The organism is Alcanivorax hongdengensis A-11-3 (assembly GCF_000300995.1).
Taxonomy (GTDB): Bacteria; Pseudomonadota; Gammaproteobacteria; order Pseudomonadales; family Alcanivoracaceae; genus Alcanivorax; species Alcanivorax hongdengensis.
This window is the reverse complement of sequence record NZ_AMRJ01000006.1, coordinates 57358-114530: the sequence shown is the minus strand read 5'-3', so window position 1 is coordinate 114530 and position 57173 is coordinate 57358. Positions and strand designations below refer to the sequence as shown.

Below are 57173 nucleotides of genomic sequence, written 5' to 3'. Positions count from 1 at the left end.
TCACATCATCAGGTCTGGGAGGCCTGGCGGCCTCCCTTTTGCGACATCAAGCGGATTTTTCGGCGATTTTCTGTTTCCAGATCACCGGGCCGGTCTTGTGCACGGACTCGCCCTGGGAATCCACCGCCACGGTCACCGGCATGTCTTCCACCTCGAACTCGTAGATGGCTTCCATACCCAGGTCCTCGAAAGCGGCGACACGGGATTTGCGGATGGCCTTGGACACCAGGTAGGCAGCACCGCCCACGGCCATCAGGTAGACCGCCTTGTTGTCCTTGATCGCCTCAATGGCGGTATCGCCACGCTCGGCCTTGCCAACCATACCGATCAGGCCGGTTTCTTCCAGCATGGTGCGGGTGAACTTGTCCATGCGGGTGGCAGTGGTGGGGCCTGCCGGGCCGACTACTTCGTCGCCCACCGGGTCCACCGGGCCCACGTAGTAGATAAAGCGGTTGGTGAAGTCCACTGGCAGTTTTTCGCCCCTGGAAATCATGTCCACCATACGCTTGTGGGCCGCATCACGGCCGGTCAGCAGCTTGCCGGACAACAGCAGGGTGTCGCCGGGTTGCCAGGTCTGCACTTCTTCCGGCGTGACGGTATCCAGGTTGACGCGCTTGGCGCCCTCGTCGTTACCCCAGGCGATCTTGGGCCACTCTTCCAGATCCGGTGCTTTCAGGTCCGCCGGGCCGCTGCCATCCAGGGTGAAGTGGGCGTGGCGGGTCGCGGCGCAGTTGGGGATGATGGCCACCGGCTTGTTGGCCGCGTGGGTGGGATAATCGGCCACTTTCACGTCCAGTACCGTGGTCAGGCCACCGAGGCCCTGGGCACCGATGCCCAGGGCGTTGACCTTCTCGAACAGCTCCAGGCGCAGTTCCTCGGCACGGGTTTGCGGGCCGCGGGCCTGCAGTTCGTGGATGTCGATAGGGTCCATCAGGGACTCTTTCGCCAGGATCATGGCCTTCTCGGCGGTGCCACCGATGCCGATGCCCAGCATGCCCGGCGGGCACCAGCCGGCGCCCATCTTCGGCACCTGCTCCAGCACCCAGTCGACGATGGAGTCGGACGGGTTGAGCATGGCGAACTTGGACTTGGCTTCGGAACCGCCGCCCTTGGCCGCCACGTCGATTTCCAGCTTGTCGCCGGGCACGATGGAGTAGTTGATCACCGCCGGGGTGTTGTCCTTGGTATTGGCACGCTTGCCGTCCGGGTCCGCCAGCACCGAGGCGCGCAGCACGTTGTCCGGGTGGTTGTAGGCCCGACGCACGCCTTCGTTGATCATGTCGTCCAAGGACATATCACCTTCAAAAGTGACGTTCATGCCCACCTTGGCGAACACGGTGACAATACCGGTGTCCTGGCAGATCGGCCGGTGCCCCATGGCGGACATGCGGGAGTTCACCAGAATCTGCGCCATGGCGTCCTTGGCGGCCTTGCTCTCTTCCTTCTCGTAGGCTTCGGTGACGGCACGGATGAAGTCCACCGGATGGTAGTAAGAGATGTACTGCAAGGCATCGGCCACGCTCTGAATCAGGTCATCCTGGCGAATCACCGTCATGGGAGAACTCCTGCTGGGATATATTGGGGGCGCGTAGTATACCCCACACTGGAAAGCGGGTTAAAACCCGCTTTTGATCAGGGGGCTGACAGCCCGTGTCAGCATTCGCAATGGGTGGCCTTGAGCAAATGCAGCAGATGGGCATTGACCGCATCCGGATGCTCCAGATGCAGGAAATGCCCGGCATCTTCGATCTCATGTACCGCCACGCCAGCGCTGAAGTCGCTCTCCACCACGGTGTTGGCCAGCAACTTCGGGCTCATGCAGCCATCGCGACTGCCCACCAGAATCTGGGTGGGCGTGGCGATATCCCGGGATAGCCAGGCACGGGCCTTCTGGTGTTCCTTGCGCCAGACCTTGAACAGCGCCCGATACCAGGCCAGTGCCGCGCTGATGACGCCGGGTTGCGACAGGGTATCGCGGGCGTTGTCCAGGTAGAGGCCGGGCTCCCAGTCCGGCGACCAGCGCCGCCACAGCGCTTCCACCCCGGCCATGTTGCCCCGCTTGAGCCAGGCCTCCGGTGCCAGTGGCAACTGGAAAAACTGCATGTAGCCACTGAGCAGAATCTGCTCGGGGACTTTCAGCAGCGCCTGGGGCAGACGCCGTAGCGGCGGAATCGCCAGGGCACTGAACGAACAGAAGGTATCCGGCGACTGGGCACAGGCCAGATACCCCACGGCAGCGCCCCAGTCATGGCCAATCAGGTGCACGCGCCCGCCCAGCTGGGCGGCAAACACCATCAGATCATCCACCGCGGCGTACAGGGAATAGTCCCCATTGCCCGGCTGACAGCCGGGGGCATAGCCGCGCAGCGCTGGCGCGATGGCGGTATAGCCGGCACTGGCCAGGGCATTGACCTGTACCGCCCAGTTTTCGTAGGTATCCGGGAACCCGTGCAGCAATATCACCGGATCGCCGGTGCCGGCCATCAGAGCCGGAAAGCGCAGATCACCATTGACCAGTTCCACCTGCTTCATGCCGTCACCTCAAATCGATTACACCGTGGCTGCGGGCAGTCCTCGGCCAGCACCTGGCTGACCTGGGCGGCCGGTGGCCCCTGCCAGCATGCCTCCAGCATGGCGTCCACGTCGGCTTGCGGGCCCTGCAACAGCGCTTCCACATCGCCATTGACGCAATTGCGTACCCAGCCGACCAGGCCATGCTGGCGCGCCTGTTGCTGGGTCCAGGCCCGGTATCCGACGCCCTGCACCCGCCCCTGGATACGCACCTTACGGCTCAGAATTGTCATGCTTGCCTCCTGCTTGGTGTTGCGCAGCGGGGCGCCCATCATCCGGGCAGGAAAACAGCGCGTCCAGTGAAATATCCAGTTCCGCCATCATCCCCTCGCGGGCCGCATCCAGGCGCTGCTTGCCGTGGACTTCCCAGCCGGCATCGTCATTCTGGCTGCGCATGCGCAACTGGCTGTGGGCCGGCCAGGGCATCATGGCCGTCAACTGGCCCAGGGTGAGGTTTTGCAGATTGCGACCCAACAGGTAGCCGCCCTCATCGGTGCGGCGAATGATGCCGGATTTTTGCAGAATGTTGCGCAATTCATCCCAGTGGGCCACACCCCGGTGTCGCATTTCCCGGCGCAGGTCACGACTACGCAGGGTTTTGCCTGACTGCTGGCACTGCCAGAACAGCTCCAGCAAACGCAACATGGATTGCATCTTCGGAATCTGCCGACGGTGCTCCTGAAAAATCACCAGCGCGCGAACCAGTTCCGCCCCTCCCAGAACGATGATCCAGGATAAATGAATCCACAGCAGGAATATCGGCACCGCCGCAAAGGCACCATAGACCACCTGGTAGTTGGGCGCGTGTTTGATGAACTGGGCAAAGGCCGCCTTGGCCAGCTCAAACAACAGCGCCGCACAGGCCGCACCCAGCACCCCCTGACGCCAGGGCACCGAGGTATTGGGCACCACGGTGTAAAGCAGTGTCAGCAAAAAGGTGGTGAACACAAACGGCAAAATACTCAACCACAGACGCACGCCCCCCAGGTAACTGACCGTGTCGTTAAAAATGGCCTGGGAGGTCAGGAAGGAACTGATCGCCAGACCGGCGCCAAGACACAGGGGCCCCAGCGACAATACCGCCCAGTACATCATCAGGCTGGTGAGCCCCTTGCGTGGCTCCTGAACTTTCCAGATACGGTTGAGGCTTTGCTCGATGGTGCGCAGCATCAGTACTGCGGTCACCACCAGAAAAAGAATACCGATGCCGGTGAGGTTGGTGGCCTGTTGTGAAAACGAACGCAATTGTTCCAGCACTTCGCTACCCGCCGAGGGCACGAAATAGTCAAACGCCCAACGTTGAATACTGCTGCCCTTTTCCTTCAGAGCAGGAATCGCCGACAGCAGCGTAAAGCTCACTGTCATCACCGGCACAATGGCAAACAGGGTCGTATAAGTCAGTGCCGCCGCACTCTGGCGGCAACCATCCTCCACGAATTGCTGGCGCAGCAATTTCGCAAACGCCGCTATCGACGCCAGTCTTGCCCGTACCGGAATCACAGGATCCTGATTTTCCATAGTCCATCCATGCGGTTGCCTTGCCACCGGCTTTACGCCGCTTACAATGGCTCAATTCGTTTCAAGGATATGCAAACCGATGGCTGACTACACTATCTATCACAATCCGCGTTGTTCCAAATCCCGCCAGACGCTGGCACTGCTGGAGGAAAACGGCATTGAACCCACCGTGGTGCGCTACCTGGACGACACCCCGGATGCCGCCACCCTGGCCAGCCTGATCAAGAAACTGGGGCTGGACCGCGCCCATGATCTGCTGCGCCACAAGGAAGCGGATTACAAGGATGCCGGCCTCAGCCCGCAAAGCAGTGACAAGGCCGTGATCGAGGCCATGGTGTCACACCCGAAACTGATCGAGCGCCCCATCGTGGTCCATGGCGACCGTGCGGTGCTGGGGCGGCCTCCGGAAAACGTGCTCAACCTGCTGGATTAAGCCATGAGCGATGTCATCCTGGTGCTTTACTACAGCCGTAACGGCAGTGTTGCCAATCTGGCCCGGCAGATTGCCCATGGCGTGGAAAGCGAGGGGCTGGAAGCCCGACTGCGGACAGTGGCGCCCGTGTCCGCCGACCATCAAGCCACCGGCCCAGCGGTACCCGACAGCGGCGCACCCTATGCCACCCTGGATGACCTGCGCGAGTGCGCCGGGCTGGCACTGGGCTCCCCCACCCGCTTTGGCAACATGGCCGCGCCGCTGAAATATTTTCTCGATCAGACCAGCGAACTGTGGATGTCCGGTGAGCTGATCGGCAAACCCGCCGGTGTCTTCACCGCCACCGGCAGCCTCCACGGTGGCCAGGAAAGCACGCTGCTGTCCATGATGACGCCGCTACTGCACCACGGCATGCTGATTACCGGGGTGCCCTACAGTGAAGACGCGCTGTTGCAAACCCAAAGCGGCGGTACCCCCTACGGCGCCTCCCATGTTTCCGGCAGCCGGGCGGATGCCACCCTGACCGACGATGAGATCCATATTGCCCGGGCGTTGGGTAAACGGCTGGCGGCCACCGCCAGGGCCCTCAAGGGGGCACGATGATCCTCTGGCTGATGCGTCTGAGCTACCTGCTGCTTCTGGTCATTGGCGTATCCGGCCTTTTTATCCTGGCTCCGCCACAGACGCCATGGATGGCGACGCTGATCATGGCCGGGCTGCTCTACATGCCCCTGCTGCTGATGGCACCGGCTTGCGGCAAAGGCGATCCGCGTCTGGCCACCTGGCTGTGTTTTCTGCTGCTGATCTATTTCTGCGGCTTTTCCATCCAGTTGCTGGACCCGGCGCCGGTGCGTACGCTCGCCATCGCCAAGACCAGTCTTACCGTCATGCTGTTTGTCACCGCAGCACTGCAGATACGCAAGGAACGCCATGCTGATTGACGACCGTCTGGAGGTGGAAACACCTGAAGGCGCCCTGCTTTCCCTGTCCCTGGCCGGGCCGGTACCCCGCGCCCTGGCCTACAGTATCGACCTGCTTATACGCCTGGTCATCTATGCCGTGCTCGGCATCATGCTGGCGGTGCTGGGCAAGTTCGGCATGGGGCTGGCGGCCATTCTGGCGTTTTTCCTGGAGTGGTTTTATCCCACCCTGTTCGAGGCCCTGCGCAACGGCCAGACTCCGGGCAAGAAAGCCATGCGCCTGGCGGTCATCCATGCCAACGGCAGCCCCCTGAGTTTCAATGGCAGCCTGATCCGCAACCTGCTTCGCACTGCGGATGCTTTCCCCATGTTCTATCTGCTCGGCTTTATCGCCACGCTGATCAGCCCCCGCCAGCAACGATTGGGCGACATGGCCGCCAACACCCTGGTCATTCATGTCCCGGAACACGGCCAGAGCCTGACCCGCAGTGACGGCGAGCGCCAACCGCCGGACTGGTCGGTAAGCCGTGACGATCAGCTGACCCTGCTGGCTTTCCGGGAAAGGGGCAACCAGTTTTCGCCATTACGCCGACAGGAACTGGCGCAACTGGCTTACCCGGAACTGCCCCCGGAACAGGCAGAATCCACCCTGGCATCCGTCACCCGCTTTCTGGTCACCGGGGATACCCGCGGCACGGATGACAACGCTACCGTGACACCCAATCAGCCGGCGGGGCAGGCATGAAGCAGGCACAGTTCGAACAGCGCTACCGGCCCCACTGGCAGGCCCTGGAAGCCCAGCTTGATCAGCTGGAGTCACTGCACGTCAGCAAACGCAAGCGTCTGCCGCTGGACGACTTTCTGGCCGGCTATCGCGGCCTGTGCCACCAGCTGGCGCTGAGCGGCGAACGGGGCTATAGCCTGGAATTGCAGGATTATCTGAACGACCTGGTGATGCGAGCCCATCGCCAGCTGTACCGCTATAACCCGCCGTTCCTCAGCCGCCTGGCGGCCTTTTTCTCACGGGATTTCCCCCGTGCGGTACGCCGCCTGTGGCGCTGGCACCTGGTCAGCATGCTGTGCTTCGCGTTGTCGCTGGGGTTTGTCTGGGCCCTCGTACAGAACAACCCGGACATGATCTACACCATGATGGGGGATCAGGCGATTACGCAGATCGAGGACATGTACCTGCCCGATCGCACCGCGGACCGGCACCGTGACAGCGGTGATGATGTGATGATGTTCGGCCACTATATCCGCAACAATATCGGCATCGGCTTCAGCACCTTTTCCGGCGGCCTGCTGCTGGGCATCGGTGCGCTGTTCGTGGAAGTGTTCAATGGTGCTTTCTTTGGCGCTATCGCCGCCCACCTGATCAACGCCGGCGCCGCCAAACCCTTCTTCACCTTTGTCATTGCTCATGGCGCGCCGGAACTCACCGCCATCATGCTGGCCGGCGGCGCCGGGCTTCGCCTGGGCTGGTCGATACTGGCTCCCGGGGCGTTGTCGAGAATGGATGCCCTGCGCCAGGCGGCCAGTGACGCCCTGCCGATCATGTATGGCGTATTCAGCCTGTTACTGCTGGCCGCCTTTATCGAAGCGTTCTGGTCGCCCCGGCAACTGGACGCCAGCATAAAATACAGTGTCGGTGCCGCCTGCTGGGCACTGCTTTATCTTTATCTGTTTTTTGGGGGACGCACACGTGGAGCTGGAGAAAGCTAACGCCCGGCTGGCACCGCGTGGCCCCTGGCAGGCGGTGGATCTGGGTACCCGTCTTTACCGTCACTGGGCCGGCCCGGTGACCTTGATCTGGCTGGCCATGACCGCCCTGCCCTTCGCCGCCCTGCTGGGCGTGTCGGTGCAGACCGAAAGCCTCTGGCCGATCTTGCTGTTCTGGTGGCTCAAACCCCTGTGGGAGCGCCCGGTGCTGGCGTTCTACAGCCATGCACTGTTCAACGAGACCCTGGCCATGGGCGCCATTTTTCGCCGCCTGCCGAGCTACGCTCGCAACGGCCTGATCGGCCAGCTGACCTGGCGGCGCCTGAGCCCCTGGCGCAGCTTCAATAACAATGTCTGGCAGCTGGAAGGCGCCCGTGGCGATCAGGCCAACCAGCGCATGCGTGTGCTGGCCAGCGGCCAGCCCAATCGCGCTGCCATGCTGACCCTGATTGTGCTGCACCTGGAACAGTTCATGACCCTGGGGCTGCTGGCCCTGCTCTATATGCTCATTCCCTGGCAGTTCGATCTGGAATTGAGCAGCTGGTTTTTCGAACAGGGTAGTCTGCAAATCGTGATCAGCTGCCTGTGCTGGTATCTGGTGATGGTGGTCACCGAGCCGCTCTATGTGGCCTGCGGGTTTGCCCTGTATCTCAACAAGCGAACCTGGCTGGAGGGCTGGGACCTGCAGCTGGGGCTCACCCGTATCGGTCGGCGCCGGGGCATGCTGGCCATCGCCCTGCTGTTATTGCTGCCCGTCCTCAACCCGCAACCGGCCCGGGCCGACGACCAGCCGGCGCGCCAACAGGCCATTGAGGTCCTGGCGGGCAAGGATTTCATGCCCATGGAAGAGGCCCATGAACGCCGCTGGAAAGACCAGAGTGACAGTGAATCGGACTGGATGCGCGCGCTCTGGAAATGGTTGATGGAACACAAGCCGGAAGAGAAGAACCATGACCCCATGTCGCTGCCCGATGGCCTGATACGCACTCTCGCCTGGCTGCTGTTCATTGCCGTGGCCCTGTGGCTGATCATTCGCATTCTGCGCTATCTGGATCAGGGCGGCACCACAGCCGGCCGCAAGGGCGAAAGCGCGCCGCCAACCCATGTGGCCGGGCTGGATATCCGCCAGCAAAGTCTGCCTGACAACCTGACGGCGGCCATCAACCAGGCCCTGCAGGCCAACGACATTCGCACCGCCCTGTCATTGCTGCTGCGCGCGGTCCTGGCCGACCTGCTGCCCCGTTATCCGGTACGCGTGCACCGGGGCACGACCGAACAACAGTGCCTGCGGGCCCTGCGCCAGCAGCATGGTGAGCAACCCCTGTTCGCCTATCTGGCACGGCTGGTGGACGCCTGGGTACGCACTGCCTGGGCCCATCGCCCGGTGGAGGCGAGCCAGGTGCGCGAATTGCTGGATCACTGGCAGCAATTGCATCGCGGGGAGCACGCCCATGCGTAAACTTCCCTGGATACTGGCGATCCTGGCCATCGCACTGGGCATTGGCTACTACAGTCTCACCGAACCGGTCAGTTACATGCGCTCGGTGCCGGTGGACAGCCATATCCGCAACAACCCCTTCGCCGCCGCCCAGCAGTTTCTGGAACGCCAGGGGCAAACAAGCCGTCGTATCCTCAGTGGCGCCAGCCTGTTTCCGCTGCCGGATACCAACGTCACCCTGGTGATCGACAAGCAACGCGGGGAACTGTCCAAAGACCAGGTGGCACAGTTGCTCGACTGGGTCCACGCCGGCGGCGAGATGATTGTCGCAGCCCGCCCCCTGCCGGACAGCGTGGACGAAAAGACCGTCACCGATGAGCAGCTGGCCGACAATGATCCCTTGCTCTATCCGCTTGGCATTACCATCTGGTCCACCCAGGAAACGGATCAGGACAGCGAGGGTGACGACAAGAAGGAAGAAGAGCTCGACAAGCTGATCAACAATTACGACTTCATTACCCAGGGCGTGGTGGCCTTCTGCCTGAGTGGCGATGTGACCGATGCCATCGGCTTCTGTGAAAAGAAACTCTGTGAGGCGCCGCCGCAACCCGAACCACTGGTTCTGCATGGTGACAAGGAAAGCCGCGAGCGGCGCATCCAGCTCTACAGTGACCATGAACTCTGGCATGACAGCTGGAATGACACTGATGATGAGGCACAAACGCCCACGGACAACGATCCACGCTGGCCGGTGAGCGTCATCGCCTATGCCGATAATGAGCAGGGCTCACAACTGATCCAGCTGCAACTGGGCGACGGCCTTGTGACCGTGCTGACCGATCTCAGTCTCTGGGATAACCAGCATCTGCTTTATTTCGACCATGCCTGGCTGCTCAACTGGCTGACCGGCGGCAACCAGGTCTGGTTTGTCCGCTCGGTGATGATGCCACCGCTGCCACAATGGCTGTGGCTACAGGCACCCGCCCTGATTTCGGCGCTGATGGTACTGCTGGCACTGTGGCTGTGGCGGCGCAGCCGTCGTACCGGTCCGCGCATTCAGTGGCGTCATCAACAGCAGCGCGATTACCTGGAGCATCTTCATGCCAGCGGCTATTTTCTCTGGCGCAACAGCCAGTACCGTAGCCTGCTGGCGCCCCTGCGCGAGCAGGCCGAGCAACATCTCAAACGACTGGACACCCGCCGTGAACGGGCACTGGCGCAGGTCGCCAGGCGCCTGGATACCAGCACCGAACAGCTGGAACAGGCGCTAACCGCCCAACCGGACAACCGCGAGCACTTTACCCGCCAGGTGGAGTGGCTACAGAAAATCAGGAGCGATGCATGACTCACCCCCAGACCCTGGCCGAGGCCACCGAGCTGGCCCACCGCATAGAACAACAACTCAACCGGGTGCTGATTGGCCAGCAGCAGGTCGTGCGTGAGGTACTGATTGCGCTGATCACCGGCGGCCACGTCCTGGTGGAAGGGGTGCCCGGTTTGGGCAAGACCCTGCTGGTACGAAGCCTGGGCCGGGTGCTGGACCTGGACTTCAACCGCATCCAGTTCACCCCGGACCTGATGCCCACCGATGTCACCGGCCATGCCATGTACGACCCCAAGAGCGAACAGTTCCGGATTCGGCGCGGGCCGGCCTTTACCCAGTTATTACTGGCCGACGAAATCAACCGGGCCCCGGCCAAGACCCAGGCCGCCCTGCTGGAGGTCATGCAGGAAAGACAGATCACCATCGAGGGCAAGGCTTTTACCCTCAGTGAACCTTTCATGGTACTGGCCACCCAGAACCCGCTGGACCAGGAAGGCACCTATCCTCTTCCGGAAGCGGAGCTGGACCGTTTCCTATTCAAGGTGCTGATTGACTACCCGGGCCATGATGACGAAACCACCCTGGTCAACATGGTGCTGGACGGCACCATTGCCGCCAGCCTGGATGTGGACAGCCTGACCGCGGTGGCCGATGCCGATGCCATTGCCGCGCTCAAGACGCTCAGCGCCACCGTATTACTGGACCCGGAAGTGCTCGACTATGCCCTGCGCCTGGTGCGCACCACCCGTGACTTCCCCGGTATCATCCACGGCGCCAGCCCCCGTGCCAGTATTGCCCTGGCCCGGGCCGCCCGCGCCCAGGCCCTGTTCGAAGGCCGCGACTTTGTCACACCGGATGACATCCAGCAGGTGGCCCGCCCGGTACTGCGCCATCGTATTCAGCTCAGCGCCGATGCGGAAATCGAGGGTCAGACACCGGAATCTGCCCTGGAGCGCCTGCTGGCGCAGGTGGAAGCGCCGAAACAATGAAGCCGGCGGTGACTCTGCTCTGGCTGGTAGCCGCCTGGGCGCTGCTGGCCACACCACTGCCCTGGTTGTCGCCGCTGTGGAGCCAGCTATGGCTGGCCGTCGGCGGCCTTGCCCTGGTGGTCAGCCTGCTGGATCTGCGCCAGGCCCGGCGACGCCCCACACCGCAGGCCGAGCGCCTGTTGCCGGATGCCCTGTCCGTCCAGCAAAGCCACACGGTCAGGATCCAGGTTGCCCCGCGAGGCCTGCCGCGGCGTTTTGTGCTCGCGGATCATCATCCGGACGACGACGACCGCACCGGACTGCCGGTCACCCTGAATGCTGCCGGTGGCGGTCGCATCACCGAGGTCACCTATCCCTACCGGCCCGCCCGGCGTGGACCGGTGGCTTTCGGTGACCTGGAATTCTGGCTGCCCTCGCCACTGACATTGTGGCAGGTTCGCAAGGTCTGCCCGGCGGAGCGTACTGTCCCGGTTTACCCGGATTTTTCACGCATCAGCCGCGCCGACATGGATATCAATCATGCCTTCCAGCTCACCGGCAATCGCATGCGCCCGCGCCGTGGGGAAGGCATGGAATTTCACCAGCTACGCGAATACCGGCCCGGCGACAGCCTGCGCCAGATCGACTGGAAGGCCACCGCCCGACGGCGCCAGCTGATCAGCCGGGAATATCAGGACGAGCAGAATCAGCAGGTGTTGGTAATGCTGGACGGCGGGCGCCGCATGGCCATGCCGGTGGGCGAGATGACCGGTTTCGACCACGGACTCAATGCCGCCCTGCTGCTGGCCTGGACGGCACTGAAACAGAAGGACAAGGCCGGCGCCATGCTGTTTTCCGGTGACAGCAGCCGCTGGCTGCCGCCGGTGCAGGGACAGCAGGGGCTCAACCAGTTGCTCAATGGTCTTTATGACCTGCATCCCAGCCGTCATGCCAGTGACTTCAATCTGGCCGCCCGCCAGTTGCTGGGCCGCTGGCGCCGCCGGGCACTGGTGGTACTGGTCACCCGCCTGCAGCAGGAAGACGAGGATGACCTGGTCACTGCCGTCTCCCTGCTGCGACGCCACCATCTGGTCCTGATCGCCGACATGCTGCTGCCGGAACAGGTGCATCTGGCCCATCAGCCGGTGGCGGATTTTGATCAGGCCCTGACGCTGGCCGCCGACGCCCGCGAGCAACTTCAGCGCCAGCAGTTGCACACCCGCCTGCGCCATGCCGGCGCCCTGGTAACGGCCAGCGTGCCTCAACAACTGCCGGCACGGCTGAGTAATCTCTATCTGATGCTCAAACGCAGCGGCAGACTCTAGGGCCCCCGCTGCAACCTGCCACCCGTTCACCCCCTGTCAACGGCTGGACGAGCACGCTTGTGTCAATGTGCTATGCTGATTCGGCACGAAAACCTCAGACCAGACGTGACTTCCAGGGATAAAGGAGCAACGCATGACTGAGCACGAGCAAACCTTTGGCGTCAACAGCGACAAGGTCAAGATCAATCCTCCGGTGTTTTATTCCGCCGTGGCCATCATCGCTGCACTGGTGCTGTTCTCCGCCATCTTCGGCGACACCGCCGAGCGCTTCTTCTCCTACCTGCAGACACAGGTGATTCAGGAAGCCAGTTGGTTCTATATTCTCACCGTGGCCATCATCCTGACGCTGGTGGTCTTTCTCGGCCTCAGCCGCTACGGCGAAATCAAGCTGGGGCCGGACCATTCGGAACCGGATTACAGTTACACCTCCTGGTTCGCCATGCTGTTTTCCGCCGGCATGGGCATCGGCCTGATGTTTTTCGGTGTGGCCGAACCGGTCACCCACTTCACCAGCCCGCCCATGGCCGACCCCGGCACCATCGACGCCGCCCGTGAAGCCATGAAGGCCACCTTCTTTCACTGGGGGCTGCATGCCTGGGCGATCTACGCCATCGTCGGCCTGATACTGGGCTACTTCAGCTTTCGCCACGGCCTGCCCCTGACCCTGCGTTCGGCACTCTATCCGCTGATCGGCAAGCGCATCTACGGCCCCATTGGCCATGCGGTGGACGTGTTTGCGGTGGTCGGCACGGTCTTCGGGGTGGCCACCTCGCTGGGATACGGGGTTCAGCAGGTCAACGCCGGGCTTAATTACCTGTTCGGCATTCCCGTCAATGAATATGTGCAGGTCGGGCTGATTGTCGGCATTACCTCGCTGGCCACCATCTCGGTGGTCACCGGCCTGGACGCCGGCATCCGTCGCCTGTCGGAGCTGAACCTGGGCCTCGCCTTTCTGCTACTGGTGTTCATCCTGGCACTGGGTCCCACCGTGTTCCTGCTAAAGGCCTATGTACAAAACCTGGGTGCCTACCTGTCTGACCTGGTCAGCATGACCTTCAACCTCTACGCCTATGAACCCAAAACCGGCTCCGGTCCCCAGGCCTGGATTGGCGGCTGGACCCTGCTCTACTGGGGCTGGTGGTTGTCCTGGTCACCGTTTGTGGGCCTTTTCATTGCGCGCATTTCCCGCGGCCGCACCATTCGCGAATTCACCATGGGCGTGATGCTGGTCCCCGCCGGCTTTACCCTGTTCTGGATGACAGTGTTCGGCGATTCCGCCATCAAGATGATCATGGACAATTCCTTTGCCCAGCTGGGCCAGATTGTCAGCGACGACAAGTCCGTGGCGCTGTTCCGTTTCCTGGAGCAGTTCCCCTGGTCCGGCTTTGTTTCCGGCGTGGCCACCCTGATGGTGGTGGTGTTCTTCGTGACCTCCTCGGATTCCGGCTCCATGGTGGTGGACATGCTGGCATCCGGCGGCCATGACGACACGCCGGTATGGCAACGCATTTTCTGGGCCAGCACGGAGGGCATCGTGGCCATGGCGCTGATGCTGGCCGGCGGTCTGGGGGCATTGCAGTCGGCCACCATTGCCTCGGCCCTGCCCTTTGCGATTGTGCTGATGGTGGCCTGCTTCGGCCTGTTACGCTCCTTGCGGGTGGAACAGATACGTCAGCAGAGTTTCCGCACCGCCGTGGCGCCGCCGCCCACCATCCATGTGGGGCACAATCGCCCCGCCGGCGGTGGCTGGAAGGCGCGCCTGAAGACCATGGTGCATTTCCCGATCCGTGCCCGTGTGCTGGAGTTTCTGGAAACCACTGCCAAGCCGGCGCTGGAAGCCGTGGCCGAAGAGCTCAAGAGCCATGGCCTGGACGTGACCGTCAGCCATGAAGACGACCGCAGCTATCTGGATGTCAGCCATGACAAGGAAATTGATTTCCGTTATGGCGTAAGAGTGCGCGGCTACACCCGGCCGTCCATTACCATCCGCCAGCTGGATCACGCCAAGAAACATGCGGACAAGGACACCTACTACCGGGCCGAGGTCTTCCTCAGCGAAGGGGGCCAGGATTATGACCTGATGGGGTACACCAAAGATCAGGTGATTGCCGACGTACTGGACCAGTACGAGAAACACATGCACTTCCTGCACATGCTTCGTTAAGCTCAGAGGCGCTCACAGCGGGTTCTGGAATATCTCATCCAGGGCCCGCTTTAGCGTTATGTCACGGCGGCCATAATGCGCTGCCAGTGCCTGACACCAGCGCCGGGGACGCTCGGCAAGCCCACCATCAAGTGATGCCTTCGCCCGCTGATAAACGGCCAGGGCAAAGCCCTGCTCATCGCCACCATCACCGCTGAGATTATCCAGCGAGACCCGGAAACCATGGCCACAGGCCGCACAGAACAGGGCCTCCAGCGCCTGGGGGTAGACCTCGACCCGCGCAAACTCCGCTTGCTGGGCCGCATCCCGCCCATCCGGGGCATACCAGTAGCCATAGTCCTCCAACTGACGCCGGCGGGCACCGGCCACGCACCAGTGGGCGATCTCGTGCAGGGCACTGCGGAAGTAATCATGGCTGTAGACGATACGATGGGGCGAACCCGGCCGGTATAGCGGCTCCGCCGCTCCGCCTTCCAGTACCGTGTCATGGGATTGAAAAAAAGTGGCCCGAAACAGGGCTTCCAGGTCCCGACTTCGGTACACGCCGGGAGGGCTTTGCGGTATGGTAGCCGCCTTTACCGCGCTTGCCGCTTCCGCTTTTGACTCTGGTCGCATATGTCATCCCGTCGTCAGGAACTTACCGCCCAGCTCAGCCTGGCCCTGCCCATTCTCGGCGGCCAGCTGGCCCAGACCGCCAATGGTTTCGTGGACACCATGATGGCCGGCCGCGTCAGTGCCAATGATCTGGCGGCGGTGGCCGTGGGTGCCAGTATCTGGGTGCCCCTGTTTCTGTTCATGACCGGGGTGTTGATGAGCGCGACCCCCATCCTCTCCCGGCATCTTGGCGGCGAAGCTTACCACCGCATCAATCCCCTCGCCCAGCAGGGCATGTGGCTGGGGCTGGGGTTGGGGGTGCTCAGCGCCCTGCTGCTACGCAGCATGGCGCCAGTGCTTACATGGATGGACGTGGACCCGGCCATCTGCCCGAAAGTCATCGGTTACCTCAACGCACTCAGCTGGGGCATGCCCGGCGCCGCCCTGATGCTGGCCATGCGCAGCTATACCGAAGCCATGAACCACACCCGACCGGTACTGTGGATCAGCGTCATCGGCCTGCTGATCAACATCCCGGCCAATTATGTGCTGATCTATGGCAAGCTCGGCCTGCCGGCCCTGGGCGGCGTGGGCTGTGGCTGGGCAACCAGTCTGGTGATGTGGTCGATGGCGCTGATGATGGCGATCTATACCCACCGGCACCCGGTCTACCAGCATGCCCCACTGAACCTGCGCCAGCGGCATTTTGAAATGCCCAGCCTGGGTTACATGTTGCGCCTGGGCCTGCCGGTGGGGCTGTCCATCTTCTTCGAGGTCAGCATCTTTGCCGTGATTGCCTTGCTGATCGGCAGCCTGGGCGCCCAGGTGGTGGCCAGTCACCAGATTGCGCTGAACTTCACGTCGCTGATCTTCATGGTACCGCTGAGCTTCGCCCTGGCCGCCACCGTGCGGGTGGGCCATGCCCGTGGCCGTGGAGATCGGCAAAGCCTGGGCCATGCCGTGCAGGTAGCAATGGGCATTACCGTGGTGGTGGGGCTGGTGGCATCGCTGGGCCTGGTACTGGCACGGCACTGGATCCCGCACATCTACACCGGCAATAGCCAGGTGGTGGCTCTGGCCAGCCATCTGTTGCTGTTCGCGGCACTCTATCAGGTCTCCGATGCACTGCAGGTGTGTGCCAACGGCTGCCTGCGCGGTTTCGAGGACACCGGCTGGCCCATGCTGATGACCCTGGTCGCCTACTGGGGGATTGGTCTGCCGCTGGGTTACGGGCTCGGCATGAGTCACTGGTGGGGCGAGCCCATGGGCCCGGCGGGCTTCTGGATCGGTCTGGTAGCAGGGCTTACCGCGGCGGCCGTTTTGCTGGGGCTGCGCCTGCGCTGGCGGCTGGCCCAGCCTCTGGCGCGCCATGCCGCCAACGATGACCCGGCGACTCAGTCACAGGCGCAGGGTGTGGCCAACAACGCCCGGTAATAGTCATCACTGAGCCAGGGGCGGCCACTGAGAAGATGATTCAGGTACCAGCGCTCCGGCAATAACTGCTCCGCCTGCCACTGCGGGTTGGCAATGTACACCCAGCTTCGCACGCTGCCCGAAGCGGTCTCGACACGCAGACACTCGCGACGGTAGCGTTCCGGCCACCCCTCGAACGGGTCCAGGCGCTCAATTTCCCGATGGTCCCAAAGTTGGTAGAGCACCCCCTCGCAGGCCGCACCTGGCACGATATTGGCGTAGGCGATGCCCTGCTTGCCATGGGCGCGCTTGTTGAACGACAGTTGCCAGCCCTCCAGCCTGGCGGCATGGCTGTGGCGGTAACGCATGCCACGCACCGCCATGCGCGCCGGATTCATGTTGGAGCCGTAGGCAAAATAGTAGTTACAGGTATCCATGGGATTGCACCGTTCATCCTCGCCACTTGCGCCTTTTGCTGCGACAGGCTACCGTGAAGTAACGGGCTTTTGTACCCGCGGGTACCAGGCCCTCTAGGCAATGTACCGGGAGGTGCCCATGACTCAGGCTCACCGGCAACACCCTGGCGGAAGCAACGTGCTTCCCTTCTCTCCACGCCGCAAAGCGGCACAGCCCCCTATTTTGCGTTTATCCCCGGAATACGACGGCATTGAGCTGCTGTATGCCAATGACCAGCACCCGGACACCCTGTTTTCCCTGAAGATTCTCGCCTGGGCCCGGCTCGCCAATGGTGACACCGTGGCCATGGTGCCGTGGCTGAAAGAACCGGTCACCGCCATGGCGCTCGCCGACCCGCTCAACGGTCGCTGGGAGGGTTACCGCCTGCCCGGCAGCGACTACCTGTTTGTGGATGCCCCGCAACACAAGGTGCAGGAGCTGGATGCGGCGCTGGAATTCTTTGGCAAACCCCAGCCGGGCGAGCACCAGGTACAGGAAATCCCCGATACCATTGGTACCCATGCGGTCTTTTCCAGTGACGGCTTCCATACCATCAGCCTGATGGAGGTGGTCAGCTGGCGCCTGTTTGCCGATGGCACCCTGGCGGCCATGGTGGCCGAAGAACAATCGGTGACGCAGACACCGGTGTTGCCCGGCGCCGAGTGCCTGGAAATGGCCCAGCAACGGCCAGCCTTCCGCTATTTTTTCCAGCACGGCATCGCCAACCGGCTCAAGGAACGAGACCCGGAGGCACTGGCAGCGGTCGCCATGTTGGCGAAAAGCTGAAAAGCGTCACGCCACGCGGGCGGCTTTCAGCCGCCCTGTCGGCCTGCGGGAGCTGACTCAGGCTTTCTTGCGAATCCAGTAGCAATACAGCTCACCCTCTTGCTGTTGTTGAAGCAGAGTGTGGCCGAGAAACTGGCAGAACTTGGGGATATCGCGCTCGGTGGACGGGTCAGTGGCTTTCACTTCCAGCACCTCACCCGGTGCCATGTCGCGCACCTTGTTGTGCAGCATCATGACCGGTTCCGGGCACAGCAGGCCGGTGGCGTCGAGGTGGTGTTGCGCGTCCATGGGGCGGCTCCGGGATGAAAAACGGCCCGCCATTATAACTGCTGTCGAATAATTCGCAGCCACCGGCGGGCAACCGCGGAATAACAAGCCGGCTCCGCCAGGGCGGCGGAGCCGGTGGCCGCAAGATTCGCCCGGCCGAGCGACGCTGATGGATCACCTTGTTCTTTTGTTTCTGCCACCGGCAAGCAGCCCCAGCAGCACCAGACCAGCCAGCCCCACACTGCCACCGCTGCCCTGCCCCACCGGCGTTGCCCCGTTGCCCCCTGCAGGCACCGCCTGACCACTCAGCGCTACCGCCATGGGCTTATCCAAGCTCTCGGCCGTCACGGCCAGCGAGGCCGACAGGGTGCCAGGGTGGGCAGGCCGGAAACTCAAAGCCACCGAACACTGCCTGCCCGGCAACAGCGGCTGACAGTCATCGCCATCGAGCCGGCTAAATGCATTGTCACCGGACAATGCGGAAGACACATCCAGGCTGACATTGCCGTCATTGAAGATCGCCAGTTCGGTAGTCTGCGTATTGCCCAGGCCCACCGGGCCGAACTCAAGACGCCCGGGATTGATGCTCAGATGTGGCGCTGGCATGGCCTGCCCGTTACCACTCAGCGGAATCGCCCGTTGTGACGGCATCAGATCACTGGATTCCAGCGTCAAAAGGCCGGTATGACCGCCCGGGGAAGCGGGACGGAATACCACGGTCACCGTGCACTGTGCCGACGGCACCAGGCCCGAGCCACAATCGTGGCTCAGGCTGAAGTCGGCGCTGGCGTCCAGAGTGATGCTGTCCAGACTCAAGGCCGCGCTGCCACCATTGCTCAACGTCACGGAGCGGCTCACGGCGTCGCCCACCAGGGTGGGCGCAAAGGAGAGGGTCTGCGGATCCATCACCAGCACCGGCACAGGAACCGGTACCACGCTCCCCTGCAGGTCGATAGATAAATCGGGCTGGTCGGCATCATCGGAGGTGATCGTCAATGTGCCGGGATAATCGCCGCTGGCATCGGCGGCGAAGGTCACTGTGATGGTGCAGCTTTGCCCCGCCGGCAGGCTTGGCGGGCAATCGCTGCTGTGATTGTAGGCCTCGCCCTGCATCGTTATTGCCGTCAGTGCCAGGGGGCCATCACCGTTGTTGCTGACATTGACGGTCTGCTCCGCCGTGCTGCCCAGCGGCAAGGCATCGAAAACCAGAGACAGGGGCAACACCTTGATCTCAGGCTGTGGTTGCGGGGTCCCTTCTGCGGACAATGCAAGGCTGATTGATACGTTATCCGGGTCATTGCTTTGCAATACCAGGCTGGCTTTTTTCATGCCGATACTGACCGGCGAAAACGACACGGTCAGCAGGCAATCACTCCCCGGCGCCACGGCGCTGCAATCCCCACTAAACGCAAAGGTGTTACTGTCAGTGCCGTCCAGACTGGCGCTGACCGACAATACCGCAGTGCCGGTATTACTGAGAGTGACCACCTCCTTTGCGGTACTACCCACCTGGCTTTGCCCCAGATCCAGAGAGAGCGGACTGACCGCCAACGCCGGCGTAGCCAGCGGCACGCCCTTGCCAGACAGGGTGACCACCGCGGAAGGGCTGTTGCCGGCATTGGAGTCCACGTTGATATGGGCGTTATAGCTCTGTGCCGTGAGCGGCGTGAAACTGACCTGCACAGGACAAGTCTGGCCAGCGACAATCAGGCTGCAATCCGCCGCCAGCGCATAGGCAGTACTGCCACTGCCCGCCAGGGTCACACTGTCGATCTGCAGATCCGCATTGCCCGTGTTAGCCAGCAACAGGGTTTTCTGGCTACTTTTACCGACTTCCACCTCGGCAAACGCCAGGTTCGCCGGAGACAGGGACAGCGACGGTGTGGGGGTAGCCGTACCCTTGCCCTGCAGATAAAGGTTGAGTGTCGGTGTGACCGGATCGTTGCTTTGCAATATCAATGTGGCATTAAATGCCCCTGCCGCGGTCGGGGTAAAACCTAGCGTGGCACTGCAGCTGTCGCCGGCGGCGATAGTGCTGCAACTCTTGTCGAGACTGAAATCCGCCGCGCCACTGACGGCAAGCTTGCTGATGGTCAGGGCGGCGCTGCCGGTGTTGCTGATGACCAGTTCACGGGTGGCCGAATTACCAGCCTGCACCTGGCCGAAGTCGAGCAATATCTGCCCCCCCAGATCAATGGCCGGCGACGACTGTACGACGCCCTCGCCCAGCAATGATATTTCCCGGTTGCCATTTTCGGCATCATTGGACGCAATCGACAGCATGGCGCTGCGCACGCCCGTGGCCGCGGGCGAAAAATTGACTGTCACCGTGCAACTACCGTCCACGGGCACAGAGGCACAATCATGGCTGTCACTGAAATCAGCGGCCTGAGACCCCGCCAGGCTGATCACTGATACCACCAGCGTCGCATCACCATTATTGCTGAGGGTGAGGGTCTGAGTGCCGGTCAGGCCGGTAACGACCTGGCCAAAGTCCAGGGTATCCGGATCGGTGTGGAGCACCGGCCCCGTGGTGCTTTGCGCCGGGGTGACGGTAAAGCGGTGCAGCAGGTTGTCTTTGCCTTCGTCTGCCATGCGAGCGTCATCCATGCTGCAGCTGACCACGAAGGCGTCCGCATTGTCCGGATCATGCCAGGACTCACCGAAATCAATCGGCGAGCCATCGCCCCTGCGGGCAATCAGCGACATGGCCAGATCCCTGTCCACACGAATGTCGACCTGCCCCTGATTGCTCTCGGAGAAGGTCAGTGAGGGTGTATCACCGGTGGCGACAATATCGAAGGGCCCACTGATTGCGGAAATATCCGTCGAGGCAATGGCAAGAGGGACCGCAATGGGGAGATTCAATCCGCCGGGCCCGGTCACCGAGGAGTTGGCAGTGGCGGTCCCCTCGAGGGTTTGCGCTCCGACCAGAGTCAGCCCCTGGTAGGTATTACCCTCCGCGGTGGCCGTTACCTGAAGATTGAAGGCGCCGGTTGCCTCGCCGGCGGGCAGACTGTCAGGCATGTCGGTGTGGATCCGCGCCGTCAACGGCTGCTGGCCGATCAATGGATAAGTGCACTGGAAATACAATGTCCTGTCGATGGGCACGGCTAACGCCGTACTGCCCAAAGACAGCATCAACAGTGGCACAACGGCACGTCTTAACATCTTGGTTAGCATCTTGCTCAACATGCTGGAATCCACTCCCTGGCTCCCCTTTTCTTTTTGTTGGTGGTCCGGCTCAAGGCGCGGGACAATTGGATGCTGGTGGCTGGCCGGCCAGCACCTTTTCGATAAACTGATTGACTCCGTCATTGCCCCGGTACACCAGGTTGATGTGGCGTACGATGCCGTTCTTGCCATGGGTGTCGTAGCTTTTCCAGGTAACGTTGACCCCCTCATCGCAGTACTGGTGACGCAGATCACTGGCCTGGGAATAGGCCACCAGACCGTCTTCCACCTCGTGGTACTGATAAACCGGTACCGGAATCGGCTGCTGTCCCAACTGGTTTTCGCTGATCCGTTGCAGCCGCTGCGCTGTCAGGGGGTTAACGTCAGTGACATCGGCCAACGACACGCCGTCAAAATTCTGCAGCAACTCGAGCACGCACATGTCGCTTTCCATGTCCGCCACAGCCTGCCTGCCCTGGTCGTTGAGAAACGGTGCCAGGGACAATTCCGGATAGGCATGATCCTGGCCAACCAGCGCATAGAACAGCACGCCGAAACCTGCCTGGCCGTTCAGGGGCAGCGCCACCTGGGCCAGGTTGGCGGGCACCCCACCCCCGGCAATGCCCTTGAGATCAAGGTCCGGGGCATAGAGGTTGTACATCTGCCCGGCCCACATGGCGGCGCCACCGCCCTGGGAATAACCACGGATAATCACTGGCGCGCTATCGGAAAGGCCGGCCTCCGGCAGACGCTGGGCCGCACGCACCACATCCAGTACCGCCGCGCCCATGGATTGACCAATCATGTAGGTGGTGTCGGGCTGCGGGTGGTACCCCTCATAATCGGTCACCGCCACCGCATACCCCCTTGCCAGCATGTCATTGATGGCGGCCTGCTCATAAAAGGCCCCCTTGCCGATCATCCGGGACGGGGCACAGCGGAAAGCCGGCCCCGCGGTACCCGGGGCCAACGCGATAATCGGCATGCTTGCCGGGTCTCCCTGACGGGGCACCAGCACTTCGCCGGTAACTACATTGGCATTGCCCTGCCCATCGGTGGATCGGTACATGACCTGCCAGGCATTGGCCAACTGGCGGCTGGTCGGCGGGCCCGCCGACCAGGGTCGCCAACGCAGCGGGTCCCCCCGCTGCCCCGCGGGGAGCGGCTCCGGTGGCTGGTAGAAGCTGTCATCGGCATAAACCGGCAAGGCCGGCATAAAGCTGGCCACCGTAACGAAAACCACCAGGGCCGCCAGGTGCATCAACCGGAAAAAATGCATGATCAGAAACTCCTTTCGCTATCGGTGGCGGATGTGGTGGACAGAAGCTGGCTCGGCGGTGACATCATCAGTGTGATGCTGTTGTTGGCGCCGGCGACAAGCAGGTTGATCACATCCGTCATCACACCGCAGTCAGAAAGTGGCGGCATGGCGTAACGCCCGGTCAAACGCCTTCCATCGTTCATGTCGAAGTCTTCCCCGGTCGGGGTTGCCAGGCTCAAGTGGGCGCTCTCCCGGGTACGGCACTGCCCCACCTTGCCCAGCGACAAGGGCACACCGAAAAGACGCAGTTTCAGGTTGCTGAGCTGAAGGTTGGCATCGAACTGCAGGTGCATGATGCTGTCTGTCAGCGAGCCGTTCACGTCATTGACCGGTTGCAGGAGAAAATCGGCGTCCAGCGTCACCGAACGCAGAAAGGACACCAGCCGAACATGCTGACGGGACGGCTCGAATTCCATCTGTGCCGAGAAAAGTCCGTTTGTCGCATCGACGGTGCCGCGAATATGCCCGTCCAGGGGCAGACTCACACGCCCCTGCAGCGAGGATTCCCCACTGAGTTGAAAATCCAGGTCGGTTTGTTGCGATTGGCCACTGCCGCTCACCGGCACATTCAGCAAGGGCTGATCGGGATCACTGGAAGCAATGACCAGCTCCGCTGCCTTGTCACCGGGACTGTCCGGCGTAAAACTGACGGTCACTTCACAACTGCCATTGGGGTCAATGGCGGAACACAGGTTCTGCTGGGAAAAGAGCTGCGCATCGCCACCACTGAGCGTTACCGATGACACCAGCAAAACATCAGTACCGGCATTGGCAAGAAGCAGTGTCTGCTGCTTTGTCTGACCAACCCCCACCTGTTTGAAGTCCAGCGAGGAAGGCTGGCTGGTGATATGGGGCCTGGGCGCCATCTGCCCACTGCCGGTCACTGCGACGGCCATATCGGGACGCTGCGGATCATCAGAGTGCACCCGCAGGGTCGCTTCGGCATTACCGTCCGTGTTCGGTACAAAAGTTACCTGGACCTGACATTGATCCCCGGATAGCAAGGTCGTGCAATCATGACTGAGCAAGAACTGGGAGGAGTCTGGTCCATCGAGTTCGATAGAGGAAATACCGAGCGCAGCACCGCCCACATTGCGAACCGTCACCGCCAGGGTCTTATTCAGCCCTATCTGAACCTGATCAAACGACAGTGTTCCGGGCGACACATCAATCTGCGGGTGCGCAGGCGGCACGACCACCGTAAAGCGGTGCAACACACCGTCCTGCCCGGCATCCAGACGACACTCACTTTCGAACTGGCCAAGGCCCGTGGGCTGGCCCTGATTGTCTTGCGGGGCCAGCGCCAGCACCAAATCCCCGACGCGGATTGTCACATCGCCGGCATTGGCCGGGCCAAAGGTCAAAGCCGGCGTCGAGCCACTGGCCGACATGGTGAAAGGCCCGGCCTGATCGGGAAGCAACCTGTCTTCCAGAGACAGGGGCAACGTCAATGGCAGCTCGAGCCCGGTGGCGGAGACCGACGCACTGGCTGACACCGAGCCTTTCAGGGTGTGAGTACCGACAAAGTCGAGACCATTCCAGGCGCCGGTACTGACCGTGGCGGTGGCCTGGATATCAAATGCCCCTGTGCTCTGGCCCGCCGTCACCGTCGACGGCATGTCCGAGTCGATGTGGACCTTGATGGCCTGCTCCTCAAGTAGAGGAAAGACGCAGGTATAGTCAAAGTTGGCGGATACCGGTTCCCCCCGCGCTATTGATGCCATTGCCATCAACAGGCCCGCTAGCAGGCTGATGACGATACGTTTTGTTATTTCATCCATGAACATGAGGACTATCCATTATTGATCCGGCGGCGGAACATCTGCCCAAGGCCGTCGTCAACAACGGCTTGGGCAGATATTCAAATAAAATGCTGTGCCCGAAACGGGCACAGCATTCGTATTAAGGCAATACCGGAGTGGCGCCCTGCCGCAGCAGGACACCACCGTTAACGGTTATTGCAGGTCGGGGGTCAGTGACAGCTGGATAGTGTTGCCACTGCCAGCCATGAACAGGTTGAGGATGTCGGTGAGCGCACCACAGTTGCTCAGACCCGGCAGGTCATACACGCCTTCCAGGTTGCCACCGGCACCCAGCGGATCGAAGGTTTCACCGTCAGGGCTGTTCAGATGGATGCTGACCGGCTCGGCAGTCTTGCACTGATCGCCACCGCCAACCGGGAAACCGAAGCCAAACATTTTCAGCTTCACTTTCGGCATCTTGATGTACATCTGCGCATCGGCAGACAGTACATTGGCAGAGTTCAGTGTGCCTTCGGTCTGACCCACCTGCTCGAAGCCGATCTTGGCGTCAGCCTGGATGAAGCTCCAGCCACGCAGGATCTTGAAGCTGCCACTGGTGGGATCCAGGTTCAGATCTGCGGTGAACATGCCAGTGGCCAGGTCCAGTACCGCATGGATAGCGCCACTCAGGGAAACCGTGCCATTAGCCTTCTTGATCTTGGTGCTGCCATCCAGCCCGTAGTCGACCTCGACACCACCACCGGTCTGCTCGGTACCCTTGCCACTCAGGGCAACGGTCAGGCTCGCGGTATCCGGGTCGTTGGACTGAACCGTCAGGGTCGCACTCTTGTCACCCTGGCCTGCCGGGGTGAACGTGATGGAAACCGTACAGCTGTCGCCGGCGGCCACATTGGTGCAGTCATTGCTCTGGATGAACTCGCTGGCATTGGCCCCGCCCACGGAAACACCGGTAATGTTCAGGCTGGCGGTACCATCGTTGCCAATGGTCACATCCATATCCTTGCTGGAGCCGACGGTCACGGAACCGAAGTTCGCGCTTTGCGGGTCAGCCGTGATATTCGGCTCCGGCGCCAGTTGGCTCTGGCCGGTCAGCGGGACATCCAGGCTCGGGGTATCCGGGTCATCGGACGCGATGGTCAGGGTACCGTTGCGCTCGCCTTCGCCGGTCGGCATGAAGGTCACGGTCACGGTACAGCTGTCACCGGCGGCCACAGTGGTACAGTCGTTGGTTTGCATGAAGGAGCCCGCATCGGCACCCCCCAGGGAAACGCCATTAACGCCCAGCGGCTGGCCACCGGTATTGCTGATGGTGACGCTCATATCCTTGGTAAGGCCACCCTGCACCATACCGAAGTCCACTTCTTCCGGGTCGGCCTTGATGTTCTGCTCGGCGGTCGCACCGGTAACTTCGAAGGAATGCAGTTTGTTATCAACACCGTTCTGGTCCATGCGGGCCTGATCCATCGTACAGTCGACCAGGAAGGCCTCCGGGTTGTTCGGATCGTGCCAGCTGGAACCGAAGTCCACCGCCGTACCGTCCGCCTTGCGGGCGATCATGGACAGGGACATGGTCTCATCAACAAAGATATCGACCGTGCCCACGTTATCCTGGGTAAACGTCAGCGACGGGGTATCGCCGGTGGCGGTCAGATCAAACGGCCCGGTGACACCGGAAATATCGGTTACCGGAATTGTCAGCGGCACGGTCAACGGCAGGTTCAGGGAATTTCCGCTGACAGTGGAATTGGCCTTGGCGGTCCCCTCCAGGGTTGTCGCCCCCACCAGGCTCAGGCCCTGGTAGGTGTTGCCTTCCGCCGTGGCGGTAATTTCCAGGGTAAAGGCACCAGTGGCATCACCAACCTGAATGCTCTCCGGCATATCCGTGTGGATATTTGCCGTCAGCGGCTGCTGGCCAATCAGCGGGTAAGTACATTGGAAGTACATGGTCTTGTCGACAGGCACCGCCGAAGCCGCACCACTGGCTGCCAGCAATGCTGCCGCCGCCAGTGACCGCATTTTGAGCGGCCCGAAGTTCACGTTATGGGGGATCATGAGTAACTCCTTAACTTGGATTTATTCTCAATGTTTACGTGTCTTTCGCAGACAGCCGCCGGGGGATTCCTTGTACCGGCCTTGCGATTGATGTGCCCGCAGCATGATTGCCATGAACCGATTTGCCACAGGCATTGAGCACATCTGTTCACGGGCACATGCAGCCATTATTCGCAAGTTAAAATCGGGTTCATTGTTATCAGTGACAGGTTTTTGGTTAAAAAAGACAGCTGTGATGCCTTACGCATATTGGCCGGAATCAACAACACAAAACCCGTAAAACCGCATCGGCAAAACGCTTTATTTTTAAAAAAGCGCATCACCAGAAAATAGAGAAAACGGGTTAATAAAATAATCAGCGCAGGGATGGACGGCTTACACTACGTCTCATGTCGCCGGGGGTTTCTCCCGTCCAGCCACGGAAAGCCTTGGTGAAACTTGCCTGATCACTGTAACCGAGGATCTCGGCGATCTTGTGCAGGGGAATACTGGTATCTTTCAGATAACGGGTAGCAAAGGTCTGGCGCACCTGGCTACGAATGTCATGGAAGGACACGCCGGCCAGTTTTAAGTGGTGACGAATGGAGCGGGGGCTCATCCCCAGTCGCTCGCCAACCCTTTCCAGGGTACCGTCGCGGCCGGGATGGCGAATCACCTGCTCACGAACCCGGGCCACAACGGTCTCGTGCTCATCATGGTGAACATCTTGCCGGGAACGGGCATTGGCCAGGTAGAAGGCCAGCGCCAGATCATCATCACGGGCTGGCCGGCCCGAAAGAGGAATCACCACCTGGTTGCAACGGCCTGCAAAAGTCAGTGATGCACCCGGAGCCAGCTGTGACCAGCCGCTATCATCCAGCTCCGATGGAAAGTCGAACTCGACATGTAGCTGCCGACATATCAGTGATGTGAGGGCATAAATACTGCCCATGTATATCCTGGCGATGAAAGAACGCAATTCCCCGAGCTCCCAGATATCATGCAACTCGATACGAAGCTCCTCACCGCTACAGCTCACCTTCATATCCATGATCGGTAGTGCGACACGCAGATACTGCACCACCATACTGGCCAGCTCACGATGGTTCTTCTGCTTGAGCAAGGCAAAACCCAGCAGGCCATGTCCCTGCAGATCCAGCTGTTGGCCAAATTCGAAACCGGCACGCTCATCGGTCAGAAAACGCTGGGCCGCATCAAGCACCATCAGCAGTTCTTTCATGGAGAGCAGGTGCAGGTGGGAATCATGCAGGGAATCAGGCAGGTTCGTCCCTTCCAGCAACGCCTGGCGACTGACGCCCCGGCCAACCATGAACTCAATAAACATCTGCAGATAATGGGCAGACACCAGCGGCACTTCATAGGCCATGGCATTGGATTTGAACATGATCAATCCCTCGATCCTCTGTCCCACCGGCACTTTCAAGCTGACAATCTGAAAGCGCATCGATCAAGGACGTACAGCGCCTTTTCCGTTTTCGTCTTTCCGACGTACTGGCCTGGCAGTATGACTTCCCTTGCGAAAGTGCACGGGGGTTTATCAAACGTCATTTATATTTTATTGCCATTAGCCGAAAGGTCAGATTGAACACGTTATTTATAATAAAAACGGAACAGACCCATTCTTTTTGATTATAAAAATCATCGTTTCTTTATTTGATCCTAGCCATCAATGAATCACGGCTTCCATGCCCTGACCGCTAAAAACAAAATAATGGCCATAACTGTCTCTGTGTAATCATCGGCACACACCATTAAGTGAACCGGGTCAAAATTTAAATGCCTGGTGCTTAAAAAACATCACCACTTGCCTCACTGTCACTTTCCGGTCGCAAGGAAGCAGGAAGCCGGCACGTCATTGGCGACGGCAAATAAGAAAAAATAACCAGAGGAGAAGCCGGCATGGGCGCGCTATTGAGATACGCGGGTCTGACTGCGTTTTTTATTCTCAGTCTATTGTTTTTCCTGGTGGCACTGATGCCCGCCGCCGTAATTACCTCGCAGTGGCCCACCGCGCGCGCGCCCACCGCAGACGCTTTGGTCGCACCGCCCCCGCCGACACTGTATGGCCTGTGGTGGAATGGCCAGGGCAGGATGCAATGGCAGGGACAATCCCTGGATGTGAGCTGGCGCCTGGATTGGCATGGCCTGACGCCGGGCATTCAGCTGGCACTGCAATCCGGCCAGGTTAACGCCCGGGGCTGGCTGGGGGCGGACTGGGGAAGCTGGCGTCTGGAACAATGGCAGGCCAGCCTGCCCGTGAACCTGCTGGCCCCGCTGTTCCCCCAGGCCCAGGCAGACGGCAAGCTGGATATCGAACTCTCCACACTACAGCTGACTGGCCGTGAAATTCGCGCCGTCCGCGGGCAGCTGCAATACAGTGGCGGCACGGTGACATTGCCACAGGGTATGACCACCGCCGTGCCCGCCATACATGGCGACCTGACCATGGAACAACAAACACCCCGACTGCAACTGACCGGCCCTGACCAGCAAGCGCTGGCTGAAGCCACACTGGAAGGCAAGACACTGAATCTGCAGGTCTTCCGCGCCCTGCCCCAGTTGCTGGATATGAGCGCTGCCGGCAACGCCTCGGAGGTGGTCTTCCGCAGTCGTCAACCCATGCCGGTCAGTGCCCGCTCCGGCTGAGCGCTGCGGGCGGCTGCCAGAAACAGACCAACAGCACCGCCAGGGCGCCCAGCAATGCCGCCAGCAGAAAATGCATGCTGTACCCCAGCCAGGCGACACTAAAGCCGCTAGCCAGCGTAAAGAGCCCCACCGCAAACAGCTGTACGCACGCCTGCAGCGTATAATCAGAGCCTTCATGCCCCTGCCGGCAGTAATCCATCATTACCGCGAACAGGGCCACCGTGGACAGGCCATCCGCCCACTGTTCGAACAGGGCCACCGGCCATATCCACGCCGGATGCTGGCCACTGGCCACCGCCTGCCAACCCACAAAGGCCAACGCCTGAAGGCTGCCAAAAATCACCAGCGCCGGACGATGCGGTAACCGCAACAAACAGATCCCGGCCATGCCCGCCCCGAGCAGCCCCACCAGGGAAGCGATCAGATCCAGGCGGCCAATGGCGGCCAGGCTCCAGCCCTGGTCGACCAGGCAGGGTTTGATCATGGTGGAACCAAAGCCGTCACCGACCTTGTAGGCCAGTAGCACCAGTAGCCAGGTGCCCATGGACGGACGGCTCCAGAAGCCGTGGAGTTGCCGCCACCACCAGCGAAACGAGATGGACTGGCGTTGTCGAACCGGTTCGTCCGGCTCGGGAAAGTGCCGTACCAGCAGCATGATGGCCAGCAGAAGCACGGCCATTAACCAGAGGGTGCTGCGCCAACCGGCAACATCGGTCATCAGCAGCAGTACGCTGCTGCCCAGTAGCATGCCTATCTTGTAGCCACTGACCTGAATGCTGTTACCCAGACCGCGCAGGTCGCGTGTGAGAAGACGGGTAGCCAACCCATCCGTGGCGATATCCTGGGTAGCACTGAAAAGGTTTAGAACCAGCAGCAACAGCAGCAGAAATCCGATACCACTGCCAAACAACCAGCTCCGGTCCGCCATGCCTGCCAACAGCAGCAGCAGAGCCACACCGGCCAGACACACCAGCATCCACCGTTGCCGGTGACCGCGGCTCTGGCTGCCCCAGCGATCCACCCAGGGCGCCCAGACGAATTTCAGCGCCCACGGCAACGCCGGCAGCGCCAGCAGCCCAATCCACTGGGGCGCCAGGCCCGCGTCCCTGGCCAGGGCCGGCAATGCCTTGCCCAACAGTCCGGCCGGCAGTCCCTGGGCAAAATACAGTGCACCCAGCGTCGCCAGCAGTAGCGCCCTGCCCGGCCCCCGGCGCATCAGTCAGTCTCTGCAAAGCTGGCCCAGACGGTAATTTCCTCTCGATCGTAATAAAGCTGTGCGGCGCGAATCACCGGGTCACCATGCCGGCCAAGCCCTGTGGCCAGACGCTCCAGCAGGGTCTGGGCCTCATGGAAACGGCGCTTCATGGGCAGCTTGAGGTTGAACAGCGCCGCCTGGGCCCAGCCCTGCACCAGCCATTTTTCCATCAGTTGCAGGGTGCGCGCGGGCTTGTCCACCACATCGCAGACCACCAGATCCACTCCACTGCGCGGTCGCCAGGTAAAAGCATCGCCGGGGATGTGCTCGACCGGGAATTCATTGAGCAACCGCGGTGCCAGTTTGCCGTGGTCCACCGCCTGCACACGAATGCCACGGCGCGCCAGCTGCCAGGTCCAACCACCCGGCGCGGCACCGAGATCCACGGCGGTCTTGGCGGCCAGCACGTCCGCGCTGCCAAAAAAACGGATCAGGGCTTCCTCCACTTTCAGGGCGGAGCGGCTGGGCGCCTCCGCCGGCAGCTTGAGCCGCAAGACGCCGGCTTCCACCAACGGCAGGTCGGCATCGCTGCTACCCAGCCAGCCATTGCGTGAATCGCTGAAAAACAGGTGCAAACGCTGGCCGGCCTTCTTTCTCAACAGTCCGGCCTTGCGCAAACGGGGTTCCAGAGCCTTGCGAAAGCCACGCAGAAAACGCTGCAACTCCCGCCCCTCGTTGGTATCCGGGTATTCCAGATAGAGCTCGGAAAATGGCGCCAGCGCCTCGAATAACGGCCATAACTCGCCGATGCGGTCATCGGACAGGTCCTCAAAGCCGGCAGACACCAGAAACTGGGTGCGGGCGAAAATGAGCCCCTGGGACAGCACTGGCACCAGTGATCCCTGCTGACTGTGCCAGAGCACATAGCCACTGCCGCTGCTGGCCTGGGGATACCCGGCTACCATCCGCTCACCGGCATGAAAGCTGAACTCCGCCGCCAGGTCGTTTTCAAAACCCGGCCGGCACAGGGCAAGCAGGGTTTCGCCTTCATTGTTGATAAAGTCGCTGGGCATAGGGCTCTCACGCTGGTTACAATGTGCCACATTGTCCTCATCACAACGGCTGGATCAATAATGAAAACAACACTGCCGCTGATTCTGGGCCTCTCCTGCGCCCTGACTGCCCCCCTGCATGCCGAAGAACTGGCGCCGCCCAACGTGGATTTCTATGGCGAATTCCAGGTCAACCGCAATGACCTCGGCAACCTGGGCGTGGACCAGGCGGACGGTCTCTCGGTGCGGGCCGGCATGTGGCTCAATGACCTGGGCGGCCCCTGGGGCTCGCGTTTTGGCCTGGAAGCCGGGCTCATCCGGCTGGGTGAAGACAACGCCGACAGCAGCTACACACGCAGCCCAACGGCCTCGGAAGCAGGAGTCAACGGCGCGGATGTGGTGCAGATCAATGACCGTCTCAATGTAAAGGTCAATGGACTCGGCTTTGGCGGTATCTGGGACAGCGGCCACTGGCTCTATCTGCGTGGCGGTGCCTACCTGTATGACTACAAAGCCACAGAGCGTTCCCAGCGCGTATTGATCGACAATGGCGGCAATCCGTCTGTTACCTACAACGATACCCCGGCAAGCGATGACACCAATACCCTGGCGCCCTACCTGGGGGCCGGCTTTGCGGTCCGGCTTACCGGCCCGCTGGTGCTGGTGGCCGATTACACCAGTTACCGGGTGGAATCCGAGCAGGTCGGCAGCGTTTCCCTGGGGCTGCGTTACGACGGCAAGTAAGCCCGCCTGGCGGCCTGCCCCGGGGGCAGGCCCTATTTGACGAATACCACCGTCTTGTTACCGTCCACAATCACCCGGTCTTCCAGATGGCAGCGTACGGCGCGCAGCATCACCTGACGCTCCACATCCTGCCCCAGTGACTTGAGCTCCGCGGCACTGTGCCGGTGGCTGACACGCTGCACGTTCTGCTCGATGATGGGCCCCTGGTCCAGGTCTTCGGTGACATAGTGACTGGTCGCGCCAATCAGCTTCACACCGCGGTCATAGGCCTGCTGGTACGGATTGGCGCCGACAAAAGCCGGCAGAAAGGAATGGTGGATATTGATGATGCGGTGCGGATGCCGGGCCACAAAGGCCGGACTGAGAATCTGCATGTAACGGGCCAGCACAATCACATCCACCTGGTCTTCCAGCAATGCCAGCGCCTGAGCTTCAGCGTCGTCCTTGTTGTCTGCATTGACTGGAATATGGTGATAATCAATGCCGAAACGCTCCACTTCCCCGCGCAGATCATCGTGATTGCTGATTACCATGGGAATCACGGCCGGCAGGTCACCGCGGGAGGTGCGCCACAACAGATCCATCAACACATGGTCATGGCGGGACACCAGGATCGCCATGCGCTTCTTGTCATTGGCGTAGCTGATGCGCCACTGCATACCGTAGGGTTCCGCCACCCGGGAAGCAAAATTACGCTCCAGCGCCTCGCGGGAGCAATCCAGCGCCGGTGTCTGGAATTCCAGCCGCAGGAAGAAGGTTCCCCCCTGGGCATCACTGGAGTGCTGATCAAAATCGGTGATGTTGGCACCGTGGTTATAGAGAAAGGTACTGACCGCGCTGATGATGCCCGGCTTGTCCGGGCAGGTCACCAGCAGCCGGGCGGTGCCGGCATCATTCATGTTCATAGCGTTTCCAGACCCGGGCGAAAGCCTAGGCGAAATGTTCCTTGCGGTAGCTGGACGGGGTTTTGCCGGTCCATTTCTTGAAAGCCCGATGGAAGGAGCTGGCCTCACTGAAGCCCATCAGCAGTGCGATCTCGTCAATGCTCAGCTCCGGCTTGGAAAGATAGTAGACCGAGGCATCCTTGCGGATGGAGTCCTTGATCTCCTGGTAACTGGTGTTGGCTTCCTTGAGCCGACGGCGCAGGGTTTGCGGTGTCATGCCCAGTTTCTGGCAGATTTCGGTGAAATCAGGAAAGCTGTTGCCGTATTCATTGGAAATGATCGCCCGAATCTGGGCGGGCAGCCCCACATTGTGGATATTGCCGTCGAACAGCTGTGCCAGCGAATCGGTCAGGAACTTGGACAGCGACAGTTCGTTCTGTACCAGCGGCAGTTCCAGATACTCCGCGCGAATCACCACATAGCTGCTATCGGCGCCGTAATGGATCGGGCAATCAAACATGAAGCGATGTTCATCATCACCCACCGGCTGATAATCCAGATGCACTTCCTGGGGTTCGATGGCTTTGCCGACCAGCCAGCTCATGAAGCGCAGCCAGATAAACAGGGAGGCCTCGATGATCACCTCCCGGAAATCCAGGCGCGGGTCCGCATCCACCACCAGTCGCGCCTGATCGCCGTCACGCACCAGCCGTGAATGCAGGCTCAGCTCGAACAGCTCGTAGAAACGAAAGCCACGGTCCACGGCGGTACCCAGGTTGGGACAGTTGATCACCGCATGGGCCATCATGGAAAACGTCCCCGGCTTGGATTTTCGCCCCTGGCCAAAGCCCAGGAATTCATCCTGGGTCTGCTCCATGATCAGCAACATCAGCTTGATGAAGGTGTCACGCTCGATACGCGCTTCCGGGTCTTCCAGCATATGACGGGGAATGCCGCACTGCCCGAGCAGATCGGGAATACTGGCCCCGGAACGGGCCGCCCCCTGTAACAGCTTGACCACCCTGTTGATATTGATCGTCCTGCGATGAATCATCGACCGCTAACCTCGATTATCCTTCTTGTAAGCCCCACCAACGGCCTGCCCGGGGCAACCTGCCCTGCCGGGCTGCGCCAATCATAAATAATGTTGGCCCGCTTGGCACATTGTTGGCAAATCCGGCCAGGCCGGGAGATTCCCCGCGAACATGCTATCGGACCCGGAGTGCCATCTGTAGTACTTTCTTGCCAGTCGGGATGCGATGCTCTTGTCCTTCACCGGCGTCTGGGTTACAAATCGGCTATGAACATTCTTGTGGTTGAAGATAACAAAGCCGTCAGCCTGATTATCTGCCGCGTCATTGAAGAGATGGGCCACCAGCCTCTGCTGGCCGGCGACGGGGAAACCGCCCTGCGCCTTTATCGCCAGCGGGAGATTGATCTGCTGATTCTGGACGTGGAGCTGCCCGTGCTGGATGGCTGCTCCGTCGCCCGGGATCTGCGCAATCAGGGCCTTGGCTTGCCAATCCTGTTTATCTCCGGCAACAGCAGCGATGGCTACCGTCAGCAGTGTCAGGACGCCGGCGGCGATGCGTTCCTGGCCAAACCGCTACGCCCCAGTGAGCTGCGCGCCCAGCTGCAACAAATGCTGGAGGTGCGGGTGCCGGTTCGCGCCGTCTCCAGCCACTAACTTACGGCACCTTCCCCGGCCCCCTTTACCTCATAAAAAAAGCCCTGCACCAGGCAGGGCTTTTCAGGCGACACCGTGATTAGCGGTAGCTTTCGCCCTTCTCCGCTTTCTCCACCAGTGAAGCCGGCGGGGTAAAGCGCTCACCGTACTTTTCAGCCAGCTGCTGGGCTCGAGCGACAAAGCCGCGCAGGCCGCCTTCATACTGGTTGATGTACTGCATGACACCACCGGTCCAGGCCGGGAAGCCGATCCCGAAGATGGAACCGATGTTGGCATCGGCCACGGAGTCCATGACACCCTCATCGAAACATTTCACCGCTTCGATGGATTCGATGAACATCATCCGTTCCTTGATATCCTCGAACGGAATCTCGGTGGTCCCACCGAAGGCATCCTTGAGACCGGGCCACAGGTGCTTCTTGCCATTTTCCGGGTACTCGTAGAAGCCCTTGCCCTGCAGCTTGCCAGGACGACCCAGCTCTTCGACCATCTTCTTCATGACGGTTTCCGCCGGGTGCTCCGGGGGCAACTCGGTGCCTTCACGCTTGGCATCATCACGGGCCGCCTTGCCGATCTTCAGGGCGGTTTCCATGTTGATTTCATCAATCAGGTTCAGGGTACCCACCGGGTAACCGGCCTGCATGGCGGCCTGCTCGATGGACTGGGCATTGATGCCCTCGCCCAGCATGGCGATACCCTCGTTGGCAAAGGTGCCAATCACACGGGTGGTGAAGAAACCGCGGGCATCGTTGACCACAATTGGGGTCTTCTTGATCTGCTGGCAGTAGTCGTAGGTCTTGGCCAGCGCTTCCGGGCTGGTGTCCTTGCCACAGATGATTTCCACCAGCGGCATCTTGTCCACCGGGCTGAAGAAGTGGATACCGATGAAGTTGTCCTGCTTCTTGACGCCCTTGGCCAGGCCCGTGATCGGCAGCGAAGAGGTATTGGAACCCAATACCGCATCCGCGTTGACCACATCTTCGATTTCCTGGAACACCTTGTGCTTGAGTTCGGTGTTCTCGAACACCGCTTCAATGACAAAGTCCACGCCTTCCAGGTCCTTGGCATCCGCAGTGGCGGTAATACGGGCGAGGATTTCCTCTTTCTTTTCCTCGGTCATCTTGCCCTTGGCGATTTCCTTGTCGAGCAGCTTGCGAGAATAGTCCTTGCCCTTCTCGGCGTTCTCTACGGAAATATCCTTGAGCACCACCTGGGAGCCCGTGCGGGCGGTGACGTAGGCAATGCCCGCCCCCATCATGCCGGCACCCAGAACGCCGACTTTCTCGGCACGGAATTTCGGCACGTCCTTGGGACGGCTGGCGCCGGCATTGATCGCCTGCAGGTTGAAGAAGAAGGCGGTGATCATGTTCTTGGCCACCTGGCTGGTCACCAGTGACACGAAGTAACGACCTTCAATGGTGGAGGCGTTGTCGAAATCCACCTGGGCCCCTTCCACTGCGGCGGACATGATAGCCAGCGGCGCGGGGTAGTTGGCACCCTTGATCTGCTTTTTCAGGTTGGCCGGGAACGCCGGCAGGTTGACCGCAAATTTGGGGTTCTTGGGGTCGCCACCGGGAATCTTGTAGCCACGCTGATCCCAGGGCTGCTGGGCCTTGGGATTGGCCTTGATCCATTCGCGGGCCTTGGCCAGCATGTCATCACGGTCGGTGGCCAGCTCGTCGATCAGACCGACTTTCTGGGCCTTGTCGGCCTTCATGCGCTGCCCCTGCATCAGCACTTTCATCAGCCCGTCCTGAATGCCCAGCATACGGACCACGCGAGTCACACCGCCACCGCCCGGCAGCAGGCCCAGGGTGACCTCGGGCAGGCCGAACTGGGCAGACTTGTCATTGATGGCAATACGGTGATGACAAGCCAGTGCGATTTCCAGGCCACCGCCCAGGGCGGTACCGTTCATGGCCGCCACCACCGGCTTACCCAGGGTTTCCAGCACCCGGAGCTGACGCTTGATTTCGGTAACGTTGTCCAGGAATACCTGACCATCTTCCTTTTTCGCTTTCAGCAGGTCCCGCAGGTCACCACCGGCGAAGAAGGTTTTCTTTGCCGAAGTAATGATCACCCCGGCGATGTTGTCTTTTTCTTTTTCCAACCGCTCGACGGTGGCCGCCATGGACTTGCCATAGAGCTCGTTCATGGTGTTGGCGGACTGGTTGGGATCGTCCAGGGTCAGGGTAACGATGTTGTCCGCGTCCTGTTCCCAACGGATAGCAGTTTGTTCACTCATGTTGTTTCTCCGAATTCGTTCGACGCGGTTTACAGACGCTCAATGATGGTAGCGATACCCATGCCGCCACCGACACACAGGGTGCAAAGGGCGTATTTCTTGTCGCGACGCTCGAGTTCATCCAGCGCGGTGCCCAGAATCATGGCACCGGTAGCACCCAGCGGGTGGCCCATGGCAATGGCGCCCCCGTTGACGTTGGTAATATCGTGGGAAATCCCCATGTCTTTCATGAAGCGCATGGCCACCGCCGCGAAGGCTTCGTTGATTTCCCACAGGTCGATGTCGCCCACTTTCAGGCCGGCCTTGGCCAGGGCCTTCTTGGCCGCCGGGCCCGGGCCGGTCAGCATGATGGTCGGATCGGCGCCGCTGATGGCGGTGCAGACAATGCGGCCGCGGGCCTTCATGCCGTAATCCTTGCCAACCTGCTCGTTGCCCAGCACCACCAGTGCAGCGCCATCAACGATGCCGGAAGAGTTGCCGGCGTGGTGAACGTGATCGATCTTTTCCAGCCAGTGATATTTCTGCAGCGCTACCGCATCAAAGCCGCCCATTTCACCCATCATGGCAAACGACGGGTTGAGACCGGCCAGGCCGTCGGCAGTGGTGCCGGCACGGACGTGCTCGTCGCGATCCAGCACAGTCAGGCCATTGAGGTCCTTGACCGGGACTACCGAGTTGTTGAAGTAGCCTTTTTCCCAGGCAGTGGCGGCACGGGCCTGGGACTGGGCCGCGAACTCATCCACATCACGGCGGCTGTAGCCCTCAAGGGTGGCAATCAGGTCCGCACCAATACCCTGGGGTACGAAACCGGTCTTGTAGTTGGTGATCGGGTCCATCGCCCAGGCACCGCCGTCAGAGCCCATGGGAATACGGCTCATGGCTTCCACGCCACCGGCCAGAATCAGATCATCCCAACCGGACGCCACTTTCTGGGCCCCGGTATTGACCGCTTCCAGACCGGATGCACAGAAACGGTTGAGCTGGTAACCGGCCACGGTATCCGGCAAGCCCGCCGCCAGTGCGGCGGTCTTGGCAATACAGGCGCCCTGATCACCCACCGGAGTGACCACGCCCAACAGCAGGTCATCAATGCGGTTGGTGTCCATATTCGGGAAACGGGCTTTCACTTCATCGATCAGGCCGACCACCAGATCCAGCGGCTTAACCGTATGCAAAGAGCCATCTTTCTTGCCCCGGCCACGGGGAGTACGGATAGCATCGTAAATATAGGCTTCGGTCATGGAACCTTCCTCTTGCCTCAGGCATTTGCCGGCACTGTGCCGGCGGCTTGTAAAGGGCAACCGCCCGGATTAGGGCAACAAGATTGCCCGACTCCTTGTCATCACTCAATGACATGACTGATCAGTACCGGTGAGCGGAACGGGCATGGCGGGAATGACTACGCAGACAGGGCTGAAAGGCCCGTCGGGACATTGACCCGCGGCTCCGCCCTGCTATGGTTCGGGCAATCTTTTCAGGAGCCGACCTTCATGTCCTACAACCTTGAAATTGCCCGTTCACTGGTCGCCAGCGCCGCCCAGCAGGGCCGCGGCATCGCCACCGCAGGTCACCTGACAACACCGGCGCAAACGCTGGAACTCTACGAGATGGAAGGCTGCCCCTTCTGTCGCCTGGTGCGTGAAGCACTGACCGATCTTGATCTCGATTTCATCAGCTACCCCTGCCCCAAGGGCGGCGACCGGTTTCGCCCGCTAGTGGAGCGCCTGGGCGGCAAGCAGATGTTCCCCTACCTGATGGACCCGAATACCGGCACCGCCCTCTATGAATCCGCCGATATCATCGAGTATCTCTATCAGCAGTATGGCGGGCGCCCGGCCCCCAGACGCTTTATCGTGCGTACGCTGCGTACCGCCGGCGCCCTGCTGGCCTCGCTACCCCGTGGCACCCGCGGGATTCACTGCCAGCCCAGCGAGGCGCCCCAACAGCCACTGGTTCTGTACTCCTTTGAGGCCAGCCCCTTTGCGCGCCTGGTTCGTGAGCGACTGACCGAGCTGCAGCTGCCCTGCCTGATTCGCCAGTGCGGGCGCGACCAGTGGCAGGACTGGGTAATGCCGCCGCTACGCGAAAAACTCGGCATGGATTACCAGCCGAGCCAGCGCAATCGCAAGGAATTAATGGCCCGGGCCGGCAGCATCGCCGTTCCCTACCTGATCGATCCCAACACCGGCACGCAAATGTTCGAATCCAAGGCCATCATCGACTACCTGGACCGCACCTACGCCCGCTAACAGGGCCACCCGTCGCAACCACCCACAAAAGGTGGTTGCGCCCCTTCTCGCTGTCTTGCTTTAGTGCTATATATTCTTCGGAACCATCCTTTTACAGCAAGAGAGTAATGACCATGAGTCGTCGCCATTTTGATGACTACGACCCCAAAGAGTGGCAGGAAGAGCACGACAAGAGTGACCGGGAACGGCGCAAGCGTGATGCCAAGAAACACCGTCACCAGCAACCGGAGGACGACAGCCGCAACGACCGTCATTCGCATCGTCCCTCCTGAGTCATTAGCGATCGCCATAACGACTGGCCAGCGTGGCCAGCGTTGTGGCGGTTTCCTCATCGGGCATCAGTCTGAAACCTGCCCGCCAATGCCCGTTTTTGTCGTAGGTCTGCCAGCAGGGCTGCACTCGCAGCGCCAGCTCACGGCGACCGTCCAGCGGCCAGGGTAGACAAAGTATTAATTGATGTTGATCTTGCGGGGCGGAGCCGCGCCCGGAAAGGCACAGCCCGTGGTCGGTTATGTCGCGGACATGCCCGAGAGCAGCATCCCCGCTGCGCGCGCGGATATTAATGCGTAACCGGGGGCGGGTAAGACGGCGGCGTTCCATAGACACCTGCACAGTCGTGGCTGTTACTGCCAGTCTCCGCCTCCATTGTGTACCATTCAAGTAGCGTATTGTTGATTTGTGGGGTGTGCCATGAGCAGTCATGACGAGGATCTGTTTCGCCAGGAAATGGCCGATGTGGTACCGCAAAAGCCCGATAACCGCGTTACACCGGCGCCGTCTGCCCGCAAGGACACCCTGCGCGAACAACTGCGCCGCGCCGCAGCGGTTTCCGACCAGCGACAAGACGGCAACCCCCTGACCGTGCCCGAGCAGGTGGAGTCCGTTGGGCCCCACGATATTGTCGGCCTGAAGAAAAATGGCGTGCAGGAAGGCGTTTATCGCAAGCTGCGGCTGGGCAAGTATGAGGCTCAGGACGTGCTGGACCTGCACCGCGTGCGCCTGATGGAGGCCCGACAACAGGTCCACCGCTTTCTGGTTAGGGCCCATGAACAGGGTCTGCGTGCAGTGCTGATCAGCCACGGCAAAGGGCAGCACAGTGAGCGCCCGGGGCTGCTGAAAAGCTACGTGATGCACTGGCTGGAAGAGTTCGACCTGGTGCTGGCTTTCCATACTGCCCCGCAAAACCGCGGCGGCACGGGCGCCACCTATGCCCTGCTACGCAAGAACAGCCAGTCTCGCCAGAAAAACCGGGAATTCTTCATGGAAGCGGGGAAGAACAATAGAAGCCGCTGACAGCTGCGCGATGCCGGCTCTCTTATCTGCAAAACAAGAGGCCGCACCCAGGCCATGGGCGCGGCCTTTTAACGCCAAGACAGGATTGTCATGCGTCGCTACCTCCCATCAACGATCATCACCGCCGGATGCGGTTAAGCCCGTTGATTGCCGCCACCCGATACGCCTCTGCCATGGTCGGGTAGTTGAAGGTGGTATCAATAAAGTAACGCAGGGTATTGAGCTCACCGGGCTGTCGCATGATGGCCTGGCCAACATGGATGATTTCCATGGCCTGGTAGCCGAAGCAGTGAATCCCCAGCACTTCCAGGGTTTCCCGGTGAAACAGGATCTTCAGCATGCCCACCTGCTCGCCGGTAATCTGTGCCCGGGCCAGGTTCTTGAAGAACGCCTGGCCGACTTCGTAGGGTACCCGCGCCTCGGTCAGTTCGTGCTCGGTGCGGCCAACGCAGCTGATGCCGGGGATGGTATAGATACCAGTGGGCACATCCGTAACCCGACGGGCAGGCTGGTCGGGCCCGGCGGCGATCGCCTCGGCGCAGAAGCGCCCCTGATCATAGGAGGCACTGGCCAGTGACGGCCAGCCGACCACATCCCCCACCGCATAAACACCCTCAGCCTCGGTCTGGTAACGCTGATCCACGGCCAGCTGGCCACGGCTGTTGGCCTCCAAACCGATATTTTCCAGCCCGATGCCCTGCGTATTGCCGGACCGCCCGTTACACCACAGCAGAGCATCCGCGCGCAGCACTTTGCCTGATTGAAGCTCCAGGGTGACGCCTTCATCATCGGCCACTACACGCTGATAGTGTTCCCCCTGGCGGATCGTGCAGCCCTGATCACGCAGGTGGTAGCTCAGGGCATCGGAAATCTCGGTATCCAGAAAATCCAGCAAGTGCTCGCGGGAATTGACCAGATCGACTCGTACCCCCAACCCCGTAAAAATACAGGCATACTCGGACCCAATAACCCCGGCCCCGTAGATAATGATATGGCGCGGGGTGTGATCCATATCGAGGATGGTATCGGAGTCATAAACCCGCGGGTGATCAAAATCCACATCCTCCGGGTGATAAGGGCGCGAACCGGTGGCCAGCAGAATATTGCGGCTTCGCAATAACCACTGCCGACCATTGGCATCATCCACCCGCACTTCCCCCGGTGCCGTGATGGTGCCACGACCGCGAAAGACCTTGACCCGGTTACGCACATAGAAGCCGCTGCGCACATGCACCTGGCTGTCGATGACCTCGCGGGTACGGGCAATCATGTCCTGCCAGCGGATTTCACGGGGGTTGAGGATACCCCGTAGCAAGGGGTTACGCTGGGTACGCACCAGTTGCCGGACCTGATGACGCAGTGCCTTGGAGGGAATGGTGCCCCAGTGGGTGCAGTTACCGCCCACGGCGGGCTGGTCCTCGACGATGGCCACCCTGAGGTCTTCCTTGGCCGCCTGCATGGCCGCCGCCTCCCCCGCCGGGCCACTGCCTATCACTACAAGATCCCAACCGGCACTGATATCCATCACGCTCTCCTGACTGCGACAAAGGCCAGTATAAAGGCGTAAAGTGGGAATCACGAGGTATAAGCGGTGCATGCCGGCGCTATCGCCACGCGCCGGGCGTCAGCAAGATAAAAGGCGGTAAGCCTGTAAGGTTTTTTGGCTTTCAACATGCCGGGAAAAGGAGGACTTATGGAAGAGCCTGCGCAAAAACAGAAATCGTCCATGCTGGCCCGTGGCAGCAAGGGTGGTGGTCGCTGGTTGCTGCACCATCCGGTGGGCGCAGTTCAGCTTCTGCTGGCGTTGCTGGCCGTGGTAATCGTATTCCAGAACCTGGAGCCCACCAGCATCGACATCCTGTTCTGGACGCTGGTGGACATTCCCAAGCTGTTTCTGCTGCTGATCAGCATGGTGATTGGCGCGCTCATCTGGGAGATGCTGCGCCGGCGCTTTATCAGAGCCCGCTGAACCGACGGCGACGGAACAACAGCAGCAAGATACCCAGCATCATGGCGCCAAAACTGCCGGAGCCGGCGGAGGCGTCATCATGGGGGTAGGTGATGGTAAAGGTGGCGGTTTTTGACGTCCCTCCACAGTTATCATCCACCACCATGGTGAAGGTGTCCTTGAAGGTCTGGAAATTGCTGTCAGGAATATAAGTTACCTGATGCTTAACCGTATCGACAATTACACCAACCCCTTCTGCCTGGTGGGTATTCGGGTTGCGCTTGGAGAAACTGGGCTCATCCTTCACGCGCAGGGTATTCCAGTTAATGCTGCTGTCATCGCCGTCCGGATCCGTGGCCTTGACAGTGAACACCACCTTCTGGCCCGGCTGATTGACCACGGTCTGCCCGGTGATCTTGGGCGCCTTGTTGCTCAGCGTCATGGTCACCGAAGCCTGGTCGGAGGTCTGCGCCGGGCTGGCATTATCGGTGAACTGATAGAGCAGATAGAGGTTCGGCTGATTGCCGATCTCGTCCTGGTCGACAGTATCATCATTGACCAGGCAGACATTGTCCTTGCTGGGGTCGGAAGCATTGGCAATCTTGCCATTGTCCGCCGGCGTGTAGAGCAGCACACAGTCCTTGGCCACATCCCCGTCACTGTAGTCATCGTCGTTGGCGTCAATGAAAGCCTGGGGCAGCGGCTGGCCACAACGCACATCGTAGCCATCCACACTTTCGTTGTAGTAGCGCCATACCAGATCCACCATGGCACCATTACTGAGGGTATAGCGCGACGGGATATCCGGGTCCTGGGTAAAGGTTTCTCCTGTACCCACCACTTCGGTCTCACCGGCAATAACCTGCGCCTCGGCGTTTTCAAAAGCCAGGCGACCGGACAGGAAATCCGCCGGATCCACGTTGGTATCCACCAACTGGATCTCCGCACCGTCACTGGGCAGGTCATTGTCAAAGATATCAATCAGCACCCGACGGTCCGGCGTACCGCTGTTATCCCCCTCATCATCCCCGGCGGTAATCTGCTGGTACTCGTAGGCACCACGGTCACAACGGTCACCGGAGTTTCTTGCCACGCCACGCAGGTCGGTACTGCGGCAATGAGTGGGTGAAGAGGTGCCGGAGGCCAGGTCTTCATCACTGCCGGCATTCACGACCAGCGGCGTGGCAGCGCTTAGCTCGGCGGCGGGATCAGCGACCGGCAAATAGGGGGGCAGATAACTGCTGGCACCGTCCTGTTCACCCTGCAAGGTGGCGGTAAAGAGGGAGGCATCTGCGCTGTTGGCGGTATTGTCACTGCTGGTGCCCTCGCTGGTGACGGCACACTCTGCTGCGGAAAACAGGTTGAAAACACTGGTGGACAGCGCGCCCGAGCCACTGCTGCAGGCCGCCCCGCTATCCACGATAATGCTGTTGGACAACGTTACCTTGGCACTGCTGTCACCCAGCTCCAGGCCATTGCCGCCGGTGTTGGACACCAGGGTCAGGTTCAACAGATAGGTATTGATGGCCAGGCCATCCAGATCCAGTGCCGAGCCATTGGGTGCACTGTTGTTGAAGAAGGTGCTATTGGAAACCAGCGCCGTGGCGCCCTTGACCAGGTTCGGGTCCAGTACCCCGCCGCGGTCGACCGCACTGTTGGACTCGAAGGTGCTGTTGGTGATGCTCAGATCCACCCGCTCCGCATTCTGGGTCACGGTGGAAAGCACCCCGCCGTCTTCTCCGGCGCTGTTGCCGGTGGCATAGGTGCGATCAAAACTGATGTCCTTGTCATTACCCGCGTTGGAGAGAATATAGGCAACCCCGCCGGAAACATCCGCCTGATTGTTGCGCAGTACCACGCGGTCAAACGACACCGAGCCGCCGGTGAGAATCACGCCCCCCAGGCCGTCATCACCGCTGCCCGCCGCATGTCCATTCTCCAGGCTCAGGTACCGGAAGGTCACGCCGGGATAGCCGCTGCTGACCGGTGCCGTGACAGTCACCAGACGGAAGCTGCCATCGCCGAGCAGGCGGGTCAGGGTGTCATCGTCATCGCTGCTATCGTCATCCCTGGCCCCCTTGCCGACAAAAGTCACACCGCCACCGGACACCTGCAGTGATGCCACCAGCTGGATATCCCCGGCCGGCAGGATAATCTGGTCGCTGCCCTTGTCACCAAACTCGCAATCCGGGCTGGGATTGGCGCCAGCGGCATTGTTGACTGCCTCTCGGAGGGAACACACGCCGTCATTGGTCACCGGCGGATTGGTATCAGTGAGTGAATCCACTTTGATATCGGCAGCCGTCGCAGAGACCGATGCCAGCAACAGCAGCGACGACACCCCCAACCGGTGGCGACGCCAGAGACCGGCCAGTAACATCCCCAGCAGCGCCAGTGGCGCCATGGGGCCACCGCCGATACTGTCGGAATCGGTAAGCCCGGAGGCCGGGTCCGCCACGAAATTGGTCAGGGCGTTCTGGTCCTGATCCGCATCCGCGCCGCCGATAAAGGCTTCGCGGGCCACCTCATAACGCAGGGTATCCACCCCGTGGAAGCTGCTGGCCGGCGTGTACTGAATATAGGGATAAATACGGTCATTCGGATCCGGGCAGGTAGGTACCTGCACGGACACCGCAGTCACTGTCTCCCCGGAGGGGTTCTTGCAGCGATAAACCGGTATGGCCGAGCCCTTGGCCGGCGCCACGAAAATATTCAGGCAGGGCTTGCCGCTGGGCACCAGGGAGCAGTCGACCTCGGCATCATTGCGGTCATTGTCCAGCACATCGCCCACCGAGGTGGTGCCGGAGATCATTTCGATTTCATCGGCCTGGGCCAGACCCCGCAGAAACTCCACCGCACCCACATCACAGCGCCCGCCGGCGCCACCGCGAGGCTGGCCGCGCATGTCATCATCCGCACACAGATCCGAGGTCACGTTTTGCGGGCTGGCACGGTTGAACAGGCTGGCCGTGGCCGCCGGATCCATCGGGTCATAACCGCTGATCTGGGTATCCGGGGTGGGCAGGAAACCGGGGAAAGGTCCGCCCAGACTCTCCGCCGGCAACGGCTTGCAGGCGCCGATGCCACTCGCCGACGGGTCACAGACAAGGCGATTGCCATCATTATCAGCACCGGTCAGCACATCCGACTGCGCCATGTTGGGCTGGTCGGTCACCGGCACCCCTTCCTGGGGCTGCGGGCAGTTGCTGTCATCGGTGATGGTATAAAGCAGACGGGCATCGGTGTCATCTGCGGTGGAATCATCCAGCGCGGAACCCGCACAGGCGCTGTCGTTACCGATCAGGGCCGTGTGCAAAATCTGGTCGGTGGTTTCCTCGTCGGCCGGATCGTCAAAGACACTGGCGGGAATATCCAGTGCCACGCCGCCGTTGAAGGCAATGGTCATGTTCTGGAAGGCCGTGTAGTGATGGGCTGCCACGACCTTGATCACACCACCGTCGTTGCCGGTGATGGTGCCATTGGTCATACCCAGATAAACATCGGTGTCAGGCTCGCCATCCAGATAGACCGTGCCACCAGTGGCACTGGCCATATTGCCGGCCATGTAAAACTGGTAACCGATAATGGCACCGTCAAAGGTATCCGAGGTGGCAATCACCGAACCATTGCCGGAGGCGGTGTTATTGTCAAAGCGGCTGCCACTGGTAAAGGTCAGAGCTGAGCCGGCATCCATGTAAATCGCCCCACCATTGGCGGCGGTGCCATTCTGTAATTCGGTGCCCTCGCCCAGGGTCAAGGTACTGCTGGCATGGATCAGCCCACCATTATTGGCCATTTCGCTGGCCGCATTTCCGTCCGTGAGCGTCAGGTTGGTCAGCGTCAGGGTCGCGCCATCGTTAAGCAGGATCAGGCGGGAATTGCCCGCGGCACTGATCTGCGGCTTGACCTTGTCATCCGCTTCTTCAAAAGAGTCCAGCGCCAGCTGGATGGTGACAATGGGGGAAATCGCGGTGTCGTTTGCCGGGTCCGAAACGGGTGTCTTGACCGGCTCCTCGCCGGAATTATCCACATCAAACTTGACCTTCTTGCCACCGCCCACGGGCAACTGACCTTCAGTCAGCGTATAGACCTTGTCTTCCTGGAGCTTGATGACATCGCTGCCGGTACCGGCCTCACAACCATCCACGATCGTCTGATAGGCAATGGCATAGAGCGCTTCGCGCAACGAGCACTTGCCATCCTCGGTCGCCGGATGCACCCCATAGACCATATCCTCACCGGAACCTTCACGAACGGGCTCGGGAATGGCCACATCAGAAGTGGTATCGATGTCATAGGTAGTCGCGTGGGAAGTAGCCGCAAAAAGAAAGGCGCAGCCTGCAAGGCACAGCCGTAGCCCGGGGTAGCGCATGTTGTTCTCCTGCAGGGCGAAGCCTGACGTTATTGTTCTAATTGGTTTGTACTGGTACGTAAGCAATTGTAATCAACGGGAAATCATAGCGCCAAGTCCCGTATATAACTGTTTACTAATTGTAAGCGCCCCTTTTTACCATCCAAGGGCATCCTTGACAAAGGGTATTGTCAGTGAGCGTTGCTGGGCCATGGCCAGGCGGTCGAGCTGCTCCAGCAGCTGCACCAGGGCGCCGGCGGAGCGCTCGCTACGCAAAATAATGTAGTGCGCCACCTCTTTCTCCAACCGCAGGCCGCGGGCTCTGGCACGGTCCATCAGCAGGGCCTGCAGGGCCTGTTCGTCCAGCGGCTGCAAGCGGTAGACCGGCCCGGCGGCCAGGCGGGTAGCCAGGTCCGGCAACAACAGGCCCAGCGCCCCCGGAGAGGCATCGGCACTGACCAGCAGGCGCCCGCCCCTGGCCATCAGGCGGTTATAGAGATGGAACAGGGCCTCCTCCCAGCCCGCATCCCCGGCGAACAGCTGGCAGTCGTCCAGCGCCAACAGATCGAACTGTTCCATGGATTCCAGCACGGCGGGGACCAGCGGCTTGATTTCCTCGGCGGGCAGCAGGCAGGCATCCTCGCCCCGCTGCTGGGCTTCGCGGACAGCGCCTTCCAGCAAGTGGCTCTTGCCCTCTCCGGCCGCCCCCCAGATAAAGGCCTGACGATCATCGCCGGCCACCACTTCGCGGACACCGGCCAGGGCGGCACCGTTGCCGCCGGCCAGAAAGTTACCCAGTTCGTGCCCTTCTCTAAGCTGCAGGGCCAGGGGAAGCTGTGAGGGCATCAGGATTGCCAGCAGTAGGACAACGGGGGGGCCGCCTGGGCGGCGGTGGCCGGGGCCTGTTCCTGAGAGCTGGCGCCATTGCTATCGGCCGGTGCGGACGGGGCTTGAGCCGGCTCAGCGGCCGGCGCCTGGCAGGCGCGAATCTGCGGCAACAGGTCCAGTTGCCGGCGCAGCTGGCTGTCACTGGCAGCATAATCCAGTCGGAAAGTATATTGCTGGCCATCCACCTGATAGAGCTGCACCTGACGCATGCCGGTCATGTCCTCCAGGTAGTTCTGCAGGGTCTGCCAGGCGGCCAGGCTGGCCACATGCTGAACCCGCAGCTCACTGCGATCTTCGCGACTGCCAGTACGTACGCTATAGCGTTTGGCCAGCGCATTGCTGATGTCATCGACCATGGCGGCGATCGCCTGATCAGTGTCAGCGCCCCGGGATTGCCCCTGCTCCAGGCTGTGGTCGCCCTGCAGCACCCGCCAGCGGGCGCGCACCTGGCTACCCGGATAGAGCACTGCGGCCACGGTCAGATCAGCCTGGTAACGACGGGAGGCGTCGGCAATACGGTCATCAAAACGGCCGCGGATATCCGCCAGCGCCAGGGACTGTTGATCCTGCTCATCCCAGCTCGGGTAGACCAGCGGCAGGCCGCGGCGCCGGGCCGCCCCCTGCAGGGCGGCAAAATCCGGGCCGTCACGGGTCACCAGTTGCCCCTGCCCACTGCCCTGATCCACCAGCCAGATCACCGATGCCGGGCGCGGCATGCTCCAGATCGGCGCGCCCCGGACTTCCAGAAAGCGGGTCAGCCCACCCAGATCATAACGGGCCGCCAGCCGGTCACTGCTTTCATAATGATAGCTGCTCACCCAGCGGGACGGGTCTTCACGGGCTTCATCCACCCCCGGCAGGCCATCAATGGCGCTCTGGCCGGTGATACGCACAATCAGCGTATCCAGCCCTTCCCTGAGCGCGTCCTGAAGCGCCGACTGGCTGCTGTCCGCCACCGGCAACTCGACACTGTCCAGAGAATCCGCCCCGGCCGGCAGCGCCAGCCACATCAAAAGTCCCACCAACAACCAACGATACATGTGTTCCAAATCCCGGCCAGAATTGAAGGCGCAACATTATCACCTATTGCGACCACCCTGAATAACCCCGGTTCATTCGCTCCATGCAGTTTCCAGCGCGCAGGGCGATTGCTAGAATACGCGCCTTCTCTTATCCGGAGCCCACCATGACCGATCAGAAACGGCCACTGACCTACCGTGACGCCGGTGTCGACATTGATGCCGGCAACGAGCTGGTAAAGCGCATTGCCCCCGTCGCCAAGCGGACCCGACGCCCGGAAGTGCTGGGCGGTCTGGGCGGCTTCGGCGCCCTGTGCGAGCTGCCCGCCCGCTACAAACAGCCGGTACTGGTAGCCGGTACTGACGGGGTGGGCACCAAGCTGCGTCTGGCCATCGACCATAACCGCCACGACAAGGTCGGTATCGACCTGGTGGCCATGTGCGTCAACGATCTGGTGGTCGGCGGGGCCGAACCGCTGTTCTTCCTCGACTACTACGCCACCGGCAAGCTGGATGTGGACACCGCCGCCAGTGTGGTCACCGGCATCGGTGAAGGCTGCGAGCTGGCCGGCTGCGCCCTGATCGGCGGGGAAACCGCGGAAATGCCCGGCATGTACGAAGGCGAAGACTATGACCTGGCCGGCTTCTGCGTCGGCGTGGTGGAAAAGGACGGCGTGCTGGACGGCAGCCGCGTCCAGGTTGGTGACAAGCTGATCGCGCTGGCAGCCTCCGGCCCCCACTCCAACGGCTATTCCCTGATCCGCCGCATCATGGCGCAGGCCGACAGTGATGTGGAACTGGACGGCAAGCCCCTGATCGAGCACCTGCTGGAACCCACCCGCATCTACGTGAAGCCGCTGCTCAAGCTGATCGAGCAGCTACCGGTCCACGCCCTGGCCCACATCACCGGCGGCGGCCTGCCGGAAAACCTGCCGCGGGTCCTGCCGGACAATACCCGGGCCGTGATCGACACCCGCAGCTGGGATTTCCCGCCGGTGTTCCAGTGGCTGCAGAAGGAAGGCCAGGTGCCCGCCTTCGAAATGTACCGCACCTTCAACTGCGGTGTGGGGATGGTAATCGCCGTTCCCGCCGAACAGGTGGACCAGGCCATTGCCCTGCTGGAAGCGGAAGGCGAGAAGCCATTCGTGATCGGCGACATCCAGGCCGGTGACGGCGAGCCGGACGTGGTACTGGAGGGTCTGGCGGAGTGAGCCACCGTCTGGTGGTGCTGATCAGCGGGTCCGGCACCAATCTGCAAGCCATTATTGATGCCTGCCAAGCCGGGCAGCTGGATGCCGAAACGGTACTGGTACTGTCCAACCGCCCGGATGTGGGCGGGCTGGACCGTGCCCACCAGGCCGGCATTGATACCGTGACCCTGGATCACCGCCAGTTCGACAGTCGCGAGGCCTTTGACCAGGCCATGATCGACGCCATTGATCCCTATCGTCCGGATACCGTGGTTCTGGCCGGCTTCATGCGGATTCTCTCGCCGCTGTTTGTGCGTCATTACGCCGGCCGACTGCTCAACATTCACCCCTCCCTGTTGCCCCGCCACCGTGGCCTGCATACCCATCAGCGGGCACTGGAAGACGGCGACACGGAGCATGGCTGCTCCATTCACTTCGTCACCGAGGAACTGGATGGCGGGCCACTGATCGCCCAGGCGCCCATCGCGGTGACCGCGAACGATACGGCGCAAACCCTGTCCAATCGGGTACAACAATGCGAACACCAGCTCTATCCGCTGGTACTGCAATGGCGAGCACAACAACGACTCAGCCTGACCGACGAGGGAGTGTTACTGGATGGCAAGCCTTTACCGAAACAGGGTTACCAGCACCTTTAGCCTGCTGATCATCAGCATGGCCTTCGGCAGTCCGGCCCTGGCCGACTCGCCGGTGGCCGCCTTCACCGAACACTACCGGCTGAAAAGCCAGGGCATTCCCTTCACCATCGACGCCACACGCACCCTGTCGCCGGTCCGCGACGGGCTCTGGGAGATGCAGGTCCACGCCAGGAACTGGCTCGGCGAAATTCGCGAAACCGCCCTGTTCAGCTGGGACGGCTGCACGCCACAAACCAGTTATTACGGCTACATGCGCAAGGGACTGGGGCGAGTCAAAAAAGCCGAAGTGCATATCAATCAGGAAACCGGCGTGGCGGTGAGCGAGCGCAGCGGCAAGGCCGATCGCAGTTATCCGGTGCGCGAAACCGCCACGGACCAGCTGTCACTGACACTGGCTCTGCAATGCGAACTGCAACAGGGCAAAACCGACATCACGTTACCGGTGGCTGACGAGCGAAAATTGCAGACCGAGCGTTTCCAGGTAGTGGGCCATGAAACCCTGGAGCTGGGCGATACGCGCATCAAGACCGTCAAGGTGCAACGCCAGCGCGAGGCAGATAGCGACCGCCAGACGTATATGTGGTTTGCCCCGCAGAGAGGTTTTGCACTGGTTCAGCTGGTCCAGCAAAATGCCGATGGCACCCACACCATGACTCTCACGGATGACTGAGCCACCTATGCGCATTGCCCTGTTGATTGCCCTGCTGCTGTCCAGCCTGAGTGCCTACAGCGAGCCCCTGGCGCCATTTGCCGCCGAATTCCGCATCTACGTGAACAAACTGCCGACCCCGGTCAAGGCAGATCTGGTGCTGGAACCCGCCGGTAAACCCGACTACTACCACATGCTGCTCAAAGCCAAATCCTTCCTGCTCACCAACAAGGAAGAGAGCTACTTTTACTGGAACGATTGTCAGCCGCGCACCGACCGTTACGTCCATGAGTTCGACGGCTTCGGCCAGCACCGCTATCACCACATGCAGTTCCAGTGGGATCCGCCCCGGGTTCACAATGAATCCGAAGACGATGCGGCCAGCATGGACATTGCCGATGACACCCTGGATGAACTGACCATCCTGCTGCGGGGGCGCTGCGTGTTTGCCACCGGCGACAAGGAATATACTGTCACCAGCGCCTATGGCGATGACCTGCGCACCCACCATTTCGTAGTCATTGACCGGGAAAAGATTGATACCCCACTGGGCAAGGTGGACACCCTGGTGGTGGAAAACCGCCGTACCGGCGACAGCAAGAAAAAACGTCGTACCCTGTTCTGGGTGGCACCGGATCTTGACTACATGGTAGTCAAGGCCAAGCACATCGAGAGTACTTTCCTGAAAGCGGAAATGATCATGATCGACTACCACGGCCCGACACTGGAAGAGCGGGCCGCGGCAGCAGAAGATCAGGCGAAAAAGACTAGGCCTGGGGCAGAGTAACGCCGCGCTGGCCCTGGTATTTGCCACCGCGATCCAGATAGGACGTTTCGCAAATTTCGTCGGACTCGAAGAACAGCATTTGCGCCACGCCCTCGTTGGCGTAAATCTTCGCCGGCAGCGTGGTGGTGTTGGAAAATTCCAGTGTCACGTGCCCTTCCCACTCGGGCTCCAGCGGCGTGACATTGACGATGATGCCGCAACGCGCGTAGGTGGACTTGCCCAGGCAAACTGTCAGCACATTGCGGGGAATGCGAAAATATTCCACCGTGCGTGCCAACGCGAAAGAGTTGGGCGGGATGATGCAGTAATCTCCCTTGATGTCCACGAAGCTCTTCTCGTCGAAGTTCTTCGGGTCCACCGTAGCCGAATGGATGTTGGTAAACACCTTGAACTCGTCGGCACAGCGCACATCGTAACCGTAGCTGGATACCCCATAGGAAATCAGCTTGTTGCCGTTTTCATCCGCGCGGATCTGGCCAGCCTGGAAAGGCTCGATCATGCCCTTCTCCATTGCCATGCGTGAAATCCAGCGATCCGATTTGATTGTCATACCAGCCTCTTGATGTTCTGTTCCGGGCGGCCCCGGCAAGTTGCAAGCCAGTCATACTACCTGAGCCGGCCTAGTGTTGGGTAATTTTCGGGAAGGCCCGCTGACCGGCCTCGGTCAGGGAAAGCCGGGCGGCCATGCGCCGGGCGGCCTGACGGTAAAGGGCCGCTTCTTCACTGCCGGGCAGGGCCTGAACCAGCGGTTCACCGCTATCGGCCTGCTCACGGATCGCCAGTGACAGGGGCAGCCCCGCCAGCAATTCGGTGTGATAATCCTCGGCCAGCCGGGCACCGCCGCCCTGGCCGAACACATTCTCATGATGCCCGCACTGGCTACAGATATGCACGGCCATGTTCTCCACAACCCCCAGCACGCGGATATCCATCTTGCGGAACATTTCCACGCCCTTGACCGCATCCAGCAGGGCAATGTCCTGGGGCGTGGTCACCACCACGGCGCCGGCCACCGGGATTTTCTGGGCCAGGGTCAGCTGGATATCGCCGGTGCCCGGCGGCAGATCCACCAGCAGATAATCCAGATCCTGCCAGAGCGTCTGCTCCATCATCTGCACCAGAGCGCCACTGGCCTTGGGCCCGCGCCACACCACCGGCGTCTGCTTGGTGGTCAGATAGCCCATGGACATGGTCTGCAGGCCAAAGGCGTCCACCGGCACAAACTGCTTGCCGTCACGCACCTGGGGGCGCGTGCCTTCCGGCTTGCCCAGCATCAGCGGCAGGCTGGGACCGAATACATCCGCATCCAGTACGCCCACCCTGGCCCCCTCGGCCTGCAGGGCCAACGCCAGATTCATGGTGGTGGTGGACTTGCCCACTCCGCCCTTGCCGGACGCAATGGCAATCACGTTGGCCACCTGGTCCAGGGACGGCATACTGTGCTGGCTGCGATGGGCCGCCACGGCAAACCCCACCTCCAGGGCCAGGCTTCGCCCCTCCAGAACCGGCGCCAGCGCCTGCTCGATCTGCGCTTCCAGCGCGGCCTGCTGGCTGGCCATGGGATAACCGGGCACCACGCGCAGGGTTACCTGCTGGTCACTGATCTGCAGATCCTGCACCGTATTGGCGCTTACCAGATCGACACCGAGATCGTCCGGCACAATAGTGGCCAGCTGTTGTCGAATGGCCTGCTCGACTGTATTCATTGTTGCCTCCCTAACGCGAGGTGCGATGATAGGGGCTAGCAGGCTGCTGAAAAACCCCTTGCGTACTCAGCGCGGCCTGATTGCCGCCACAACAAAGGCACAACAAGGAGCCAATCCATGCGTAACACCGCCGTCCTGTCTTCCCTGCTGGTCGCCGCCCTGGCACTGACCGGCTGCTCGGATAACCATACTACCCGGGCCGCGGACAGTATCAGTGTGTCCGGTACCGGCAAGGTCAGCGCACAGCCGGACATCTTCAGTGTGGTCGCCACCGCCCGTCAGCAAGGCGATGATATTGATGCCATGAAAGAGCGGGTCGATAGCCAGGTGGACCGCATGCTGGAGCTGGCCGACGACCTGGATATCGAGGAAAAGCAGGTCACCGCCAGTACCCTGCGCATCAGCCCCCAGTGGCAATACCAGCCGGAACGCAAACTGATCGGCCATGAAGTCAGCCGCGACGTGACCTTCCGGGTCAAGGGCCTGGAGACCTATGCCCGCCTGCTGGATGGCCTGGCCAAACAGCACGTCAAGGATATCCGCCCGGCCGGTAGCGAGGTAAGCAATGAACATGCCCTGAGTCAGCGAGCCCTGAAAAAGGCCGTGCAGGATGCCCGCCAACAGGCCGAGGTCGCCGCGGACGCTGCCGACCGCAGTGTCGGCAAGGCCATCCGCATTGATGTACAGGGCACCAGTGCCCCGCATCCGGTGATGATGATGGCTCGGGCCAAGGATGCCGCCACGGAAAGCTACCGCGCCGGGGAGACCGACATCACCGCCCAGGTCCAGGTCACCTTCGAGCTGGAGTAAAGACCGGGCATGACCGATCTGGGGGAAATCTGCAGCGCCGCGTTGAAACAGTACCTGGCCCATGGCGATGCCATCGGGCTGGATACGGCAGCGGCGCTAGACCATGCCGGGCTGCCGGAGGAACTGGTACAGCAACCGGAAGCGCGCCTGCCGGGCCGCGCCTTCCAGCAGCTGCTGGAAAACCTGATCCAGCAGTCCGCCGATCCCCTGTTCGGTCTGCATACCAGTGCCTTTATCCAGCCCGGCTCCTATAACGTGATTGGCTATATTGCCATGAGTGCCGGCACCCTGCTGGAAGCCCTCTCCAAGGTCAGCCTCTATGAACGGCTGGTCGGCGACATGGGCACCACCGAGACCCGCCTGGACAATGACCAGGCCATGATCATCTGGTCCTGCTGCTACCCGGCACCGGCCCGCCGGCATCTGGTGGAGAATGTGCTCAGCTCCTGGCTGTGTTACGCCCGCTGGCTGACCGCCAACGAGCAACTGGCACCCAGCCAGGTCTGGCTGGAGCATTCCGCCCCGCAGGACCCGGCCCTGCTGGCGGAATACCGGCGCGTCTTCCTCTGTGATGTGCTGTTTGACCAGCCCTGCTCTGCCCTGGTCGGCGATAGCGGGCTGCTGGCGCATCCGCTCACCCAGCCGGACCCGTTATTGCTGTCCACCCTGGAAGCCCACGCGGTGGAGCGCCTCAACCAGTTGGGCGTGGCCACCAGCCTGAGTCAGCGGGTCAGGCAGTGTATCGACGACGCCATGGGGCGCACCCTGCCCCGCAAGGATCAGGTGGCAGAGCGTCTGGGCATGAACATTCGTACCCTGCACCGACGGCTGGCTGACGAACAGGTCACCTGGCAACAGTTACTGGATGACGTGCGCCTGCAACACGCCCGGCAACTGCTGCAGACCACCCAGCTACCCCAGTCGGAGATCGCCGAAGCCCTGGGCTATTCCGACATTCGTTCCTTCCAGCGCAGCTTCAAACGCCATACCGGCCAGACCCCGGGCCAGTTCCGTTCTCGCCCCGCCGCCCTGTAAGCCTTTTCCTACAAACAGCAAGGTCGATTTCCTTCACTTGAGGGAGACATTCGCCGATGACTTGTAACAAATATGGTGGGGCCTGCCTTCCGACGTAACTTTCACTCCCCATTCACGCCCGCTCATCGCTTTCCCTTTGCAGCCACCGGGCCCGGTTCACTAAAAAAACGTTATACGGATCACGAAACGGTACGCCGCTCGGGTCCACCGGGGATAACCACAGCACGATGGAGAGGTCCATCGCCACCTGGAAGCAGCCAGGCACGACGGGCAGGGAAAGCACAATGACAAATCGACGGCTTGCTTTTGTAGGGTTGGGTGCCGATACCACCAGCGCCTGCCTGTCCATGCTGAAAATCATGGATGGCCGCTCCAGCGTCGGCTGGACACAATCGGAGCCCGATGACGCGGATGTTCTCTTTGTCGCCCATGATGGCGGCGCCAATCGCAAACACTGGGAAAACGGGGACAAACCCTGCGTGGTGGTCTACCACAATACCGAGGCCCGTCCCGCCGCTCGCTACACCCTGCCCCACCCCTTCCGGGTGATGCAGCTGATCGGTGTGCTGGAAGACATTTCCAGCGCGCTTGGCGACACGGCCTCCGCGACCCGGGCGAAAGCCCCGGCCGACAAGCCGCAGGATGAAACCTTTGGCCATTCCCTGAAAAATCTGCTGGAAGCACCTGCCAACGATGACAGCCTGTATCGTTCTCGCGGCGCCCAGGGCCATCTTTATGTGGCCCCGGCCTCCGGCTGCTATTACATCGACCCCGGCCTGCATCAACAGCTACGCAGCAAGGACCTGTCACTGTCCGCGCTGGAAGAGGTCAATGATCCGATCAGCAACCAGCTGGCACGACGTCCCATCTTCGAGCTCGCCTGGTTCACCGCCCAGCATGCCCACGAGGCTCTGGCCCCGTGGCTGGCACCGGCCGGCCAGTTCAAGCTCAAGCGCTGGCCCAATTTCGGCACCGTCAGAAGTGACCGGGTCTACCTGTCCCTGTGTGCCCTGCTGACTCGCCAGGCCTGCGGCCGTGAGCAGCTGCTCGAGCACGCACAGTGCAACGCCGGGCAACTGGATCGTTTCCTCAGCGCCTGCTCCATGAGCAATCTGCTGATCAGTGATTCCAATGCCCCGGCACCGGCACCACAAGTCACCAACGTCAATGAGAACGGTCGCTTCGGATCACTGATCCGGGGACTTCGAAGCCGTCTGGGATTGAGCAGTTAATCATGGATACGATTGCCAGCAACGAATTCAAGATTCTCTTCACCGGCCCCATGGGCGCCGGCAAAACCACCGCCATTTCCGCCATCAGCGACCAGGCTGCGGTTTCCACCGATGTGATCAATACCGACCTTGATCAGTGCGAGAAAGAGCTGACCACCGCCGCTCTGGATTATGGGCAGATCGCCCTTCCCGATGGCAGCTGCGTTCGCCTCTATGGCACCCCGGGGCAGGAGCGTTTCCGCTTCATGTGGCCGATCCTGATGAAAAACGCCGCCGGCGTCATCGTGCTGCTCAACGGCGAACACCAGGAACTGGAACAGCATCTTGAGCATTTTGTACAGGCGTTTGGCGAAGGTCGCACCTTACCCATGGTGGTAGGTGTCGGCCGGCTTCCCGAAGACGACCACAGCCGTCTGGAGCGCCTGGCCATGAAGCTGGAGCAGCGCGGCATCGCTCTGCCGATTTTCGATGCGGACGTTCGCAAACACGATGACGTACTGCTTTTGGTTGATGCTCTGCTTTGCCTTATCGAAGCCAATGACACCGGGAGAATGGAAGCATGAAGTCGGAATCCCCGCTGGGGAAAGTCGCCACCTCACTGGCCCAGAAACAACTTGAAAAATTTGGAGAAACCACCAAGGGCGTGACCTCTGCCGTGCTGTTGACCAGTGACGGTTTCGAAGTCGCCGCCCTGAAAC

General features: G+C 61.0%; 54 protein-coding genes (2 of these 54 only partly in view). 28 read left to right on the top strand and 26 right to left on the bottom strand.

What is annotated here, in order from left to right; all coding sequences use genetic code 11:
* The 5 genes from A11A3_RS06190 to A11A3_RS06170 form a co-directional block, all read right to left on the bottom strand.
* Position 1, bottom strand: partial view of a hypothetical protein gene (locus tag A11A3_RS06190; RefSeq protein ID WP_008928419.1) — a 1-nt sliver only. 866 nt of this gene lie to the left of the window's left edge; a 1-nt sliver of its 867-nt coding sequence is all that appears in the window; only part of the start codon is in view: it crosses the left edge, with 1 base visible at position 1; its stop codon lies beyond the left edge, outside the window.
* 45 nt (positions 2–46) lie between these two features.
* A complete protein-coding gene (locus A11A3_RS06185; RefSeq protein ID WP_008928418.1) occupies positions 47–1555 on the bottom strand; it encodes a fumarate hydratase in 1509 nt (502 codons plus the stop codon).
* Between the two features lie 98 nt (positions 1556–1653).
* Positions 1654–2532 carry an alpha/beta fold hydrolase gene (locus tag A11A3_RS06180; RefSeq protein ID WP_008928417.1) on the bottom strand — a complete coding sequence of 293 codons (879 nt, stop codon included), beginning with the start codon at positions 2530–2532 and terminating at the stop codon, positions 1654–1656.
* Positions 2529–2804 (bottom strand): acylphosphatase, encoded by a 276-nt coding sequence (locus A11A3_RS06175; protein ID WP_008928416.1) that lies wholly within the window; start codon positions 2802–2804, stop codon positions 2529–2531. Before A11A3_RS06175 ends, A11A3_RS06180 begins: the two co-directional genes overlap by 4 nt.
* A complete protein-coding gene (locus A11A3_RS06170; protein WP_051011756.1) occupies positions 2785–4089 on the bottom strand; it encodes a YihY family inner membrane protein in 1305 nt (434 codons plus the stop codon). Before A11A3_RS06170 ends, A11A3_RS06175 begins: the two co-directional genes overlap by 20 nt.
* 79 nt (positions 4090–4168) lie before the next feature.
* On the opposite strand from A11A3_RS06170, the gene arsC reads away from it, so the two are divergent.
* The 10 genes from arsC (at position 4169) to betT (ending at position 14380) form a co-directional block, all read left to right on the top strand.
* Complete coding sequence (arsC, locus tag A11A3_RS06165; protein WP_008928414.1) at positions 4169–4522, top strand: arsenate reductase (glutaredoxin); 354 nt, start codon at positions 4169–4171, stop codon at positions 4520–4522.
* A gap of 3 nt (positions 4523–4525) precedes the next feature.
* A complete protein-coding gene (gene wrbA, locus A11A3_RS06160; RefSeq protein WP_008928413.1) occupies positions 4526–5125 on the top strand; it encodes an NAD(P)H:quinone oxidoreductase in 600 nt (199 codons plus the stop codon).
* Positions 5122–5463 (top strand): DUF2069 domain-containing protein, encoded by a 342-nt coding sequence (locus A11A3_RS06155; protein ID WP_008928412.1) that lies wholly within the window; start codon positions 5122–5124, stop codon positions 5461–5463. Before wrbA ends, A11A3_RS06155 begins: the two co-directional genes overlap by 4 nt.
* Positions 5453–6187, top strand: a complete 735-nt coding sequence (locus A11A3_RS06150) for an RDD family protein (RefSeq protein ID WP_008928411.1) — start codon at positions 5453–5455, stop codon at positions 6185–6187. The genes A11A3_RS06155 and A11A3_RS06150 overlap by 11 nt, the downstream gene beginning before the upstream one ends.
* Positions 6184–7164, top strand: coding sequence for a stage II sporulation protein M (locus A11A3_RS06145; RefSeq protein WP_008928410.1), 981 nt, complete (start codon positions 6184–6186; stop codon positions 7162–7164). Before A11A3_RS06150 ends, A11A3_RS06145 begins: the two co-directional genes overlap by 4 nt.
* Positions 7145–8620, top strand: a complete 1476-nt coding sequence (locus A11A3_RS06140) for a DUF4129 domain-containing protein (protein WP_008928409.1) — start codon at positions 7145–7147, stop codon at positions 8618–8620. The genes A11A3_RS06145 and A11A3_RS06140 overlap by 20 nt, the downstream gene beginning before the upstream one ends.
* Positions 8613–9944, top strand: a complete 1332-nt coding sequence (locus A11A3_RS06135) for a DUF4350 domain-containing protein (RefSeq protein ID WP_008928408.1) — start codon at positions 8613–8615, stop codon at positions 9942–9944. The genes A11A3_RS06140 and A11A3_RS06135 overlap by 8 nt, the downstream gene beginning before the upstream one ends.
* Positions 9941–10912, top strand: a complete 972-nt coding sequence (locus A11A3_RS06130; protein WP_008928407.1) for an AAA family ATPase — start codon at positions 9941–9943, stop codon at positions 10910–10912. Before A11A3_RS06135 ends, A11A3_RS06130 begins: the two co-directional genes overlap by 4 nt.
* A complete protein-coding gene (locus A11A3_RS06125; RefSeq protein ID WP_008928406.1) occupies positions 10909–12216 on the top strand; it encodes a DUF58 domain-containing protein in 1308 nt (435 codons plus the stop codon). Before A11A3_RS06130 ends, A11A3_RS06125 begins: the two co-directional genes overlap by 4 nt.
* A 133-nt stretch (positions 12217–12349) precedes the next feature.
* Positions 12350–14380 carry a choline BCCT transporter BetT gene (gene betT, locus A11A3_RS06120; RefSeq protein ID WP_008928405.1) on the top strand — a complete coding sequence of 677 codons (2031 nt, stop codon included), beginning with the start codon at positions 12350–12352 and terminating at the stop codon, positions 14378–14380.
* A 12-nt stretch (positions 14381–14392) separates the two neighbouring features.
* Here betT and A11A3_RS06115 read toward each other — a convergent pair whose 3' ends face one another.
* Positions 14393–14923 (bottom strand): elongation factor P hydroxylase, encoded by a 531-nt coding sequence (locus A11A3_RS06115; protein ID WP_008928404.1) that lies wholly within the window; start codon positions 14921–14923, stop codon positions 14393–14395.
* A 72-nt stretch (positions 14924–14995) separates the two neighbouring features.
* Here A11A3_RS06115 and A11A3_RS06110 point away from each other — a divergent pair, with 72 nt between their 5' ends.
* The gene (locus A11A3_RS06110) at positions 14996–16408 is read left to right on the top strand and encodes an MATE family efflux transporter (protein WP_008928403.1); all 1413 of its coding nucleotides are present in this window, start codon (positions 14996–14998) and stop codon (positions 16406–16408) included.
* Here A11A3_RS06110 and A11A3_RS06105 read toward each other — a convergent pair.
* On the bottom strand, positions 16369–16824 hold the full coding sequence (locus A11A3_RS06105; RefSeq protein WP_008928402.1) for a gamma-glutamylcyclotransferase family protein: 456 nt from the start codon (positions 16822–16824) through the stop codon (positions 16369–16371). The genes A11A3_RS06110 and A11A3_RS06105 overlap by 40 nt on opposite strands.
* A gap of 202 nt (positions 16825–17026) precedes the next feature.
* On the opposite strand from A11A3_RS06105, the gene A11A3_RS06100 reads away from it, so the two are divergent.
* On the top strand, positions 17027–17629 hold the full coding sequence (locus A11A3_RS06100; RefSeq protein ID WP_008928401.1) for a hypothetical protein: 603 nt from the start codon (positions 17027–17029) through the stop codon (positions 17627–17629).
* Positions 17630–17686: 57 nt separating this feature from the next.
* Here the strand turns inward: A11A3_RS06100 and tusA are convergent, their stop codons facing one another.
* The 6 genes from tusA to A11A3_RS06070 form a co-directional block, all read right to left on the bottom strand.
* Positions 17687–17917 carry a sulfurtransferase TusA gene (gene tusA / locus A11A3_RS06095; RefSeq protein ID WP_008928400.1) on the bottom strand — a complete coding sequence of 77 codons (231 nt, stop codon included), beginning with the start codon at positions 17915–17917 and terminating at the stop codon, positions 17687–17689.
* A 153-nt stretch (positions 17918–18070) separates the two neighbouring features.
* Positions 18071–21037: a choice-of-anchor D domain-containing protein gene (locus A11A3_RS17235; protein WP_306377296.1), complete on the bottom strand. Its 2967-nt coding sequence runs from the start codon at positions 21035–21037 to the stop codon at positions 18071–18073.
* 103 nt (positions 21038–21140) lie between these two features.
* Complete coding sequence (locus A11A3_RS06085) at positions 21141–22349, bottom strand: lipase family protein (RefSeq protein ID WP_008928398.1); 1209 nt, start codon at positions 22347–22349, stop codon at positions 21141–21143.
* A 2-nt stretch (positions 22350–22351) separates the two neighbouring features.
* Positions 22352–24172, bottom strand: a complete 1821-nt coding sequence (locus A11A3_RS17230) for a choice-of-anchor D domain-containing protein (protein ID WP_162136910.1) — start codon at positions 24170–24172, stop codon at positions 22352–22354.
* A 174-nt stretch (positions 24173–24346) separates the two neighbouring features.
* Complete coding sequence (locus A11A3_RS06075) at positions 24347–26206, bottom strand: choice-of-anchor D domain-containing protein (protein ID WP_008928396.1); 1860 nt, start codon at positions 26204–26206, stop codon at positions 24347–24349.
* A gap of 355 nt (positions 26207–26561) precedes the next feature.
* Positions 26562–27590: a helix-turn-helix transcriptional regulator gene (locus A11A3_RS06070; RefSeq protein ID WP_040296807.1), complete on the bottom strand. Its 1029-nt coding sequence runs from the start codon at positions 27588–27590 to the stop codon at positions 26562–26564.
* A gap of 590 nt (positions 27591–28180) precedes the next feature.
* On the opposite strand from A11A3_RS06070, the gene gspN reads away from it, so the two are divergent.
* On the top strand, positions 28181–28852 hold the full coding sequence (gspN, locus tag A11A3_RS06065; protein WP_083851699.1) for a type II secretion system protein N: 672 nt from the start codon (positions 28181–28183) through the stop codon (positions 28850–28852).
* Here the strand turns inward: gspN and A11A3_RS06060 are convergent.
* Entirely contained in the window at positions 28833–30068 is a 1236-nt protein-coding gene (locus tag A11A3_RS06060; protein ID WP_008928393.1) for an MFS transporter, read from the bottom strand. The two genes, gspN and A11A3_RS06060, sit on opposite strands and share 20 nt — an antisense overlap.
* Positions 30068–31120, bottom strand: a complete 1053-nt coding sequence (gene rlmM, locus A11A3_RS06055) for a 23S rRNA (cytidine(2498)-2'-O)-methyltransferase RlmM (RefSeq protein ID WP_008928392.1) — start codon at positions 31118–31120, stop codon at positions 30068–30070. Before rlmM ends, A11A3_RS06060 begins: the two co-directional genes overlap by 1 nt.
* 60 nt (positions 31121–31180) lie before the next feature.
* Between rlmM and A11A3_RS06050 the strand changes: the two genes are divergently transcribed.
* Positions 31181–31843, top strand: coding sequence for an outer membrane beta-barrel protein (locus A11A3_RS06050; RefSeq protein ID WP_008928391.1), 663 nt, complete (start codon positions 31181–31183; stop codon positions 31841–31843).
* Between the two features lie 32 nt (positions 31844–31875).
* Here the strand turns inward: A11A3_RS06050 and purU are convergent, their stop codons facing one another.
* Positions 31876–32748 carry a formyltetrahydrofolate deformylase gene (gene purU / locus A11A3_RS06045; protein ID WP_008928390.1) on the bottom strand — a complete coding sequence of 291 codons (873 nt, stop codon included), beginning with the start codon at positions 32746–32748 and terminating at the stop codon, positions 31876–31878.
* 25 nt (positions 32749–32773) lie between these two features.
* Positions 32774–33781 carry an AraC family transcriptional regulator gene (locus A11A3_RS06040; RefSeq protein WP_008928389.1) on the bottom strand — a complete coding sequence of 336 codons (1008 nt, stop codon included), beginning with the start codon at positions 33779–33781 and terminating at the stop codon, positions 32774–32776.
* Between the two features lie 258 nt (positions 33782–34039).
* Between A11A3_RS06040 and A11A3_RS06035 the strand changes: the two genes are divergently transcribed.
* The gene (locus A11A3_RS06035) at positions 34040–34414 is read left to right on the top strand and encodes a response regulator (RefSeq protein ID WP_237738834.1); all 375 of its coding nucleotides are present in this window, start codon (positions 34040–34042) and stop codon (positions 34412–34414) included.
* Between the two features lie 79 nt (positions 34415–34493).
* Here the strand turns inward: A11A3_RS06035 and A11A3_RS06030 are convergent, their stop codons facing one another.
* Together A11A3_RS06030 and A11A3_RS06025 are read right to left on the bottom strand one after the other, a co-directional pair.
* The gene (locus tag A11A3_RS06030) at positions 34494–36659 is read right to left on the bottom strand and encodes a 3-hydroxyacyl-CoA dehydrogenase NAD-binding domain-containing protein (protein ID WP_008928387.1); all 2166 of its coding nucleotides are present in this window, start codon (positions 36657–36659) and stop codon (positions 34494–34496) included.
* Positions 36660–36688: 29 nt separating this feature from the next.
* A complete protein-coding gene (locus A11A3_RS06025) occupies positions 36689–37900 on the bottom strand; it encodes an acetyl-CoA C-acetyltransferase (protein ID WP_008928386.1) in 1212 nt (403 codons plus the stop codon).
* Between the two features lie 249 nt (positions 37901–38149).
* On the opposite strand from A11A3_RS06025, the gene A11A3_RS06020 reads away from it, so the two are divergent.
* Together A11A3_RS06020 and A11A3_RS17690 are read left to right on the top strand one after the other, a co-directional pair.
* Positions 38150–38908, top strand: coding sequence for a glutathione S-transferase N-terminal domain-containing protein (locus tag A11A3_RS06020; RefSeq protein ID WP_008928385.1), 759 nt, complete (start codon positions 38150–38152; stop codon positions 38906–38908).
* Positions 38909–39021: 113 nt separating this feature from the next.
* Positions 39022–39180 carry a hypothetical protein gene (locus tag A11A3_RS17690; protein WP_157375396.1) on the top strand — a complete coding sequence of 53 codons (159 nt, stop codon included), beginning with the start codon at positions 39022–39024 and terminating at the stop codon, positions 39178–39180.
* A gap of 4 nt (positions 39181–39184) precedes the next feature.
* Here A11A3_RS17690 and A11A3_RS17685 read toward each other — a convergent pair whose 3' ends face one another.
* On the bottom strand, positions 39185–39508 hold the full coding sequence (locus tag A11A3_RS17685; protein WP_157375393.1) for a PilZ domain-containing protein: 324 nt from the start codon (positions 39506–39508) through the stop codon (positions 39185–39187).
* A 90-nt stretch (positions 39509–39598) separates the two neighbouring features.
* Between A11A3_RS17685 and smrA the strand changes: the two genes are divergently transcribed.
* Positions 39599–40201 carry a DNA endonuclease SmrA gene (gene smrA / locus A11A3_RS06015; RefSeq protein ID WP_008928384.1) on the top strand — a complete coding sequence of 201 codons (603 nt, stop codon included), beginning with the start codon at positions 39599–39601 and terminating at the stop codon, positions 40199–40201.
* 118 nt (positions 40202–40319) lie between these two features.
* On the opposite strand, the gene sthA is transcribed toward smrA, so the two are convergent.
* Positions 40320–41726, bottom strand: coding sequence for a Si-specific NAD(P)(+) transhydrogenase (gene sthA / locus A11A3_RS06010; protein WP_008928383.1), 1407 nt, complete (start codon positions 41724–41726; stop codon positions 40320–40322).
* 168 nt (positions 41727–41894) lie between these two features.
* On the opposite strand from sthA, the gene A11A3_RS06005 reads away from it, so the two are divergent.
* A complete protein-coding gene (locus A11A3_RS06005) occupies positions 41895–42170 on the top strand; it encodes a hypothetical protein (protein WP_008928382.1) in 276 nt (91 codons plus the stop codon).
* Here the strand turns inward: A11A3_RS06005 and A11A3_RS06000 are convergent.
* From A11A3_RS06000 to A11A3_RS05990, 3 genes are all read right to left on the bottom strand, one after another.
* Positions 42157–46521 carry a right-handed parallel beta-helix repeat-containing protein gene (locus A11A3_RS06000; protein ID WP_008928381.1) on the bottom strand — a complete coding sequence of 1455 codons (4365 nt, stop codon included), beginning with the start codon at positions 46519–46521 and terminating at the stop codon, positions 42157–42159. The genes A11A3_RS06005 and A11A3_RS06000 overlap by 14 nt on opposite strands.
* A 135-nt stretch (positions 46522–46656) precedes the next feature.
* Positions 46657–47346 carry a DnaA regulatory inactivator Hda gene (hda, locus tag A11A3_RS05995; protein ID WP_008928380.1) on the bottom strand — a complete coding sequence of 230 codons (690 nt, stop codon included), beginning with the start codon at positions 47344–47346 and terminating at the stop codon, positions 46657–46659.
* Positions 47346–48398, bottom strand: a complete 1053-nt coding sequence (locus A11A3_RS05990) for a DUF2066 domain-containing protein (RefSeq protein WP_008928379.1) — start codon at positions 48396–48398, stop codon at positions 47346–47348. The genes hda and A11A3_RS05990 overlap by 1 nt, the downstream gene beginning before the upstream one ends.
* A gap of 176 nt (positions 48399–48574) precedes the next feature.
* Between A11A3_RS05990 and purM the strand changes: the two genes are divergently transcribed.
* From purM to A11A3_RS05970, 4 genes are read left to right on the top strand one after another with little or no spacing between them, the layout of a single operon-like run.
* Positions 48575–49618 carry a phosphoribosylformylglycinamidine cyclo-ligase gene (purM, locus tag A11A3_RS05985; protein ID WP_008928378.1) on the top strand — a complete coding sequence of 348 codons (1044 nt, stop codon included), beginning with the start codon at positions 48575–48577 and terminating at the stop codon, positions 49616–49618.
* Positions 49615–50256: a phosphoribosylglycinamide formyltransferase gene (gene purN, locus A11A3_RS05980; protein WP_008928377.1), complete on the top strand. Its 642-nt coding sequence runs from the start codon at positions 49615–49617 to the stop codon at positions 50254–50256. Before purM ends, purN begins: the two co-directional genes overlap by 4 nt.
* Complete coding sequence (locus tag A11A3_RS05975) at positions 50216–50926, top strand: DUF3108 domain-containing protein (protein ID WP_008928376.1); 711 nt, start codon at positions 50216–50218, stop codon at positions 50924–50926. Before purN ends, A11A3_RS05975 begins: the two co-directional genes overlap by 41 nt.
* On the top strand, positions 50919–51692 hold the full coding sequence (locus A11A3_RS05970) for a DUF3108 domain-containing protein (protein ID WP_237738833.1): 774 nt from the start codon (positions 50919–50921) through the stop codon (positions 51690–51692). The genes A11A3_RS05975 and A11A3_RS05970 overlap by 8 nt, the downstream gene beginning before the upstream one ends.
* Here the strand turns inward: A11A3_RS05970 and dcd are convergent.
* Complete coding sequence (gene dcd, locus A11A3_RS05965) at positions 51673–52242, bottom strand: dCTP deaminase (protein ID WP_008928374.1); 570 nt, start codon at positions 52240–52242, stop codon at positions 51673–51675. The genes A11A3_RS05970 and dcd overlap by 20 nt on opposite strands.
* A 70-nt stretch (positions 52243–52312) precedes the next feature.
* Complete coding sequence (apbC, locus tag A11A3_RS05960; RefSeq protein ID WP_008928373.1) at positions 52313–53398, bottom strand: iron-sulfur cluster carrier protein ApbC; 1086 nt, start codon at positions 53396–53398, stop codon at positions 52313–52315.
* Between the two features lie 117 nt (positions 53399–53515).
* On the opposite strand from apbC, the gene A11A3_RS05955 reads away from it, so the two are divergent.
* From A11A3_RS05955 to A11A3_RS05935, 5 genes are all read left to right on the top strand, one after another.
* Positions 53516–54208, top strand: a complete 693-nt coding sequence (locus A11A3_RS05955) for an SIMPL domain-containing protein (protein ID WP_008928372.1) — start codon at positions 53516–53518, stop codon at positions 54206–54208.
* Positions 54209–54217: 9 nt separating this feature from the next.
* Positions 54218–55243, top strand: a complete 1026-nt coding sequence (locus A11A3_RS05950; RefSeq protein ID WP_008928371.1) for an AraC family transcriptional regulator — start codon at positions 54218–54220, stop codon at positions 55241–55243.
* Positions 55244–55527: 284 nt separating this feature from the next.
* The gene (locus A11A3_RS05945; protein WP_157375390.1) at positions 55528–56475 is read left to right on the top strand and encodes a hypothetical protein; all 948 of its coding nucleotides are present in this window, start codon (positions 55528–55530) and stop codon (positions 56473–56475) included.
* 2 nt (positions 56476–56477) lie between these two features.
* A complete protein-coding gene (locus A11A3_RS05940) occupies positions 56478–57038 on the top strand; it encodes a GTP-binding protein (RefSeq protein ID WP_008928369.1) in 561 nt (186 codons plus the stop codon).
* Positions 57035–57173 carry the 5' portion of a roadblock/LC7 domain-containing protein gene (locus tag A11A3_RS05935; RefSeq protein WP_008928368.1) on the top strand. 266 nt of this gene lie beyond the right edge of the window, so the window shows 139 of its 405 coding nt (coding positions 1–139); the start codon lies at positions 57035–57037; the stop codon falls past the right edge of the window. The genes A11A3_RS05940 and A11A3_RS05935 overlap by 4 nt, the downstream gene beginning before the upstream one ends.

Excerpts from the sequence above, each read along its gene's own strand:
- A11A3_RS06135 (WP_008928408.1), top strand. The coding sequence starts at position 8,613 with ATGCGTAAACTTCCCTGGATACTGGCGATCCTGGCCATCGCACTGGGC.
- A11A3_RS06150 (WP_008928411.1), top strand. The coding sequence starts at position 5,453 with ATGCTGATTGACGACCGTCTGGAGGTGGAAACACCTGAAGGCGCCCTG.
- A11A3_RS06105 (WP_008928402.1), bottom strand. The coding sequence starts at position 16,824 with ATGGATACCTGTAACTACTATTTTGCCTACGGCTCCAACATGAATCCG.
- A11A3_RS17235 (WP_306377296.1), bottom strand. The coding sequence starts at position 21,037 with ATGCTGTCTTTGGGCAGTACGGCGTTAGCCGTGCCCATCGACAGGACA.
- A11A3_RS05975 (WP_008928376.1), top strand. The coding sequence starts at position 50,216 with ATGGCAAGCCTTTACCGAAACAGGGTTACCAGCACCTTTAGCCTGCTG.
- A11A3_RS05955 (WP_008928372.1), top strand. The coding sequence starts at position 53,516 with ATGCGTAACACCGCCGTCCTGTCTTCCCTGCTGGTCGCCGCCCTGGCA.
- A11A3_RS05950 (WP_008928371.1), top strand. The coding sequence starts at position 54,218 with ATGACCGATCTGGGGGAAATCTGCAGCGCCGCGTTGAAACAGTACCTG.
- sthA (WP_008928383.1), bottom strand. The coding sequence starts at position 41,726 with ATGGATATCAGTGCCGGTTGGGATCTTGTAGTGATAGGCAGTGGCCCG.
- A11A3_RS06110 (WP_008928403.1), top strand. The coding sequence starts at position 14,996 with ATGTCATCCCGTCGTCAGGAACTTACCGCCCAGCTCAGCCTGGCCCTG.
- A11A3_RS05945 (WP_157375390.1), top strand. The coding sequence starts at position 55,528 with ATGACAAATCGACGGCTTGCTTTTGTAGGGTTGGGTGCCGATACCACC.
- A11A3_RS06020 (WP_008928385.1), top strand. The coding sequence starts at position 38,150 with ATGTCCTACAACCTTGAAATTGCCCGTTCACTGGTCGCCAGCGCCGCC.
- tusA (WP_008928400.1), bottom strand. The coding sequence starts at position 17,917 with ATGGACGCGCAACACCACCTCGACGCCACCGGCCTGCTGTGCCCGGAA.
- A11A3_RS06030 (WP_008928387.1), bottom strand. The coding sequence starts at position 36,659 with ATGAGTGAACAAACTGCTATCCGTTGGGAACAGGACGCGGACAACATC.
- rlmM (WP_008928392.1), bottom strand. The coding sequence starts at position 31,120 with ATGCCCAGCGACTTTATCAACAATGAAGGCGAAACCCTGCTTGCCCTG.
- A11A3_RS05990 (WP_008928379.1), bottom strand. The coding sequence starts at position 48,398 with ATGTGGCTGGCGCTGCCGGCCGGGGCGGATTCTCTGGACAGTGTCGAG.
- A11A3_RS06125 (WP_008928406.1), top strand. The coding sequence starts at position 10,909 with ATGAAGCCGGCGGTGACTCTGCTCTGGCTGGTAGCCGCCTGGGCGCTG.
- A11A3_RS17690 (WP_157375396.1), top strand. The coding sequence starts at position 39,022 with ATGAGTCGTCGCCATTTTGATGACTACGACCCCAAAGAGTGGCAGGAA.
- A11A3_RS06070 (WP_040296807.1), bottom strand. The coding sequence starts at position 27,590 with ATGTTCAAATCCAATGCCATGGCCTATGAAGTGCCGCTGGTGTCTGCC.
- A11A3_RS06185 (WP_008928418.1), bottom strand. The coding sequence starts at position 1,555 with ATGACGGTGATTCGCCAGGATGACCTGATTCAGAGCGTGGCCGATGCC.
- A11A3_RS06145 (WP_008928410.1), top strand. The coding sequence starts at position 6,184 with ATGAAGCAGGCACAGTTCGAACAGCGCTACCGGCCCCACTGGCAGGCC.
- A11A3_RS06085 (WP_008928398.1), bottom strand. The coding sequence starts at position 22,349 with ATGCATTTTTTCCGGTTGATGCACCTGGCGGCCCTGGTGGTTTTCGTT.
- betT (WP_008928405.1), top strand. The coding sequence starts at position 12,350 with ATGACTGAGCACGAGCAAACCTTTGGCGTCAACAGCGACAAGGTCAAG.
- A11A3_RS17685 (WP_157375393.1), bottom strand. The coding sequence starts at position 39,508 with ATGGAACGCCGCCGTCTTACCCGCCCCCGGTTACGCATTAATATCCGC.
- hda (WP_008928380.1), bottom strand. The coding sequence starts at position 47,346 with ATGCCCTCACAGCTTCCCCTGGCCCTGCAGCTTAGAGAAGGGCACGAA.
- A11A3_RS06040 (WP_008928389.1), bottom strand. The coding sequence starts at position 33,781 with ATGATTCATCGCAGGACGATCAATATCAACAGGGTGGTCAAGCTGTTA.
- A11A3_RS06025 (WP_008928386.1), bottom strand. The coding sequence starts at position 37,900 with ATGACCGAAGCCTATATTTACGATGCTATCCGTACTCCCCGTGGCCGG.
- arsC (WP_008928414.1), top strand. The coding sequence starts at position 4,169 with ATGGCTGACTACACTATCTATCACAATCCGCGTTGTTCCAAATCCCGC.
- A11A3_RS06005 (WP_008928382.1), top strand. The coding sequence starts at position 41,895 with ATGGAAGAGCCTGCGCAAAAACAGAAATCGTCCATGCTGGCCCGTGGC.
- A11A3_RS06000 (WP_008928381.1), bottom strand. The coding sequence starts at position 46,521 with ATGCGCTACCCCGGGCTACGGCTGTGCCTTGCAGGCTGCGCCTTTCTT.
- purU (WP_008928390.1), bottom strand. The coding sequence starts at position 32,748 with ATGAACATGAATGATGCCGGCACCGCCCGGCTGCTGGTGACCTGCCCG.
- A11A3_RS06155 (WP_008928412.1), top strand. The coding sequence starts at position 5,122 with ATGATCCTCTGGCTGATGCGTCTGAGCTACCTGCTGCTTCTGGTCATT.
- A11A3_RS17230 (WP_162136910.1), bottom strand. The coding sequence starts at position 24,172 with ATGGATGAAATAACAAAACGTATCGTCATCAGCCTGCTAGCGGGCCTG.
- A11A3_RS05970 (WP_237738833.1), top strand. The coding sequence starts at position 50,919 with ATGACTGAGCCACCTATGCGCATTGCCCTGTTGATTGCCCTGCTGCTG.
- A11A3_RS06050 (WP_008928391.1), top strand. The coding sequence starts at position 31,181 with ATGAAAACAACACTGCCGCTGATTCTGGGCCTCTCCTGCGCCCTGACT.
- A11A3_RS06075 (WP_008928396.1), bottom strand. The coding sequence starts at position 26,206 with ATGATCCCCCATAACGTGAACTTCGGGCCGCTCAAAATGCGGTCACTG.
- A11A3_RS05940 (WP_008928369.1), top strand. The coding sequence starts at position 56,478 with ATGGATACGATTGCCAGCAACGAATTCAAGATTCTCTTCACCGGCCCC.
- A11A3_RS06060 (WP_008928393.1), bottom strand. The coding sequence starts at position 30,068 with ATGCGCCGGGGGCCGGGCAGGGCGCTACTGCTGGCGACGCTGGGTGCA.
- A11A3_RS06175 (WP_008928416.1), bottom strand. The coding sequence starts at position 2,804 with ATGACAATTCTGAGCCGTAAGGTGCGTATCCAGGGGCGGGTGCAGGGC.
- A11A3_RS06130 (WP_008928407.1), top strand. The coding sequence starts at position 9,941 with ATGACTCACCCCCAGACCCTGGCCGAGGCCACCGAGCTGGCCCACCGC.
- A11A3_RS06180 (WP_008928417.1), bottom strand. The coding sequence starts at position 2,532 with ATGAAGCAGGTGGAACTGGTCAATGGTGATCTGCGCTTTCCGGCTCTG.
- wrbA (WP_008928413.1), top strand. The coding sequence starts at position 4,526 with ATGAGCGATGTCATCCTGGTGCTTTACTACAGCCGTAACGGCAGTGTT.
- purM (WP_008928378.1), top strand. The coding sequence starts at position 48,575 with ATGACCGATCAGAAACGGCCACTGACCTACCGTGACGCCGGTGTCGAC.
- dcd (WP_008928374.1), bottom strand. The coding sequence starts at position 52,242 with ATGACAATCAAATCGGATCGCTGGATTTCACGCATGGCAATGGAGAAG.
- gspN (WP_083851699.1), top strand. The coding sequence starts at position 28,181 with ATGCCCGCCGCCGTAATTACCTCGCAGTGGCCCACCGCGCGCGCGCCC.
- A11A3_RS06170 (WP_051011756.1), bottom strand. The coding sequence starts at position 4,089 with ATGGAAAATCAGGATCCTGTGATTCCGGTACGGGCAAGACTGGCGTCG.
- smrA (WP_008928384.1), top strand. The coding sequence starts at position 39,599 with ATGAGCAGTCATGACGAGGATCTGTTTCGCCAGGAAATGGCCGATGTG.
- apbC (WP_008928373.1), bottom strand. The coding sequence starts at position 53,398 with ATGAATACAGTCGAGCAGGCCATTCGACAACAGCTGGCCACTATTGTG.